The sequence below is a fragment of the Paenibacillus sp. FSL R7-0272 genome (assembly GCF_037969905.1).
GTDB classification, from domain to species: Bacteria; Bacillota; Bacilli; order Paenibacillales; family Paenibacillaceae; genus Paenibacillus; species Paenibacillus polysaccharolyticus.
The window spans coordinates 6,168,604-6,226,274 of sequence record NZ_CP150221.1; the positions used below are offsets into that span (position 1 = coordinate 6,168,604).

At 47.5% G+C, this 57,671-nt stretch carries 46 protein-coding genes and 1 pseudogene (2 of these 47 only partly in view); 12 read left to right on the forward strand and 35 right to left on the reverse strand.

The window, feature by feature from the left end; translation table 11 throughout:
• The 4 genes from MKY23_RS27000 to MKY23_RS27015 form a co-directional block, all read right to left on the reverse strand.
• Positions 1 to 471: the start of a glycoside hydrolase family 130 protein gene (locus MKY23_RS27000; protein WP_339833666.1), read on the reverse strand. It extends 567 nt beyond the left edge of the window; the window shows 471 of its 1,038 coding nt (coding positions 1–471); its start codon is at positions 469 to 471; its stop codon lies beyond the left edge, outside the window.
• A gap of 50 nt (positions 472 to 521) precedes the next feature.
• Complete coding sequence (locus MKY23_RS27005; protein WP_339833668.1) at positions 522 to 1,355, reverse strand: carbohydrate ABC transporter permease; 834 nt, start codon at positions 1,353 to 1,355, stop codon at positions 522 to 524.
• 2 nt (positions 1,356 to 1,357) lie between these two features.
• Positions 1,358 to 2,245, reverse strand: coding sequence for a sugar ABC transporter permease (locus MKY23_RS27010; protein WP_336121652.1), 888 nt, complete (start codon positions 2,243 to 2,245; stop codon positions 1,358 to 1,360).
• A gap of 240 nt (positions 2,246 to 2,485) precedes the next feature.
• Entirely contained in the window at positions 2,486 to 3,799 is a 1,314-nt protein-coding gene (locus tag MKY23_RS27015) for an ABC transporter substrate-binding protein (protein WP_339833675.1), read from the reverse strand.
• Positions 3,800 to 4,037: 238 nt separating this feature from the next.
• Here MKY23_RS27015 and MKY23_RS27020 point away from each other — a divergent pair, with 238 nt between their 5' ends.
• From MKY23_RS27020 to MKY23_RS27030, 3 genes are all read left to right on the forward strand, one after another.
• Complete coding sequence (locus MKY23_RS27020; RefSeq protein ID WP_336122771.1) at positions 4,038 to 5,210, forward strand: AGE family epimerase/isomerase; 1,173 nt, start codon at positions 4,038 to 4,040, stop codon at positions 5,208 to 5,210.
• Between the two features lie 2 nt (positions 5,211 to 5,212).
• Complete coding sequence (locus MKY23_RS27025) at positions 5,213 to 6,391, forward strand: glycosidase (RefSeq protein WP_154984349.1); 1,179 nt, start codon at positions 5,213 to 5,215, stop codon at positions 6,389 to 6,391.
• Between the two features lie 209 nt (positions 6,392 to 6,600).
• On the forward strand, positions 6,601 to 7,623 hold the full coding sequence (locus MKY23_RS27030) for a LacI family DNA-binding transcriptional regulator (RefSeq protein WP_154984347.1): 1,023 nt from the start codon (positions 6,601 to 6,603) through the stop codon (positions 7,621 to 7,623).
• Between the two features lie 194 nt (positions 7,624 to 7,817).
• Here MKY23_RS27030 and MKY23_RS27035 read toward each other — a convergent pair whose 3' ends face one another.
• Both MKY23_RS27035 and MKY23_RS27040 read right to left on the reverse strand, forming a co-directional pair.
• Positions 7,818 to 9,245, reverse strand: coding sequence for a hypothetical protein (locus MKY23_RS27035; RefSeq protein ID WP_154984346.1), 1,428 nt, complete (start codon positions 9,243 to 9,245; stop codon positions 7,818 to 7,820).
• A 314-nt stretch (positions 9,246 to 9,559) separates the two neighbouring features.
• On the reverse strand, positions 9,560 to 10,075 hold the full coding sequence (locus MKY23_RS27040; RefSeq protein ID WP_339833681.1) for a DUF2179 domain-containing protein: 516 nt from the start codon (positions 10,073 to 10,075) through the stop codon (positions 9,560 to 9,562).
• A gap of 502 nt (positions 10,076 to 10,577) precedes the next feature.
• Here MKY23_RS27040 and MKY23_RS27045 point away from each other — a divergent pair.
• Positions 10,578 to 11,780, forward strand: a complete 1,203-nt coding sequence (locus tag MKY23_RS27045; RefSeq protein WP_339833684.1) for a Glu/Leu/Phe/Val dehydrogenase dimerization domain-containing protein — start codon at positions 10,578 to 10,580, stop codon at positions 11,778 to 11,780.
• 709 nt (positions 11,781 to 12,489) lie between these two features.
• Here MKY23_RS27045 and MKY23_RS27050 read toward each other — a convergent pair.
• The 10 genes from MKY23_RS27050 to MKY23_RS27095 all read right to left on the reverse strand — a co-directional run bounded on the left by MKY23_RS27050 (position 12,490) and on the right by MKY23_RS27095 (position 23,705).
• Complete coding sequence (locus tag MKY23_RS27050; protein WP_154985940.1) at positions 12,490 to 13,608, reverse strand: IS110 family transposase; 1,119 nt, start codon at positions 13,606 to 13,608, stop codon at positions 12,490 to 12,492.
• Positions 13,609 to 14,307: 699 nt separating this feature from the next.
• Positions 14,308 to 15,975, reverse strand: coding sequence for a hypothetical protein (locus tag MKY23_RS27055; protein WP_339833687.1), 1,668 nt, complete (start codon positions 15,973 to 15,975; stop codon positions 14,308 to 14,310).
• Position 15,976: 1 nt separating this feature from the next.
• Complete coding sequence (locus MKY23_RS27060) at positions 15,977 to 16,774, reverse strand: ABC transporter ATP-binding protein (protein ID WP_154890342.1); 798 nt, start codon at positions 16,772 to 16,774, stop codon at positions 15,977 to 15,979.
• 233 nt (positions 16,775 to 17,007) lie between these two features.
• Entirely contained in the window at positions 17,008 to 17,658 is a 651-nt protein-coding gene (locus MKY23_RS27065; RefSeq protein ID WP_154984342.1) for a PepSY domain-containing protein, read from the reverse strand.
• Positions 17,659 to 17,808: 150 nt separating this feature from the next.
• Positions 17,809 to 18,645, reverse strand: a complete 837-nt coding sequence (locus MKY23_RS27070) for a PepSY domain-containing protein (RefSeq protein WP_339833693.1) — start codon at positions 18,643 to 18,645, stop codon at positions 17,809 to 17,811.
• Positions 18,646 to 18,749: 104 nt separating this feature from the next.
• Positions 18,750 to 20,135 (reverse strand): HAMP domain-containing sensor histidine kinase, encoded by a 1,386-nt coding sequence (locus MKY23_RS27075; RefSeq protein WP_339833696.1) that lies wholly within the window; start codon positions 20,133 to 20,135, stop codon positions 18,750 to 18,752.
• Positions 20,132 to 20,884 (reverse strand): response regulator transcription factor, encoded by a 753-nt coding sequence (locus MKY23_RS27080; protein ID WP_336121646.1) that lies wholly within the window; start codon positions 20,882 to 20,884, stop codon positions 20,132 to 20,134. Before MKY23_RS27080 ends, MKY23_RS27075 begins: the two co-directional genes overlap by 4 nt.
• Positions 20,885 to 20,937: 53 nt before the next feature.
• The gene (locus MKY23_RS27085; protein WP_339833699.1) at positions 20,938 to 21,582 is read right to left on the reverse strand and encodes an SDR family oxidoreductase; all 645 of its coding nucleotides are present in this window, start codon (positions 21,580 to 21,582) and stop codon (positions 20,938 to 20,940) included.
• Positions 21,583 to 22,060: 478 nt separating this feature from the next.
• Positions 22,061 to 23,242: an NAD(P)/FAD-dependent oxidoreductase gene (locus MKY23_RS27090; RefSeq protein ID WP_090921560.1), complete on the reverse strand. Its 1,182-nt coding sequence runs from the start codon at positions 23,240 to 23,242 to the stop codon at positions 22,061 to 22,063.
• 25 nt (positions 23,243 to 23,267) lie between these two features.
• Positions 23,268 to 23,705, reverse strand: a complete 438-nt coding sequence (locus tag MKY23_RS27095) for a DUF1641 domain-containing protein (RefSeq protein WP_090921558.1) — start codon at positions 23,703 to 23,705, stop codon at positions 23,268 to 23,270.
• Between the two features lie 735 nt (positions 23,706 to 24,440).
• Between MKY23_RS27095 and MKY23_RS27100 the strand changes: the two genes are divergently transcribed.
• Entirely contained in the window at positions 24,441 to 24,617 is a 177-nt protein-coding gene (locus MKY23_RS27100; protein ID WP_090921556.1) for a CsbD family protein, read from the forward strand.
• A gap of 198 nt (positions 24,618 to 24,815) precedes the next feature.
• Here MKY23_RS27100 and MKY23_RS27105 read toward each other — a convergent pair whose 3' ends face one another.
• Complete coding sequence (locus MKY23_RS27105) at positions 24,816 to 25,817, reverse strand: NAD-dependent epimerase/dehydratase family protein (RefSeq protein ID WP_339833715.1); 1,002 nt, start codon at positions 25,815 to 25,817, stop codon at positions 24,816 to 24,818.
• Positions 25,818 to 25,972: 155 nt separating this feature from the next.
• On the opposite strand from MKY23_RS27105, the gene MKY23_RS27110 reads away from it, so the two are divergent.
• The gene (locus tag MKY23_RS27110; protein WP_339833718.1) at positions 25,973 to 26,500 is read left to right on the forward strand and encodes a cupin domain-containing protein; all 528 of its coding nucleotides are present in this window, start codon (positions 25,973 to 25,975) and stop codon (positions 26,498 to 26,500) included.
• 176 nt (positions 26,501 to 26,676) lie between these two features.
• Here the strand turns inward: MKY23_RS27110 and MKY23_RS27115 are convergent, their stop codons facing one another.
• From MKY23_RS27115 to MKY23_RS27155, 9 genes and pseudogenes are all read right to left on the reverse strand, one after another.
• Entirely contained in the window at positions 26,677 to 27,312 is a 636-nt protein-coding gene (locus tag MKY23_RS27115) for a TVP38/TMEM64 family protein (protein WP_336121644.1), read from the reverse strand.
• A gap of 247 nt (positions 27,313 to 27,559) precedes the next feature.
• Positions 27,560 to 27,988 (reverse strand): annotated as a pseudogene (locus MKY23_RS27120) (HNH endonuclease); the annotation flags it as partial.
• A gap of 1,107 nt (positions 27,989 to 29,095) precedes the next feature.
• Positions 29,096 to 29,245 carry a hypothetical protein gene (locus tag MKY23_RS27125; RefSeq protein ID WP_186811748.1) on the reverse strand — a complete coding sequence of 50 codons (150 nt, stop codon included), beginning with the start codon at positions 29,243 to 29,245 and terminating at the stop codon, positions 29,096 to 29,098.
• A gap of 346 nt (positions 29,246 to 29,591) precedes the next feature.
• Entirely contained in the window at positions 29,592 to 30,764 is a 1,173-nt protein-coding gene (locus MKY23_RS27130; protein WP_221786734.1) for an acyltransferase, read from the reverse strand.
• Between the two features lie 211 nt (positions 30,765 to 30,975).
• The gene (locus tag MKY23_RS27135) at positions 30,976 to 31,464 is read right to left on the reverse strand and encodes a GyrI-like domain-containing protein (protein WP_221786738.1); all 489 of its coding nucleotides are present in this window, start codon (positions 31,462 to 31,464) and stop codon (positions 30,976 to 30,978) included.
• Between the two features lie 186 nt (positions 31,465 to 31,650).
• Positions 31,651 to 33,006, reverse strand: coding sequence for a deoxyribodipyrimidine photo-lyase (locus MKY23_RS27140; protein WP_221786740.1), 1,356 nt, complete (start codon positions 33,004 to 33,006; stop codon positions 31,651 to 31,653).
• Positions 33,007 to 33,200: 194 nt separating this feature from the next.
• Positions 33,201 to 34,370 carry a response regulator gene (locus MKY23_RS27145; protein WP_221786742.1) on the reverse strand — a complete coding sequence of 390 codons (1,170 nt, stop codon included), beginning with the start codon at positions 34,368 to 34,370 and terminating at the stop codon, positions 33,201 to 33,203.
• Between the two features lie 104 nt (positions 34,371 to 34,474).
• Positions 34,475 to 37,588, reverse strand: a complete 3,114-nt coding sequence (locus MKY23_RS27150; RefSeq protein ID WP_339833728.1) for an ATP-binding protein — start codon at positions 37,586 to 37,588, stop codon at positions 34,475 to 34,477.
• Positions 37,589 to 37,904: 316 nt separating this feature from the next.
• The gene (locus MKY23_RS27155; RefSeq protein ID WP_339833730.1) at positions 37,905 to 38,324 is read right to left on the reverse strand and encodes an SRPBCC domain-containing protein; all 420 of its coding nucleotides are present in this window, start codon (positions 38,322 to 38,324) and stop codon (positions 37,905 to 37,907) included.
• A 196-nt stretch (positions 38,325 to 38,520) separates the two neighbouring features.
• Between MKY23_RS27155 and MKY23_RS27160 the strand changes: the two genes are divergently transcribed.
• The gene (locus tag MKY23_RS27160) at positions 38,521 to 39,288 is read left to right on the forward strand and encodes a class I SAM-dependent methyltransferase (protein WP_221786750.1); all 768 of its coding nucleotides are present in this window, start codon (positions 38,521 to 38,523) and stop codon (positions 39,286 to 39,288) included.
• 688 nt (positions 39,289 to 39,976) lie between these two features.
• On the opposite strand, the gene MKY23_RS27165 is transcribed toward MKY23_RS27160, so the two are convergent.
• From MKY23_RS27165 to MKY23_RS27180, 4 genes are all read right to left on the reverse strand, one after another.
• Positions 39,977 to 41,011: an NADH:flavin oxidoreductase/NADH oxidase gene (locus tag MKY23_RS27165; protein ID WP_339833735.1), complete on the reverse strand. Its 1,035-nt coding sequence runs from the start codon at positions 41,009 to 41,011 to the stop codon at positions 39,977 to 39,979.
• A 251-nt stretch (positions 41,012 to 41,262) separates the two neighbouring features.
• The gene (locus MKY23_RS27170; RefSeq protein ID WP_339833738.1) at positions 41,263 to 42,126 is read right to left on the reverse strand and encodes an IS3 family transposase; all 864 of its coding nucleotides are present in this window, start codon (positions 42,124 to 42,126) and stop codon (positions 41,263 to 41,265) included.
• An 11-nt stretch (positions 42,127 to 42,137) separates the two neighbouring features.
• The gene (locus tag MKY23_RS27175; protein ID WP_090924849.1) at positions 42,138 to 42,455 is read right to left on the reverse strand and encodes a transposase; all 318 of its coding nucleotides are present in this window, start codon (positions 42,453 to 42,455) and stop codon (positions 42,138 to 42,140) included.
• 132 nt (positions 42,456 to 42,587) lie between these two features.
• On the reverse strand, positions 42,588 to 42,782 hold the full coding sequence (locus MKY23_RS27180; RefSeq protein ID WP_090921533.1) for a 2-hydroxymuconate tautomerase: 195 nt from the start codon (positions 42,780 to 42,782) through the stop codon (positions 42,588 to 42,590).
• A 337-nt stretch (positions 42,783 to 43,119) separates the two neighbouring features.
• Between MKY23_RS27180 and pepT the strand changes: the two genes are divergently transcribed.
• Entirely contained in the window at positions 43,120 to 44,358 is a 1,239-nt protein-coding gene (gene pepT, locus MKY23_RS27185) for a peptidase T (RefSeq protein WP_339833744.1), read from the forward strand.
• Between the two features lie 93 nt (positions 44,359 to 44,451).
• On the opposite strand, the gene MKY23_RS27190 is transcribed toward pepT, so the two are convergent.
• On the reverse strand, positions 44,452 to 45,144 hold the full coding sequence (locus tag MKY23_RS27190) for a cyclic nucleotide-binding domain-containing protein (protein ID WP_090921529.1): 693 nt from the start codon (positions 45,142 to 45,144) through the stop codon (positions 44,452 to 44,454).
• A gap of 287 nt (positions 45,145 to 45,431) precedes the next feature.
• Here MKY23_RS27190 and MKY23_RS27195 point away from each other — a divergent pair, with 287 nt between their 5' ends.
• Complete coding sequence (locus tag MKY23_RS27195) at positions 45,432 to 46,280, forward strand: methyl-accepting chemotaxis protein (protein ID WP_339833750.1); 849 nt, start codon at positions 45,432 to 45,434, stop codon at positions 46,278 to 46,280.
• A 198-nt stretch (positions 46,281 to 46,478) separates the two neighbouring features.
• Here MKY23_RS27195 and MKY23_RS27200 read toward each other — a convergent pair whose 3' ends face one another.
• Complete coding sequence (locus MKY23_RS27200) at positions 46,479 to 47,915, reverse strand: alanine/glycine:cation symporter family protein (protein WP_154890010.1); 1,437 nt, start codon at positions 47,913 to 47,915, stop codon at positions 46,479 to 46,481.
• A gap of 426 nt (positions 47,916 to 48,341) precedes the next feature.
• Between MKY23_RS27200 and MKY23_RS27205 the strand changes: the two genes are divergently transcribed.
• Positions 48,342 to 49,271: a response regulator gene (locus tag MKY23_RS27205; RefSeq protein ID WP_090921525.1), complete on the forward strand. Its 930-nt coding sequence runs from the start codon at positions 48,342 to 48,344 to the stop codon at positions 49,269 to 49,271.
• Positions 49,272 to 49,456: 185 nt separating this feature from the next.
• Here the strand turns inward: MKY23_RS27205 and MKY23_RS27210 are convergent, their stop codons facing one another.
• Both MKY23_RS27210 and MKY23_RS27215 read right to left on the reverse strand, forming a co-directional pair.
• Positions 49,457 to 49,633, reverse strand: coding sequence for an aspartyl-phosphate phosphatase Spo0E family protein (locus tag MKY23_RS27210; protein ID WP_154959578.1), 177 nt, complete (start codon positions 49,631 to 49,633; stop codon positions 49,457 to 49,459).
• A 424-nt stretch (positions 49,634 to 50,057) separates the two neighbouring features.
• Positions 50,058 to 55,262, reverse strand: coding sequence for a fibronectin type III domain-containing protein (locus MKY23_RS27215; protein WP_339833761.1), 5,205 nt, complete (start codon positions 55,260 to 55,262; stop codon positions 50,058 to 50,060).
• 475 nt (positions 55,263 to 55,737) lie between these two features.
• Between MKY23_RS27215 and MKY23_RS27220 the strand changes: the two genes are divergently transcribed.
• Both MKY23_RS27220 and MKY23_RS27225 read left to right on the forward strand, forming a co-directional pair.
• Positions 55,738 to 56,361 (forward strand): GPR1/FUN34/YaaH family transporter, encoded by a 624-nt coding sequence (locus MKY23_RS27220; RefSeq protein ID WP_090921519.1) that lies wholly within the window; start codon positions 55,738 to 55,740, stop codon positions 56,359 to 56,361.
• A 248-nt stretch (positions 56,362 to 56,609) separates the two neighbouring features.
• A complete protein-coding gene (locus MKY23_RS27225; protein WP_339833766.1) occupies positions 56,610 to 57,158 on the forward strand; it encodes an acyl-CoA thioesterase in 549 nt (182 codons plus the stop codon).
• A 12-nt stretch (positions 57,159 to 57,170) separates the two neighbouring features.
• Here the strand turns inward: MKY23_RS27225 and MKY23_RS27230 are convergent, their stop codons facing one another.
• Positions 57,171 to 57,671 carry the final stretch of an anthranilate phosphoribosyltransferase gene (locus tag MKY23_RS27230; protein WP_336121637.1) on the reverse strand. 576 nt of this gene lie beyond the right edge of the window, so 501 of the gene's 1,077 nt are visible here — the last part of the coding sequence; its start codon lies off the right edge, out of view; the stop codon is at positions 57,171 to 57,173.

Genomic DNA, 57,671 nt, shown 5'->3' on the forward strand with positions numbered 1-57,671 from the left:
TGGCAGCATCGGATTCTCAAGACGGACAAACGTTTTGAAGTCCTCCGTCTTGGCGAGACCCAGGGCCGCACCGTAAAAATCGGTACACCAGATGATGTAATAGGTATCTTCCACTTTGACCAGACGCGGGTCGTATGCGTAGTTCGGCATAAACGGTTCGCCTTGTTCGTCTACAAAAGTGATGCGCTCCTCCTCTATCGTCCAAGATAACCCATCTTCACTCGAACCCATGTGCAGGTGTGGACGGCCATTGACTGTCTCGGCACGGAATACACCGATGAATTCCCCCTCATAAGGAACGACTGCACTGTTAAAAATACGGGCAACTCCCTTCACCGGATTACGTGGCACCACCGGATTAGCCGAGTGTCTCCACACCGGGCCTTCCGTTCCTTCCGGCTTATCCTCCCAAGGCATGTTTGGCAAAGCATCCCCAACCATGTGTACCTTTTTCGTTTCAGTGACTGTCATATCTCATTTCTCCTTCTAATTGAATGATTTCAAGGAATGGTTTCACGCAATCATTTCACGGAACCTTGCGCAAAACCGTTGTAGATGTATTTTTGAAGCAACAGGAAAATAATCATCGTTGGAATAATGGCAATCATAATCCCGGCGCTGATGACCTCCCATTGTGATCCGTAGGGGCCCTTGAACTTGAACAGGGCGGTGGATATTACCTGCAGATCGGTTTTCGGCATGTACAGGAATGGCGTGTAGAAATCGTTGTAAATGTTGACACCTTTGACGATAATGACCGTAACAATCGCCGGTTTCAACAAAGGCAATATAATTCTCCAATAGATCGTGAAGTATGAAGCACCGTCCAGCATAGCCGATTCATCCAGCGCGCTGGAGATCGAACCGAGAAATTGCAGGAAAATGTACACGGCGATAATATCGGTTCCCAGGTACATGACGATAGCTGCCCACCGTGTGTTGAACAGGTCGAGGGCGTTAATAATCTGGAAGGTGGCAACTTGTGTCGTTACGCTCGGAATCAGGGTAGCCAGCAGGAAAGCGGCAACCATAATTTTTTTGCCTTTGAACTTGAAGCGGTCCAGTACATAGGCAATCATGGAACCCGTCAACGTTGCACCCACGATGGATATGATTAGAATAATGATTGTATTTTTGAAACCGACAAGCATGTTGCCATCCACAAATGCCTTGGCATAATTCGCAAAGTTCAGCCAGTTGGCGGGCGGGGCTAGTGGACTGCTATTGGCATACTCGGCATTGGTCTTCAGGGACGCAAACAGGATCACTACGATAGGCAAAAGTGCAATGAACGCCGCCAGAATCAGAGAAACGTATTTGATTATGCTGGCGATGGTATATTTGAATTGGTTCACGTTCATTCCTCTCCTTTCATGCTGACACGCTGCACAAGCGTTACAAGAATTACGATCAGAAGCAGCACGACAGCCATCGCTGATGCGAGTCCCAATTTGCCGTATTTAAATGCCAAGTGAACGGTCTGAATAACAAAGGTCATACTTCCGTTGGAACCGTCGGTCATAATATATGGAATATCGAACGCACTGATGGCGCCGCTTATGGCCAAGATCAGATTAAGTTGCAGAATGCGGGTAATACTCGGCAAAATGATATGGCGGAATTGTTGCCAGCGGTTCGCACCGTCAATATCGGAAGCCTCATACACATCCTTCGGAATCGAAGAAATCGCACCCAGGAAGATGATGAAGTTGAAGCCCATGTATCTCCAGACCGATGCACCCGCGAGGGATACGTTAATGATATTCGGGTTACCCAGCCAGAGCTGGGTGTACTGTCCCAGTCCGACAGCCTGCATCAGCGTATCAAGCGTACCGTCCGGTTTGAAGAAAAAGAGGAAGATAAAACCGATAGCCACGCCATTCAGCAAGTAAGGGAAGAAGAGAATGCCTTTAAAGAAATTTTTGCCCCGGATTTTGAAGCTGAGGATCGTGGCAAAATAGAGGGCCAGACCCATCTGTACAAAGGTTGCCACAAAATAATACAAACTGACGATAAACACTTTAAAGTATTCCGGATCGCTAAAAATCCGTGTGTAATTATCAAATCCAACATAGTCGAACCTTTTGCTGTATCCATTCCAATCGGTAAAGCTGTATTTGAACATGTTAATGACAGGCAAATAAGCAAACGTAAATAACAGTGCCAGCGGAATAATCGAGAAGGCACAGATAATAAATATGCGTTGTGCTGAGTAACTCCAGCTTGAAATTCTCCAGTATTTCATGCTCCCCACACCTCCCAGCGGTTCAGCCGCCTTGGTTCATACACGCTCCGTATCGCTCCGCGGATGTAACCGCAGGGTGGGCCAAGTGAATACACATGTTTAACAAGTCTTCACCACAATCAATTCATTTGATGGTTTAACTCCCGTGCGAACCTGGCCCAAAAATCCGACAACTACCGGCACCCGTATTACATCTGCTTCATCTGCTCACATCTGCTGTATGAACGCTCGTTTTTCCTATTATTTCGTAACCTCTGCGCGGGCTTTTACCCATTTATCATTCAGGTCTTTCATGATGTCATCATACGATTCGCTTCGGTTACCGATAGCTGCTTCGATAATTCGTTTCTTGAAGTCAGGCTGCCAGAGGCCAATCTCGGCTTCGTTATCGATTTTGTCCATCAATCCCTCTTGCCCCTCTTTAGCTGGAGTTAAAGTAGAGAATTTTACATCTTTATACTGATACAGAATCGGTGGTAGCTCTGCACTCTTATCCGCACTCATGCCTCCACCTTGCTCAACTGCATAGTTGGATTTCGCCAGAAACCAGTCGATCCATGCTTTTGCCGCAGGTTTGTTCTCGCTGTTCACATTCATGCCGATGTTGTAATCCGCGGACAGCGGTACGATTACATCGCTAGCATTAGTCGGGAAGGGTAAGAAACCAATATTTTCTGGTTTATCTGTCATGCCTTGAATCTGTGTAATCGCCCATGATCCGAGAGCCATCGTTGCAATTTTGCCATTAGCCAAATCTGCCTTGGAACTCTCCCAGTCTGTTGTTGTCGGATCTTTCTCGATCAGGCCATTCTTGGCTGCATCATAGAGTACTTTGTACAGCTCGTAGTGCGGCTTCCCTGGCACAAAGTTCTCATCCGTATTCGGTTGATCCACGTTAACATAGTCTACACTTCCTGCAACCGTTGGCAGGTCTGCCTCCCATTGGGTAAGCGCCCAGCCGGATGCATAGTTCGTATAGAGCGGAATTGCCTTGGTGTTGTCTTTTACCTTCTGAAGTGCTGCCTGGAATTGCTCTGGTGTCTTCGGAAGCTCGGTGATGCCTGCGTCTTTGAAAACTTGTTTGTTATAAATGATACCGGAGAACGTAATAACGGTTGGAATTCCGTATACCTTACCATCCACCATACGTTCTTCAATAGCGGTGTATTTGTCTTTCAACTCATCGTACGTGCCAAGCGGCTCGAAAAAGTCCGGGATATCGGCGATCGGAACACTTGTTGGAATCATAAGCACGTCGCCGTAGTCTTTGGTGCTCATTCGAATTTTCACTTGCCCTTCATAATCAGCCAAGGCCTGAAAATTCACTTTCACATCCGGATACTCCTTGTTGAATTCGGCCGCATAGTCCTTGAATACGGTATCAACAATATCTGTACGTTGCGTCAAAACGGTAATTTCGCCCTTGATATCCGCCGGGTCTGTGCTAATCTCTTCCCCCGCCTGCGAAGACCCACCTCCCGATGAACACGCAGCAAGCAGCGAAGTGATGAGCAGCATCGTCAGCAGCATCATCCAGCCTTTATTTTTCCTCATTTGTTCCGACCCCTTTCTTGATTCCGTTAAGTTATCGTTAAGGTTACAGATTAGATTTTATTATGGTAACGCTTACGTGTCAATTGAATTATTTATTACTTCACCAAAAAAATGAAAGTTATATTTCGTTGACAAGGTAATTTTATAGAACTAATATTACTTTATAAAGTTACCGATAACTTAATTTAATCAAACATGATTTTGCACGGATGAAGGAGCGCTCTGGATGACTCATAAGATGAATCAGCTTCAAACAGAAATTGCGGAGCATTGGAAGACGAAGATTATGCCGTTCTGGTCTAAGTTAAAAGATGAAGATCATGGTGGATTCTACGGCTGGGTTGGCAACGATCTGCAGATCAATCATCAGGCACCCAAAGGCGGAATCGCTACAGCACGGCAGCTTTGGTCTTTTTCCGCAGCCTACCGGGTAACCGGTGAGGACATCTGGCGGGAGCACGCTGAACACGCCTATCGTTTTCTCACTGGACACCTGATAGACAGAGAGCACGGAGGGATGTACTGGATGGTGGATGCCACTGGTGAAGCACTGGATACGAGCAAGCATGTGTATACCCAGTCCTTTGGCGTATATGCGCTCAGCGAATACTATCGTGCAACCCGTGATGCTTCTGCGCTGGACTTAGCGAAAACGCTTTTTATGCTGATTGAGAGCAAAGGGTTCAACACAGAATCATCTGCTTACAAAGAGCAATTTGACCGATGTTGGAATGAACAGCCGAATGAAATGTTGAGTGAAAACGGGGTCATTGCGGATTACACGATGAATACGCACATTCATGTGCTGGAAGCCTACACCACCCTATACAGGGTGTGGCCGGACCCACAAGTAAAAGCATCCCTTGAGCGACTGCTCGGAATTCTGTATGAACGGGTATATGACAAGAACACCAGGTTCCTCGGGGTTTTTTTCAACAAAAAGTGGGAATCCATCATTGATCTGCGCTCGTTCGGACATGACATCGAAGCAAGCTGGCTGATTGACGATGCTCTCAAGGTGCTGGGACTTGAAGATCATCCGCAGTATGCCGCCATGGTTACGGATATCGCATACAACATTATGAATGTAGCTGTACAGTCGGATGGTTCGCTCATGAACGAACAGGAAGGCAAGCATGTAGATACCACACGTATCTGGTGGGTTCAGGCGGAAGCGATGGTTGGTTTCTATAACGCCTATCAGCGCACCGGGGATTCTAAATTTCTGGAAACGGTCGAACGGTTGTGGAATTATACGCGAACGCACATCGTGGATTCCCGGCCAGGCGGTGAGTGGTACTGGGCTGTGGACGAAAATGGCACACCTGATCATCATGAAATGGCCGGCCCGTGGAAATGTCCGTATCATAACAGCCGATTTTGCATTGAACTCATGGAGAGGATGGGATAAGCATGATACACCCAAAATACAAATCGTTACTGGAACAGCAGGAGCAGCTTTTGTCACGTCAAAATGAGGTGGATTCTTCCTTCTACAATGGCGTTTACCAGCGTTATCGGTATCCGGTCATTACACGCCATCATGTGCCACTGCACTGGAGATTTGATCTAAACGAAACAACGAATCCGTATTTCATGGAGCGTCTGGGCATTAACGCAACACTCAACCCGGGAGCAATCTATCACAACGGAAAATACATTATGGTCGTACGCACGGAAGGACTGGATCGGAAATCGATCTTTGCCCTTGCAGAGAGCGACAACGGCGTAGACGGATTCCGCTTCACCCGCAAACCGCTTGTCTGGGACGATATCGATGCAGCGGAAACCAATCAATATGACATGCGTCTGGTTCAGCATGAGGACGGCTGGATCTACGGCATCTATTGCTCGGAACGCAAAGACCCGGATGCGCCTGCCTTCGACACCTCCAGCGCTGTTGCACAGGCGGGTCTGGTTCGCACACGTGACCTGACCCGTTGGGAACGCCTTCCGAATATTACGACGAACTCCCCGCAGCAACGGAATGTGGTGCTGCATCCCGAGTTTGTCGATGGTAAATATGCTTTCTACACACGTCCGCAGGATGGATTTATCTCCACAGGCAGCGGTGGCGGTATTGCCTTCGGTCTGTGCGAGGATATCCTGAATCCAGTTATTCACGAAGAGATCATTATAGATGAACGGAAATACCACACGGTGTATGAGGTGAAAAATGGTCAAGGCCCTGCCCCGATCAAAACAGACCGTGGCTGGATTCATATTGCCCACGGCGTACGGAACACCGCAGCAGGTCTTAGGTACGTACTGTACACCTTCGCCACCGATCTGCATGATCCGGCACGCATCATCGCCAAGCCGGGCGGGCACTTCCTTGCCCCTTATGATGACGAGCGCGTAGGCGATGTATCGAATGTTATTTTTTGCAACGGTGCCGTGGTTAATGAAAAGGGTGAAGTCTTTATCTATTATGCATCCAGTGATACGCGCTGTCATGTTGCCACAACCACGCTGGAGCAATTGATGGATTACACGTTTAATACCCCTGCTGATCCTTATCGTTCCCTGGACTGTGCCGGCCAGCGAGGAAACCTGATTGAACAGAACGAACGTTTATTGCAAAATCAATGAAACTAACATCGCTCAATCAACCTTGTCCAACCTGCCGGGACTTGCGAAAAATAGTGATGTGAGGCCCGGAATGGCTTTATTCCAGGTTGGTAACGATGTATACTAATATGGATTGTTGTTATGTTGGAAGAAAGCGCTCATCATAATGACAGCACATTGTACCTAAACCGGCTTGAAGGAGGCGACCAAAGCTGAAGAACAATATCACCATGCGGGATATCGCCGACAGGCTCGGGGTCAGCAGTGTGACCGTCTCGAAAGCGTTGAATGACAAAGAAGGCGTCAGTGGCGAATTAAAGGAAAAGATTAAACAACTTGCCGTCCAGATGGGTTATCGGTATAACGCCACAGCCCGTTCCATGAAGGAAGGCTTAACTCATAATGTTGGTGTAATTATCCCGGAGCGGTTTACCGGTCCTACGCAATCGTTCTATGTACGCGTGTTCCAACGCATTACCAAACATCTGGAAGATCAGGGGTATTACGGTATTCTTCACATTTTGAACAGTGAGGATGAAGAGGAGCTATCCCTGCCCAAACTGTACAGTGACAGCAAGGTTGACGGCTTCATTGTGCTGGGTCAGGTCAGCAAGGAGTATATTGAATTGGTGCAGTCGATGGACGTACCTAAGATGTTCCTCGATTTCTACGATGAACATTCCGATATCGATTCTGTTGTGACGGACAACTTCTATGCCGCGTATGAAATGACAAACTATCTGATCCAGCAGGGACACCGCAGTATTGCTTATGTAGGTAATCTGTATTCGACAAGCAGCATTCAGGATCGTTTTCTTGGTTATTACAAATCTTTGCTTGAGCACCGGATGCCCATGAATCCGGATTTGGTGCTTAATGATCGGGATGAACGAGGTACGTTTATCGAGATCGATCTACCAGAACAGCTTCCCACCGCATTTGTCTGCAACTGTGATCAGGTTGCTCATCTGCTCGTGCAGAAGCTGACTTCGCTGGGTATTCAAGTGCCGGCCCAATGCTCTGTCGTTGGGTTCGACAATGATATCTACGCCATGCTGTCTGAACCTAAACTCACCACAGTTGAAGTAGATATCGAACAGATGGCACGGACGGCTGTTCAATCCATGCTCAAAAAGATCGACAACCCGAACCGTAGCTTCGGTCGCGTCCATGTAAAGGGCAATATCATCTATCGTGAATCAGTAAGTGTTGCACCAGAGACTCAGCATCAAGTGACAACAACGACACAATAATAATGAAGCAGAAGACCACTGAACATAAAGCCTTTAAGCCATGAACAGTAAATTGTAGGCATTTGGAGCTGAGGCAAGTAACATGGACAAGTAACATGGACAAGTAACATTAAAAACAAGCGCCCCCGCAACAACTGCGGGGCGCTTGTTTTTTTTACTTATTTTTAATCGTTAGATTGTACGGAGCACTTCACTCAGTAGCTCGTCTTCAGCCAGTTGTCTTTAGACCAAGTTAACTTTCCTGCTCCTGCACCGTTGGAAGCGGTGAGACGTGCATTCAGTGTAGATGGATCATCTGTCTGGTAGCTGTATGGAAGGGAACCAAAACCATTCCACGAGAACGGTTTGATGACAGCCGGAACAGGTGCAAGTGGACTACCTGCTGTGTCACTATTACCACGGAAGGAACTTCCATCCAGAGAGTAAATCGTATCGAGCACACTGATTTTTCCGGTGTATGTGGCGTTGGTCGGGTCTGTCTGATTGTTGCGTACAGGATACTGCACATCCTTGATTACTGATTTTTCAACTAACACTGCGCCACTTTCGGTTGAGATAGCCCCATTGCTGGTAATACCGAATTTGTAGCCTTTAGATGCAATGGCTGTGGCCATAGCGTTAGTAATGCGCGCTTGAGCTGAACGGGCATCCGAAGCATCCATGATGATGTTATAGGCGTGGGCATTACCGCCACGCAGACGAGGCATGCGATCCTGAATGTCTTTATACAGGTTATGATGCAGAGTAATCGACAGGTTAGCGTTAGCCGACTCTAGACTGGTCGCACCGACGAGATGCCCTTTTTTCTGCGGCCCAGCGATGGCAATGATATCTTCTTTGCTTAAACCGACCGCACTGCTACGCAGATGGTTATACATTGGATAGGAAGATTTATTGGCTTCCAATTCGTTAATCTGACGGGTAACCCAGCTGTTCGCACTACCGTCATCCCCTTTGAAGGTGGACCAGGAGATGGTTACACCGCTGGTTCCTTTTTTCGAATCGACGAGGCCGTCATAGGCTTTGTTAAACGTGCAGTGATCGATCCACACGCCGCTACTGTCCTCCAGAGTAATGTAATCCCAATCGTTTTTGTCATAATCCCCTTTGGTCGATTCATCCCATTCCCAGAGCTCATCGAACTCCAGGTTGCGGATGATGACGTTGGAGCTTCGTTTGACGGTAATAGCGGCATGTTTGATTTTGGACCCATTGGCAGAGAAAATGGTGAGGCCGTTGAAGCCGTCCACCGTAATTTTGCTGACTCCCGTCTGCTTCAATACTGGATGTGTCAGTGCATCGTTATGCTTGGCAAAGGGGGACGTCTGAGACGCGCTAGGAATCTCGTTCCATCCTAGATCGAGGTCGTTCATAATTTCAACGACTTTGACACCGGAGTTCTTTTTCAGAGCCAGCGCCAGGTCGGTGGCATTATACACTTTTTTATACGTAGACGTGCTCGACTCACTGATGATTCCGCCGCCTGTGTTCCCTTGGGAGAAACCGGTCAGATTGTAATCCGCGTTGCCCGCTGCCTGCACACTCGCAGGTCCGGATAATAAGGTGAACCCTAGCGTAAGGGCCAGAGCCGTGCTACATAAACTTCGTACTGTTTTTTTCATCGAATTGATTCCTCCCGATAGTATGATGATGAGTGATGAGTTGTCCTGCCTGTCCCTCTGCGGCATATCATGTCGCAAGTGACATATTCACAATGTAAATGTTGGAAGCGATTACAACAATAATCCTGATTTCACATCCCTGTGAGAACGGCTGACAGGAGGCAAATGGTACCCTAAACAACCTGGCATCGTATCAAGTTAACTTGTATAACGGGGTTTGATGTAGGAATGGGAAATCCGTGAAGAGAATAACACGTGTGCAGATAAATGAAATAAAAAAGACAGGACCGCATCTAATGCAGACCTGCCCGATTTTACTTTTTGATTGAACGTGTCCAGAAGCCGCCATGGAACTGTTTGGGCTCAACGGTGATGACAAAAGCTTTGGGATCGAGAGCCAGAATGGTCTGGTAGAGCAGTTTCTGGTTTTTGCGTTTCGCCAAAATTTCCATAACCAGCCGATCTCCGTCTCGTCCGCTACCAACCCATGAGGTTACACCATACCCTTTATCGCGCAAAGCATTTGCAAGCCCTCCGCCCATCTGGTTGCAGATCACTTTCACGGTAACGTAACCAAGCGCAATTTTTTCCTCAATCCATGCTCCGAGCAGTACTCCAAGCCCGTATCCCACTGCGTATACAATCAGCGCAGACGGCTGGGTCAAATAGCTAAGTACCAGATTCAAGCCCAGTACATAGATTACAATCTCACCCATACTGATCAGGGCAGCGATGTATTTCTGTCCTTTGAGCGTTAAGATCATGCGAAGGGTGTAGGCCGATACATATACAATCTGAATCAAAAAGATAAATAACAAAATTTTAAGCAATGACGATCCCTCTTTCCTAGACCTTTTACAACAAGTAAAACAGGCTCTCTGTTACATGCTGCATGGCGAGTTTTTTTGAATATATAGTTTGAACTATTTATTTTATATAAAAAACGGATAGGACTGAAAAAGCGTACTTAGACGAAAGAACGAATCGGTACATACATCTCACCCAAATCCTCTATCTCCATCATTGGACGTTATGCCCTCTTCCTAAACGGTTGGATGTAAATTTTCAGGCATCTATCTGGTCCGTTTGTGCCGGAATTGCCATTATAAAACCCTTTGAACTGATGTTCAACCCGGCGAAGGTCCCAGGGGCGTAAAAGCCAAGGTGTGAATATGCTGTATTAACCACACTGGATGTAGGGTAAGCCCTTATCCTTATGGAGCAATCGACAGTCCGATTCGGAGGTAAGATACGAGCGGGATGCAGGTCTCATCGGGAACCGGGATACTTTACGTGTGCATTACTGGTTTAACATCAAAGGAGGAATGTACCATGCAGATATGGCAGGAAATGGAGCAGGAAGGTATGGAAAAGCTTGTTTTTTGCCACGATTCCTCCAGCGGACTTCAAGCAATCATAGCAATTCATAATACTTCACTTGGCCCCGCTTTGGGTGGATGTCGATGCTGGACCTATGCATCGCAAGAAGAAGCGATTCAGGACGCGGTGAAGCTGGCCAAAGGCATGACTTACAAAAATGCCATGGCAGGCCTTCCTTATGGCGGGGGCAAAGCAGTCGTCTGGGACGTGACTGGCCCATCGGAGCGGATAGAAGCGATGAAGGAAAAACGGGAAGACAGCGCGCTGGTGGACCCCGTGAAGAACGATACGCTTGGTGCGGAGCTGGCAGATTCAGTGAAGAACGATACGCTTGGTGTGGAGCTGGCAGATTCAGTGAAGGGTGAAGAATTGCGTGCGTTGCGCTTCCGGGCATTGGGTCGCTGTCTGGAGCGATTACAAGGTCGCTTCGTGACAGGTCTGGATCTGGGCACAACGGCGGCAGACATGGACCAGATCCGGGTGGAGACGGCATATGTGACGGATACCACGGGTTCCCTTGGTGCACAGGATGACTTCACTGCCGACATGACCGCCTACGGCGTGTACATCGGCATTGTCACCTCTCTGCGCCACCAGGGCGTAGCCGATCTGCAGGGCATTCCCGTTGCCGTCCAGGGACTGGGCAAGGTCGGGTATGCCCTGTGCCGTTACCTGCATGCAGCCGGGGCACGGCTGATCGTGGCAGACGTTGTACCGGAACGTGTACAACGCGCCCTTGTGCAGTTCAGCGGCGCCATCCCGGCCGATCCGGCCCGTATTCACGCCGCTGACTGCAAGGTGTTCGCCCCCTGTGCCCTAGGGGGCGTGATCACCCCGGCGACCGTGGAGGAGCTTCGCTGCTCCATTGTCGCCGGGGCGGCCAACAACCAGCTGAGTGAACGACAGCTGGTTGCTGGCCGCATGCAGGCGCGCGGCATTCTATACGCGCCTGACTACGTGCTGAGCGCAGGCGGCATTATCAGCACCGCCTGCGAACTGCAGGGAGCTGGGCCTGACCTGATCCGCCAGAAAGTGGCGGGGATAGCAGGCACGCTCAGCAAGGTGTTCGCCGAGGCTGCGCGATCTGGAATCTCCACAGCAGATGCAGCCGATCGTCTGGCCGAGGCCATTCTCGAATCAGGCGAGAACGACTAGGCCTATTAAGTCACACTTCAATATCTCTGTCTTTCATGTATGAGGAAAGTACTGTTTAAGCATTTTTATTCGTAGCCTCGCAGAGCTCTTTATTCTAAACAGTTCCCCACCTTCTTACACTTACACTTTCACTTACATCTACACCTGCACTTGCATCTGTATCTGTATCTGCATCATACTAAAATTTGCACCACCCAGTTAGTTGTCGCCACACTCTAACGATCACAGAAGACGTTATCTGGCCATTTTTGCATGTTACACCAGGCTAACGATCACCAGACACGCTATTTTGCAAAAGTCAGCTCATTTTCGGCCTAAAACACCCTCTTTTGCAGAAATAAGCTTCCTAGTGATCGTTAGAATTCCTGAGAGCCACTTTTCACCCAAATAAGCTCATCTGTGATCGTTGCTATGAACGTTTTAGTCAAGCCCAGCACAAAAATACTGCAATTTCGTCGAAGTCCTAAGCGCGGGGGTCCATATGCGAGCGACGGTTGGCACGCTGCTATCCGTGGGTTGGTTACCACATGGTATGCCTTCGTCAAGGAGAGCGGTTGTAAGCTAGAAACGCACGTTCAGCCCACGTAGAGCCTAGTGCAAACGATCAACACAGATTCTCTCCTGAACCTTTTCATGAACCCCCGGGCGTAAGACTCCGAGTTTTACCCTATTCCCTTGTGACGAACGTCTTGGACAAATGCAAAACAACTTACTTTGCGTTCGGCTGTTCCATGGTTCGGGCAACCGCCCAAATAAAGCCCATCAGTTCACGTGCTACAGCGGCAATCGCCACATTGGGATGCTTGTGTTTTCCAAAGATCAGACGGCGGTATTTAGCATGTAGCCTGTTCTGCGCTTTCCATGAAATCTGTTGTATGTCCGCGGACAGACCTTCTAAACGGATGGCTAAGTCTCCTTTCACCGCCGGTCGGTGACGGTAACTCCAAGCCGATTCGATCAAGGTTCGACGTAGGCGCCCATTCCCTGTTTTGGTGATGGAACCTCGTTTGGTACTGGCTCCAGACGAATGCTCACGGGGAACCAGGCCCAAGTAAGCCATGAGCCTCGCTGGGGAAGAAAACCGGGCAAATGAACCGATCTCCGAAACCAGGGTAACCGCCGTCAGAAAACCAATGCCGCGAAGGGACTGCAAGATGCGGATCATTTCCGTTTTGGGATGGGTCGCCGCTTCTTCAATAAGTGCTTTTTCCAATCGACTAATCCGCTGTTCCACCTCATTCAGTGTGTGAAGATACTCGGTAAATGCGGTTTGCATCGAGATTTGCGGGAAAGTGACTGTTCCCAGCCAGATCCGATATTTTTTCGTCCAGGCCCGTTTGATGTGTTCCGGCGGATGGATCTGGTGGCGAAGTAAAAACTTGAGCACACGCTGGCGAGCCCGGTGTAAATCCTCTTTAGCTGTTTCACGTGCACGAACCAATTCACGCAGAGCTTCATCCTCTGGAGCGGGAACGTAAATGGGAGTGAGTTCGCCCGCACGAAATAAACGCGCCAGTTGTTCTGCGTCGCGGCGGTCGGTTTTCACTCGATCCCCTGCACGTTTGGGAATGAGGGACGGAGCGATGACCACACAATGTGCACCCATAGATTCAATCCAGCGGTGGGTTTCGTATCCTGTCGGACCAGCTTCATAGCAGAAGGACAAGGTATTTGCAGGTCCAAGCGCTTTGATGAGTTTACGTAAAGCGGCAGGCGAATGCGCAATGGACCCGTAATACCGAGGTTTGGCCTGTCCTTCGTCTGCGATAGCCACCGAAATTTTTTCTTTGGACACATCTAAACCGATGAATTTTGTGGTAGACTGCATAGTGATAGCTCTCCTTTGCTGTGTAGCTCTGAAATGGTGGTTTTGTCACTTTCCATTTTAACCTACGAGTGCAGCAATATGGAGGGCTATCCTTGTTTACGTTCATCATAGCTAGAATCACAACACACTTTTTCCTCTACCGCACCTAGAGTTACTTGTTGAGTTACTTATCCATCTACCGCACCTAGGATTATTTGTTTGAGTTACTTATCCCCTCTACTACTCGTCAGGTTACTTGTTTGAGTCACCACTGCACATTGGCCTAATTGTATGATTTACTTATCCGATTTACCACGTATTGGGTTACTTACTGTATCCGTTTCACTCTGTTCACCTACTTCTTTCACGCTTTTTACTCCGTTTCCTTTATTCACTTTGTTTCCTTTGTTTCCTTTGTTCGCTTCATTTCTTCATTCAGTTCAATTACTTTGTTTGCATACTTACTTCATTTCTTCATTTCCTTCATTTCTTTCATTTTAATCTACCCTTCTCCATCCCTTCACTTCTTCCCCCAACCGACCACCCTTATTATGTAACAGAGCCCCGCGTGCGGGTAGTTGCAAGCCGCTCACGGGGCGAAAATAAATACTCACTTCCATCAATCATGCTTAGACTCACTACTTAAAATTACGCGGCTTAAGCCAGCGACCAGTTCAATCAGGCTAACAACTCTGAAAAGATACCTCGATAGACTTCAGCTTAAATGACCACAGACGACTTGACCGCTGGTTTCTTCACACGATACAGCAGCGTCCACAACAACACATTCGCCACAATCAAGATCACACCGTACATCCAGACACCTCCGGAGAAAGAACGGAAAAAGACATGAGCACCCCACAGTAAAGCGAACACAGGCAAAGCAGCGAAAATATACCAGCCGTCACTTTGCTGTGCCACACTGAACGATTGGGAGAACGGCGGCTTTTGCAGCATAAACTTGCCGGATACCGGGATCAGCGCTGTAGCTGTGAGCAGAATAATCGCAATGTCCGACAAAATCCGAAGTCCAAATGTCCATGTGAACATGGCCGCATTCAACAGAAATACCGGTATAAATATGTTGCTTAGAAACGCCTTCAGGGCGCCTCGATATAATATATTTTCATCAGACATCGGCGCGGCGCGAAAGATCCAGGATGCCTTGTACTGACCCGAATACCGTAGCATAATGACTACCGTTACCAACAGGATCAGCATAATATACAAGGTGTACACAAAGGAACTTTGCCTGAATTCTGCCCAGGTCGATGATTGTAAAGCTGTATACCAGAAAATATAAGGCATAACTAACGATAAACCTAAAGATGGGTAAACTTTCAACTTGAACTCCCGTTCATCGCGCATCATGCTGGCCGACAGACGAAAGCAGGCTTGTTCTTCGGTAGAGTGACTGAACAGCTTGGCAACCATACGATCCCACTTTCCCCGGCGGCGACTCGATGTCTGGCCGGAATGAGCCATTTTTTCTAAATACAGCTCGAAGGATGGCATAAGCTTCACATATACGATCAGGCATATCACCGGAACAACAACAGCCAGCGCTGTTAACGTATAGATCCACACCCCGCCATTTCCTGCGAATAACCAATCGTATGCAGCAGCATACCATAGCGGAGGTAACAGCAGTTGCCACCATTCCGGCGTAAAAGCTACTTTAAAATCAATAATATCGAAGGAACGAATGACAAACTGATATCCAATCGCAATCCCCACGGAAAGCAAAATCTGCACCATATTAATCATGTCTTTCAGCTTCTCCCCATCCAGAAACCTCATCATGAACAGATAGATGAGAGATGTGCTCACCAGAATCAGGATGCTGATCAAAATAATCTGTAACAGAAAGAGTAGAAAGAAACCAATCCCGTGCGTAACAAGCCCGGCGATCAGCGGCGCAGCCGTCACTGAACCTGTCAGCAGCACCAGATAGACTCCGGCATGAATGGCTCGCGCCATACCCACCGTTCGCGCATTAACGGGTTTGGTCAAAATAATATTTCTATCACGGATGTCGAGAAGCACGGATGAAAAATCCGAAATCATCGACGTCATAATCATAAACATCAGCACGCCAAACAGAATGCCCATCTGAAGCATGAATTGTCCTGTATCCCAGACGACAAAGGGAACCATGATTGCTCCCATCAAGGCATACAGCCAGAGAGAGCGAACATACTGGTTACCTTCTTTGTTCTCCTTGCTCTTTGACCTTCCAGCCATAATCGTAGGCACTCTGCGCTGATCCATCTGGAACTTCACCCGTAAAATAAGGCGTAGCACATCATAATCAGCACCCGTCTTGGTAATGATTGGCCGAAAACGATCCAGAACTTGGAGCGTACGAAAATCGGAGGGTTTCGCCATATTAGTTCACCTCCTGCACAATCGACACAAAGCGCTCAGCTATCGCCTTATGTTCATTAAAGCCGGTCAATTGATTAAACACTTCCTCCAGTGACCCTTCCATCGATTGTTGCTGGAGTTGCTTGAACGTGCCATCTGCCACGACACGGCCCTCGGCTATCAAGACAATCCGGCTACTGATCTTCTCCACCACATCCATAATGTGTGACGAATAGAAGATCGTTGTGCCTTTTGCGGACAGCTGTGACAAAATCTCTTTCACCACCATTACACTGTTGGCGTCCAGCCCGCTCAGCGGTTCATCCAGAAACAGCAGATCAGGATCATGTAACAGAGCCGAGATTAACAGCACTTTCTGACGCATCCCTTTGGAGAAGGAGGCAATGCGGGAATGATATGATTTTTCCAGTCCAAAACAATCCATCAGCAGCTTTGCTTTATAATCTGCATCTTCATAAGACAAGCCATATAACTCTCCCGTAAACGTTAAATACTCGGCCGGAGTTAACTGTTCATACAGTTCTGCCACTTCCGGCACATACCCGATTCTACGCTTATATTCCACATCGCCGCCAGCGATATCCTGTCCAAAAATACGAACGTTTCCCACATAACCTTCCACTAATCCAAGTAAAATTTTGACCGTTGTACTCTTGCCAGCTCCATTGGGTCCGATGTATCCGATCATCTCCCCACGATTCACTTCCAGATCGATGCCGTTTAATACATAACGCCCGTTATACCGCATACGTAAGCCTTCAATTGACAGTACTTGTTCTCTAGTCGTTTCCGATCTCATTTGTTCACCAGCCACTTCGTTATCCAGCTCCTTGTCTATACTATTTCTACAATTCTACTAGTTTACCACAGTTTGGATTATAGGATCTATGAACTCTATAGAGTACGAAAAAAAGACGCTTCATTCGAAGCGTCTTTCCGCTGATACGATCGGTCTAAGCTGTATATACCACAAACACTGATCAGAGTCGAAAATCAATTTCATCTATTCCTTACTTTGCCGCAATTCAACAATTAATCCTCGTCATCAAAATCCTGATCAAACGACAACACCTTACCTGTGTTTGCGTCGATATCAACGTCTGCCTCACCTTGAGCGGTTCTCAGTTCAATCTCATAGACATAACGACCGTTATCACGGTCCAGTTCAACCTTGGTGACTTTGCCACCAGTCACTTGTTTCAGTGCAATGTTAGAAGCTTGTGCAACCGTCAATTTAACCTGATTGGAGGCAGACGCACTCGAAGAGTTACCTGTTCCATTATCACGATAATCATCATCGTCATCATCATTAACAACGGCCAAAACCTTACCTGTATAGGCGTCCAATCTAACCGTCACATCCGGTTGACCTTTTCGGTCGATCTCGACTTCATAGAACGTTTGACCGTTTCTACGCTCCAGATCCACATCATCCACTTTACCTTCCACTGCTTTCAGCGCTATGGATTTAGCTTGGGATACAGTCAGCAGTTTACCTGTGTTGTTCTGGTTCGCACTCGTGGATTGTGTCACTGAGGCTGGTGCGGATTGTGTAGTTTCAGATTGTACTTGTGATGCCGGTTGCCCGTTCATATTACCGCTAGCCGCGACCGCTGATCCGCCAAGCAACACCGCTGCGGACAAGCTGCCAATCCAAAGTTTATGTTTGTTCATCATCATCATTCATCTCCTCGTTATTGTTCTCGTTCTCGTCTACATATTTAGAATAACCTAGGCGAATGAGAGATTAGAGAGAGAAAGATTAGAATTTGATGAGAAAATGAGGAGAGTATTCTTACCCCTTTTCAGAAAATAACATAATAGAAACAACTCTTAATCATCGTCCTTATCCCAAGTTACCGAACGTATTGCACCCGAGATCGCATTCACCTGTACCGTCGCTTCCCGGCCGTCTTCCAGATCGATCTCAACCAGGTAATACGGATTGCCACTGTTCGTGCCACGTAGTTCTACATCATCCACTTCGCCAGGAACTCTCGCAAGCGCCTTCTGCTCTGCCTGCTTCTCACTTAGAAACTGTGGCTCTTTATCCGTCCCCCCCGTTGCCGATGGCGGAGGTGACTTGATCGCTTTAGAGGAAATAATCTCGCCCGTATATGGATCAAGCGTCAGTTCTTGGCGGCTGTTATCCTTCGCTTTCACCACTGCGGTGTATATAGGACTGCCCTGCTGTTCAACCAGTTCCAGCGATATAAGTTGCTCCCCTGCTCTTTGCTTCAGCAACTCCGACTTCATCTGCTCACGGCTCCACAACGTCTTCTCTTCAGCCTGCGGACTCGACTCCAGACGTTTGATGGATTGAACAGCCGCCGTAAATGCATCGACCTGCACATCGTATAGACCTGTCTCCGAACGAAGCTGCATCAAATACGTACCGTCCTTCAGGGTAGAATGAATGATCTCCCCTGGATATTGATCCAGCACAGATTGCGCGACTGCATCAGCAGATAACTGCTCTCGAGCAGGTTCCCACGGTTTCCACCACACCAGAGCTACAACAAGTACGACAACCAATGTTCCGGTCCCCAACCACAGTAACTTTCGTGGCCCTTTACCAGTATGACTTCTTTTGGTATTTATATCTCCATGCCTAAGCTCATGTTTGTTATCACTTCGTTTCATTTCAGGCCTCTGTTCCTGTTCTGTCATACGCACTGCCCCCTCACATTCTTCCACAACTGATCTGAGTATTCTCGTTGAAACGTTATAACTAGCCTTGTATGTCATCAGTATAGAAGAGAAGAATGAGAATTTCATGAGAGTGAGTTGCCTCGGCTGTCCGATTTGGATCGTGGTAAAATAATACATGCCTCCGTGCCAACACCTACGGTACTCGTTAGCTCAATCTGTGCTCCGACAGCGCCTGCCAACTCCTTGGCAAGCGACAGTCCGAGACCAGACCCGCTGGCACTTCCGCTTCTAGTTCTAGAGACGTCGACCTGGTAGAAACGGTCAAACACTTTCTCCAGATCCTCCTGCCGCATACCTATACCTGTATCCACAATCCGTATCCGGCACTGTTCTCCCTGGCTCTCCAGTTTGACTTCGATGGCATCTTCACTATATTTCCGGGCATTATCCAGCAAAATAAACAGTAGCTGCTTCAGCTTGCTCTCATCGCTGATCGCCCAGATGGGGCCTGAAGCGTCGCACCGTACTTCTCGGTGATAAGCTTCGCGGAATGCTCGCGTAGAATCCGTAGCCAACTTCGCAATATCTACGCGTTCCAGTTGTACATTCCATTGCTCCGGCTGCTTGGCCAGGAGCAACAGTTGCTCCGTCAACTCACGCATGCGTACCGATTCAGACAGAATCGCTTCCACAGCTTCATCAAAGACTTCAGGCCGCTCCTTCCCCCGGCGCTTGAGCAGACTGGCGTAACTCTCAATGATGGTCAGGGGTGTTTTTAGCTCATGTGATGCATCCGAGACAAAACGTTCCTGCCGTTCAAAGTTTGATTCCAGCAGGTCCATCATGCGATTAAACGTCTGTCCCATCGTGTTCAGTTCGTCCTTTGATTTTGCCTCCAGCGGAAGTCGCTTGAACTGCCCACTCGCTTGAATATCACTCATTGTACGAGTCATTTGCTGGATCGGTCTTGTCATGCGATTCGCCAAAATTCGGCTGGAGATCACGGCAGGAATCAGGGCAACAATAGTCACGATGACTAGTACTGTACGCAAGGTAGCAAGTCCACTCTCTGTTTCAGCTACACTCTGAGTTACCTGCAGATTTACGACTTCGCCGTCCGGCCAGATTAATGGCATGGATACCCACACATATCCGACCTGATCCACCTGGATATACTCTGCCTTTTTCTCATTCTCATACTGGTAAGATAACTTGCTGAGTTGTTCGGATGCTCCCGTTGTGGTTACTGGTGAACTGCTGCCGTCTTCATGTACAATGCGTAGCATGCCGTTCACGGGCGCATAAGCCCGAAGAAGATCGTCTGGCGGGATGGAGCCAGCGGACTGACGTACTCCTGCGACGATCGATTCGGCTTCTGCTTCGACTCGGCGAATCTCATTATTAATGGATACTCGCTCAAATACAAGGTAGACAGACAGATTCACTGCAATTAACAGCACGGCAAATAGAACCGACGAGTATCCGTAGATTTTACTGCGCAGGCTCATGTTTGCTCCTTCAGGACGTATCCTACGCCCCTTACGGTATGTATTAGAGGTGGCGTGAATCCGTTATCCACCTTCTTGCGCACATAACGGATATACACGTCCACCACATTGGTATCGCCATAATAATCGTATCCCCACACGGATTGTACGATCTGATCCCGACTGAGCACCTGACGCTGGTTGCGTAGCAAATACACCAGTAGATCAAACTCACGAGGGGTAAGCTCTATGGCTTGTCCATCTCGAAAAACCTCACGCGTCCCTTCATGCAGTTTTAAATCAGCTGCAGTTAACCACGCTGTGTCTGTTTCCTGTTGCTGACCTACTGACTCATGCACCGTTTCCTGCCCTGGGGCATGAGTCAATGTTCTGGCAGTAGAAACTGCAGCAAGTCGTAGCGCTGCACGAATTCGGGCCAGCAACTCTTCAATCTGAAAAGGCTTCGTGATATAGTCGTTGGCACCAAGATCCAGACCGGACACTTTATCCTCCACTGAATCTTTCGCTGTCAGCATAAGAATTGGGATAGCTGTATCTCTCGCTCGAATCCGCCGCAAAACCTCAATACCACTTAGGCCTGGCAGCATGATGTCCAATAGAATCAGATCCCATTGTCCTTCACTGTACTTTTCCAGCCCTTCCGTCCCACTTCCTGCCTTCGTGACCTGATACCCCTCGTACTGCAACTCCAGTTCAAGCAACCTTGCAATCTTGGGCTCATCTTCAATGACCAGCACAGCTTCATTCATGCTGATTCCCCCTCACCCGTCATATCCTTCTCCCGCTAGTTTACAACATCTATTTACAATTTGCCTAAAGCGTCCGATACAGCATGATCTCCAGCTATCAGATCAAAGGCCATCCGATACGTCTTCTCTTCCTGCAAGGAGGCTGCAATTACACGTGCCACATCTTCACGAGCAATGCTACCCGGTTTAAGGTCAGTACCCACGGCCACTCTGCCGGTTCCCGGTTCATTTTTCAGACCTCCGGGACGAATAATGGTATAGTTCAGATCACTGGCGAACAGTGCACGATCCGCAAAATGCTTCGCTACATAATAGGGTTTGATCTCTTCCGGCCATTTACTCCGCTGATCGGCACCATAGGCACTGACCAGAATATATCTGGAAATGCCCTGTTTCTCTGCGGCCTCCATCGTTTTCACTGCACCGTCCAGGTCGATTAACAATGTTTTGTCCGGACCCGTTGAGCCGCCTGAACCAGCTGTAAACACGATGGCATTCTGATCTTTCATCGCTTCAGCAATCTCATCCACGGTATCCTCCAGATCACCCATGACAACCTGTGCTCCAAGTTCCTTCAGTGCGTCTGCCTGCTCCGGCTTGCGAATCATGGCCGTAACCTGATGTTTGCCTTCCTGTGCCAGCTGTTCCACCAGGTGTTTACCAATCTGTCCATTTGCTCCAATCACCAGTACGTTCATTGTTCATTCTCCTCTCAGGTTGCGCAAAAGAGCGATATCATTGCTCCCTGTCTGCTATATTTTTGTTTATCTTATAGACTTTTAATGTAAAAGCCTTACCTTATCTTTTAAACGAAAGCAGCTGCTTTTAAGCGCTAGCTGAGTCGCTCAACGCTACACTCTTGGCTCCTTGATATATCGCAATACGGTATACCAACATAATCCTTTGGAACGCGCACGTATTGTCCTGCTCATGATAAAGGAGACCCTACCTCTCTTTCACTATTGCCTTTCTTCGCTTCTATCGGTTTCTAACGTTCCGTTTAATATCTGTATAAAGCCTTGTGTTCATACCTGTGAGCATCTCCGCGCTTCGCTTACCATCTGCATGAAGCATCGCTCCTCTTACTTCTTAGATCATATCAAGCAAGTTCAAGTCCAGAAAAGCATAACAAAAAAAGGACGCCCAATGGGCGCCCTTTAACGTTGGTGTTATAGATTAATAAGCCAGTGCGAACAAGCCATGGATGTGGGACAGGTAACGGATGTTACTTGCTTCTTTCATCATGGTTGCAGGCAGACCTTTCAGACGTGTCTGGTTGCCACCGATCATGCCGACAGCGTCTTTACGACCCAGACTTCCCAGCGTACCGGAGAAGATTGGCGAGAAGGATTCCATTGCGCCACCTTTGAACATTACGCCCAGGTTGTGACCAATGGTTTCACCCATTTGCCAAGCCAGTTGTGCCGTTGGAGGGTAAGGGCGAGCGCCTTCGCTAGGGAAGACTACTGCGCTGTCACCAGCAACAAACACATCTTTGTGAGATGTGGATTGCAGAACTTCCGTTACTTTTGCACGGCCGCGATCCACTTCGATTCCACTGTTGGCAACAACGGCATTACCTTGTACGCCACCTGTCCATACCAGTGTGTTCGTAGGGATGGAGCTGCCGTCTTTCAGCATAACTTCGTTTTCTTTCATCTCTGTAATCGCTACGCCAACAATGAAGTTTACGCCGCGTTTTTCGAGACTGGATTTTGCACGATCAACCAGCTCTGGCGGGAAACCTGCCAGGATGGAAGGACCTGCTTCAACCGTGTAGAGGGAGATATCGTTGAAATCGATACCTTTTTCTTTACATACACCTGGAAGAAGATCAACGAATTCGCCGACAAGCTCGATACCTGTCAAGCCGCCGCCACCGATAACAAATGTAGCGTCTGCTTTGTTGCCGGATTGCTTGTATGCATCCAGACGTGCTTCAACATGCGCACGAATACGGTTTGCATCACTAACAGATTTCAGCGTGAAGCTGTATTCCTGCAGTCCCGGAATTCCGAAGTAAGCTGTTTCACTACCCAGAGCAACAACGAGTGCATCGTAAGAGTATGTGGAGCCGCTAGTCATGAGAACTTTTTTCTCGTCCGGCTTGATTGTATCCACCGTATCGATTTTCAGGTTCACATCTTTACCGCGCAGCAATTTTTCAAGCGGGAGAGCAACAGCTTGCTCAGCAATGCTTCCTGCTGCAAGACGGTGCAGTTCCGTAATAATTTGGTGTGTAGGGTAACGGTTCACGACAGTAATTGTCGCTTCTTCCGGAGTCAAGTATTGACGCGCAGTCAGCGCAGTCAACAGACCGCCGTATCCTCCACCCAAGATCAAAATTTGCTTCGACATATCCATCCTCCGTTCTTTCTAAGTCTTAACGTTTCGTTTGTTGACGCTCGTTCAAGATGCTCAAGAAAGATTGAGCAAAACGAAGCGATTGTTGTACGTTTGGATCTTTAAGCATTTTGAGCATAGCGAACAGGCCAACCGAAGATTGTTCGGTTTGCGCACGGTCATTTGCCTCGATGGCAGCAGAAGCTACACCTTTAGCTTTGTCTACAACAGGTTTAGCGAACTCACCCATTGCACTCATTGTGTCGCTGATCAGAACTTTGTCTGTAGCGATACCTTGTGCGAAGTCGTAAGCTTTCGTCATTGCAGTAACCATTTCAGCCAATTTAGGCAGGTTCTCCACCAATACAGTTAAAGACTCCTGTACCTCGGGCTTCATCAGTTGATCCAGTACGTCCAGGGACTGGCGCTCTGCGCCTTCTGTTACTGGCACCTCTTGTTGAGTAGGCGATTGTGACATAAGAGAAAGTCCTCCTTTACTTTGGGATAGAAGTCCGCGACTTTCATGATGCCTGTCAAGCTGAGCCGAACCACAAATACATCAATACACTAAATGTACCAAATTTCACACATTAGGATAAGAGCATCCAGAAAGACCACTCTCTCGCATGCATGGTATGTTGGGTCTGTTGCGCACAACACATGTTGACGCACAAAACGACAAGCAGGCCGAAATCGAACTCTATACCCTTATATTACACCTCTTACACATGAACATGAAAAAGAAATTTTTTACACTTGTGAAGATATTGTGAACATTGTAACAAAATCGATTTTTTTGTCAAGGAGTGTTGGCTTGTCTCGACGGGTCATATTTCTTTTCCAAACGCCACGAGCTACCATATGTGGTATTAAGACATGATCACAACAAACCATATGTACGAAAAGCACATATGAAAGTGCATGTTGAACGTTTTTTCAGGAATGGATTTCCAAAAATCTACCGTTCATGCAACGAATTTGGTCACTTTGGTTATTATGCAGCGACAGCCTCAGCCTTATTCTCCCCGTTCAAACATCTTACTCAAGCAAGTATGAACCTTCTCGAATGAGAATGCAAAAATTCCACACTAGGAAGTGCGCTCACAACCTCAGGTTAGAACCCCTTCTCAAATCTATGTGTAATCGTGAACGTTTAAATTATCCTCAGCCCGGTTAATAAGGACTACACCAGACAACGAAGGAGATGTTCGATATGAGTAATTCAACTGGCGATAAAATTAAAGCAGGCATTAACAAGGCCAAAGGCGAAGTGAAGGATCAGATCGGTAACGCGACGAACAACAAGTCCCTTCAGGCTGAGGGTAAAATGGATAAGGCCAAAGGGGCCGTTCAAGATAAAGTGGCCGATGTGAAAAAACATCACGAATAATGTATTCTGGTTTGCATTCTCGGATCATCTTTACGCACCTTGTGTGAAGATCGCAAGAGTGGCAAACCAGCCTGACCGTCGAAGTTTGGTCTCAATTCGTTCGGATACGCCGAACATCTGAATTCGAATCTGATGACGGGGGCGCAAAAAAAGCCAAGGAAGGTGTCGAACAACCACCCTTCCCTGGCTTTTTTTGTTTTATAACGCTGGTACGGAATACCGTGCCATATCAATGATAAAGCTGCGACTTGTACGTGTTGTATGGTACTCCCGGTTGAATAGTCTAACCCAGTCGGCATGCTCCTGGTACCATTGGAATGTTCTCTCCAGACCCTGCTCCAGTGTAGTCTGGGGATACCAGCCAAACGATGCGCGCAACTTGCCGGAGTGTACAACCAAGCTGGAACCTCTGGATTGCGTAGGCTCCAGTTCCCTAATCTCCTTCGCTGTTGCTGATCGATGGAGTGGTTCCAGTAACATCCCGATCTCTTGCATCGTTGTTCCAATACCGGTAGAGATGTTATAGGTCTGTCCATCTTGGCCATGGGTCATAATCTGCTCGATCGCTCGCAACGCATCATCGATATACAGGAAATCACGTACAGCTGATCCCTGAATATCCAGTGGCAATCCATCCAGCATGCGCCCGAAGTTACGCGGGATAATGCGATCAGGAAGTTGCCATGGTCCGTATAAATTGGTCAGACGGAATGTTTTCACCGGAAGTTGATAACATTGAGCGTAGGATTGGGCTAGTGTCTCGCAAGCTACTTTCGAGGCAGAATAAGGGGAGACAGGTGCATAAGGGTCTGATTCGTTGTAAACTCTGCCCCATTCGCCACCGTACACTTCAACGGACGAAGCGAGTAAAAGAGGAATGTCGCGATCGGTAGCATATTGCAGGATAGCTTGTGTACTGAGGGTATTATTGCGAAATACCTCTGCGGGCTGATGATATGAATAGTCGACGTGAGGCATGGCGGCAAGATGAATGATGTAATCTATGTTCGGGGGTAAATGAATATTGTCTTTAGCAAGGTTACACTTGATGAATGGCATGTCGTGCAATGGAGAGCGGTGAACGAGTCTCTGACAGTAGTCATCCTGATCGAGCATAGTAACCTGATGTCCCTTTTGCGCCAAAAACTGTGAAAGATTAAATCCAACAAATCCTGAAGCTCCTGTAACCACAATGTTCACACATTTTCCCCCTACTCCTTTTTTTCATCGGGCGCTTTAAAGAGAATGTCTGTATCGAGTATAACCTGAAAATGATACATTTTGTATCATTTTACAAATATTTTTTTATTCCTTTATTCCCTGAAAGGTTAATACATGGAAAGAGGTGAACCCAAATGAGAGATCTAAGGCAAGATTATAGCGATATCCAGTCCATGAAATTTCAAGACGACGGAGTCATTCCGAATCATCCGCATCTGCCAGTACTTCTGTACAAAGGAGTCTGGCGTACCGAACCTACCCGTGCCGAATCCGAATTGAACCGGAATGGATGGGGCAATAGCTGGATCAACGGTGTATACGATTATCATCATTATCACAGCAATGCGCACGAGGTGCTTGCGGTAATGAGCGGATTTGTGAGGTTAATTATAGGCGGTGAGAACGGAAAGAAGGTCTATCTGGAGAGTGGTGATGTGGTTGTATTGCCCGCTGGAACCGGCCATAAACGTCTGGAAGCCAGTCCCGATTTTCGGATCGCGGGAGCTTATCCTGGAGGCATGAATTACAACACTCGAACAGGCAAACCAGAGGAGCGGCCTGAGGTGTTACAAGAAATTCTAGAGGTTCCTGTACCAGGCACAGACCCGGTATATGGGGAAGGCGGGCCTTTAACCAAGCTGTGGCTCAATCGCAGGGTTTGAGTTGCTGTCTTAATGAAAACCATATAAGCAGGGGGAAGATTCTCCGATTGGAGCTACATTCCCCTTGCTATTCGAACACGATAAAAACGCATGGCACGCGTATTGCCCTCCATATCGAGCTTGCCTTGAAGCACAAGTTGACGCACCCGGTATTCCCAATCGTATGCCTTGTCTGCTTATGAGGAAATCGTTTTTTCAGAAGCCTGCTGTATCGGATGTCGTTCATCCTGATCCGGTTTAAGCCGGGTGAAGTGACGTTCCAATTTCCGGCTCGCCCACAGAGATAATGCAATGAACAACACGACGCCGATCCAGCGTACCGGATGCTCCAGAAACTGCTCTACATTTGAACCAATATACGTTACAGAGAAAATCATAATACCTTTACCGAGCCCCACCGCAAGCAGGAAGGATAACAATCGCATACGGGCGATACCTGCAGCCACATTAATAATGACAAATGGCCCCACAGGAAAAATGCTAAGCAGGAATACATAACTGAATGCGTTTCTACGAATCCATACCATGCTGCGTTGTACACGCGGTTTGCGTGCCCATTTTTCCACAAAAGCAGACTTCCCGATCTCTCGCACGATCAGGAATGTCACGGTACAGCCAAGCACCATGCCGATCCAGGAGTACAAAAATCCTGCCCACAACCCGTACACCGCTCCGTTCACACCCACAATTAATAACGTTGGAAGCGGTGGTACAAAAGACTTCATAAACGTAAGCAAAATGCCCGGCAATGGACCGAGAGAACGAAACTTCTCCAGCCAGAACCGAATATTTTCCTCCGTGATGTATGACATAATATCAAGTGCTGCTGGTGTCATCCGCATCCATCCAATCTATTCGATCTATAAAAAGTAGTACATTTTAAAAACAATTCGACTGCCGCCCTCCAAGTATAACGTACATTAGGATGTCGCATCGTTGTCAATTTGAAGAAATATTTGAATAGGAGAGCAAATCAAAAAAGCACACCCTGATCATTCACCCAGGTGTGCTCTACATATAAAAGCTCCTGAAACTTCAGGAGCATAGCTTGTCTATCGCTTATTCCAATCCCGTTTCCTGTATCTCCAGCGCAAGCAGTTCTGCCTGATGGGCTGCATTCCACTCTGGAATGCCCGAACGCATGAACTCGTCCGCATCCATCGCCGCTTTGGATTGATTACACAGATTGCAGGCACATACACAATTGAGCGGTGTTGTATGTCCACCTTTGGCCCGTGGAAGAAGATGATCAATAGTATCTCCATAGGAGCCGCAGAAGTAACAGGTATACTTGTCACGGTCCAGAATAAACCGCTTGAAATCCTTGTTGCTGAACAATCGGCGAATGGTATACCGATTAATCACAACGGCAGCTTTTTCCTTCACCAGTGTAACGGCAAGTTCCATATCCACTTCCTGATGCCAGCGGCGTCCTTTGTCCGTTTTGCCGCGCATGCGCACCATGCCCTGACGGTTGGTCCGGAGCGAAGCCGGATCTTCCGGGTCAATCGCTGCCGGCGGCGCGTGATGACGCCGCGGTCGGCCATCCATGCCAGCCCCGTGACTGCGGCTGGCATGCGATGGCTCGCGCCCGGCGGCGGCTGGCTGTGCCTTCGCCGCCGAAGAAGCCTTGCCCGTGCTGGCCTCGTCACGGGCAAGGCCGGGCTCCGGCGCAGGGGCCTCAGCAGCTTCGCTGCGGGCCTGCCCTGCGCCGGGCGCGAGCGCCGCTGCAAGCTTGCGGCGCCGCTTGCGTTTGCGCCGGGCTGCGGGTGGCTCGTCCGCAGCCAAAGGCGCTGGCCCTGCTGCCGGGCCTTCCGGCGTAGCCGGCAGCAGGGCTTGGGCCGCCGATGCTTGCTCGGCGGCCGGAACTGCAGCGGCAGCTCGCTTGCGCGCCCGCTGTGCACTGCCCTTGCCATTCGCAGCGGCTATGCCTGGCGAATGCACATCGCCGGGCGGATGCTCCCCGCCCGGCGGCCCCCCATCCACCGCATGCAAATCAGTGGATGCCTCACTCTCGCTCTCTTCCTGAGCAGAGGCATGCGCATGTATCACCTCTGACGGCTTCTTTTTCCGCCGTCTTCGGCGTTTTTTCCGCTGGCTGGGCGTATCACTAACCGAAACGATCGCTACATCCTTCTCCATCTGGTCGATCAACACAGCCCCAGCTTCAGCATGTGAATTTACGTGTTTCCCCAAATCACGGCCTTGTTCCTTACCTGCGGCTGACCCCTGCAGCGCAATCCGCTCATTCCGTTCCCGTTCGTTCTTCACCGGAGATGAAGTCATGTCTTCCCGAAGGGTGTTGTCCATCCCATCTCGACGCTGTTCAGCCTTTACAGATTGAGCTACTTCGGCCATATGTTGTTCTCGTACACCGAGTTGACGACAACGGCGACAGGCTCCGCGTCTGGCTCCGGAACTCGCACGCCTTCCCGTTCTACGCCGAAACTCCGACGCAGGCCGTCGCTCTCCGCAATACATACATGTCTTGGTTTGTCGCGTTTCGTGTGCTGTCTTCCCTTCGCGGAAAGGGGCTGATCCTGTCTCCATGGTTGTCACCTCGGTTCCGAATGAATCCGGTTTCTTTCTATTGTATCACAACTGCTCGCGAACACCCTCATAGCTATAAGACTTGTACTCTTCCGACTTAAATTCAGTTGTCTGCTCGTTGCATTCGTGAAGAATGTGCTCCACATATTCCAATATATCTTGCATCGGTTTCCCGCATTGTTCACATCTTGTCATGTATGATCACCTTGATCCTGTTCTCGAAGTTTTCTATAAGTTGAACTAAAGCTGTCTAAACTGAACACTACGACGACAGAATAACCTTCCCATCGCTGTTATCCCCGGATTTTTCTGTCCTCTCCGTTTCTGTGTAAATAAATAGTTCAACTTATATAGTAGTTATTATCTTTCCGCCTTATGATTACCCTTGTATTATGAAAAAGAAACATTCGTTCCCACGATAAACACCCATAGTATCTGCAGAACCCCGGAATCACTTCAGCACAACAAAAAGCCATTCTCAAGCTCAACCTAAGGCTGAACCGAAAAATGGCTTTTGAACAGGTATGATCTGACTTCAAGATCAAACATCCACTTGCCCCGAATGTTGTTGCGGTACAAGACGCGGCTTCGGTTTGGGCAGATTACCAAAGATAATCCAGGCATGTGGCAGGAATCGTGCCGCCAGCCCGACCACAATCCATGAAGCGATCAGTGCAATACCAAATCCGGCGGCGTACCACAGATGAATCAACCAGGATACCCCCGTTTGGGGTGGATGCTCACGATAAAACAAAAGGAAAAACGGATGAATCAGATAAATGCCGAAGGATAGTGCACCCAGTCGATTTAACGGTTTGACGATTAGTGCAGGACCTTTGCGGTAGAGCAAGTATGCAATCTGGATAATAACCAGTGCACAGGCAAAGGTATGCACATTCCAGAAAAGCTCATACCATAACGTGTTATAGGTCGCAATTTTCAACCGTAGCAAATAATAAATATATACGTGAGCAAGTCCCGCCATGATCCACACAACCCACAGCACAATCCATGAAACTACGCGCATTTTAGTTGCATTCGTCCGGCTGATCACAAACCATTGTTTGATCTGCGGGAAATATACGCCCATAAAAGCTCCAAGCATGAAATAGGAGAAATAAGAGAAAGCCCAGCTTCCTTTGTTGGGCACCTGGAACCCGTATTTATTACTGACGATGAAGGCCCATTGAATAAAAAGCCCGATCGGGATAGACCACTTTACAACAGCAGGATGTTTCTTCAATAGCCATAGCACGAGTGGGAAGATGAGATAAAATTGCATATTAATAAAAACAAAATATAGATGCGTGTAGGCTTTGCCTGTAAACAGCCTTTCAATAAAAGTAATCAACGACTCATTAAACGGGCGTCCCTGGTAATACAGGTAATGCAGCACAACAAAATACATAATCGAAAACAGGAAGTAAGGCAACAAAATGTAGACAAAGCGCTTCTTATAAAAATTCGTGACTAATCTCTTGTCTAGCGGACGGGTATAATAATTATAGAACAGCACAAAGCTGCTCAAAAAAATAAAGGTTGGTGTACCATATTTCATGAAAATATTAACAAAGTTGTACAACCAATAGTAACTGGAATTGGTCATTTCCAGCGTAGCATTGGAGGTGGAATGTACAAATAGCACACCGATAATCGCCACAGCCCGTACGAGATTTAACTCCGGGATTCGTTCTCTTTTCAGTGTTTGACTCATGGTTTAGAGGTTCTCCTTTATGTATTCGTCAATATGTTAAATATGACTTAGTCCATTAAGCTCTCTATCTATTAAAAGGCATATCGCTTAACATGTGTAGTCCAATTCCTTAATTTTTCTTTAATTTCCAAGAAATTTTCAGATCATTCACATCGTCAGACATGTCAAAAAGACCGCTGTGACGCGGCCTGAGGCTTGTTGTGTCGTTACTCTAACTTTTTTTATTTACCGGTACAAAAATGTTAAACTCAGGTTCATGATCATTGGAATCCTGCTTCATAGGGTACACTTCATAATGCGTAAGCGGTTCATTCGATAGAAAAAGTCCCTGTTCTTCAATCCATGCATAGATTAAATGATAAGAAGATTCAATGGATTCTCCTTTGATATGGGTGTATTTCACATAATCATGTGCCGGAACTTCAAATTGAACCATTCCCTCCGGGACATTCGGAGATGCCACGTCATCTACCTGGACGGCAACATAGTGGACAAACCCGGTTTCTGTCATATGATACGACAAACCCAATAGCTCATCCGGATGCATCATATTCTTGATTTCATGCAGGCGACGCTTAAATTCGGTCTGCACCTTGCGAATACCTCCAGCCCCTGCCTCAGCGAACGTTCCCTCCCATTTCAGACCAATCATTGTTGCGGCTTCTTTACCGATCAACTCTGCAGATTGTATTTGTTTCATACACCTCATCCCTTCGTTCAACAATAAAATCGACAATGCCATGTTTTCCTGTTCTAACTCTACCTTATACTAAAACAGTAACAAATTCTGTAATTAAATACCATATTTAATTACATTTCGCACATGTCCTAATTTATATAACAAAAGGCAAGGAGTTCCCTCCCTGCCTTCATCATCATTCAAAATTCAGTTTTTCTCCCGACTCGCCAGAATCTGCTTGTACACGTCAATGGCTGCCTGTCTGGAAACTTTCAGATCTACGATCGCATCCTTGCGTGGTTGGTGAATCTCCTTGCTATGCAAATCCTTCAACTCGGGTAGCCACTTGCGAATATAGTCGCCCTGAGCATCATACTTCTCAGACTGCGTAACCGGATTATTCACACGGAAATATGGCGCAGCATTTTCACCCAGCGAGGCGCACCACAGCCAGTTCCCCCGATTCTGGATGTTATCATAATCTTTCAGCTTCCTTCTGAAGTATGCTTCACCCAGCGTGAACGGACACTGAAGGTTTTTCGTCAAAAACATCGCTGTCAGAATGCGGAGCCGATTGGGCATATGCCCGGTCTCGTTCAGTTCTGTCATGGCTGCATCAATAATCGGAATGCCCGTTTCCGCTCTGCACCAACGTTCGAAATGAGTATCTTGAAGAACAGAGAGATCATACACTTTTTCATACGTAAAATAATCTTGCTCATAGACTGCCCTGTACAAGTAGAAATCGCGGAAACAGAGCTGTCTGATCCACTCCCCAGCTTCGGATATACGCTGTGCAGCATCATACATCTTGCGAATAGATACTGCCCCCACAGCTACATATGAGCTGAGATGGCTTGGCTCATAGGCCTCGAACTCATCCCGATGATCCCCGTAATCTGCTACTCGTTCGGACAGAAAACGATCCAGCAACATATGTGGATTCTCTTCATCTCCTGCCTCATCCGAATTCTCCAACAAAGCATGAGGAACCTTCATAGCCTCCGGCCAATCCACAATTCGTTCAGTGACGTCCACGTCTGCAATCGTGATTGCCGATGGTGGATTAGGATGTTCATTCATGAATTCAACCCAGCGTCGATGGAAGGCGGCAAAGACTTTATAGGGTTCTGATTTGCCTGTGAAACTGGCGAAGGCTTTCAGATCAACCAGCAAATGATCCGTCAGTTGGGTGAATGTGATCCCATAGGATTCACAGACTTTACGTATCTCTCGATCCCGTTCCATCGCATATGGCGTCATGTCCCGATGGACGACAATCTCACTGATCTTGTCCTCCATGTGGCTCAGTAACCAATCCACCACTTCGGCGGGTTTGCCATAAGCTACTTGCAGCTGCCGTTTCGCTTTCTTATACTTTCTGCCCAGTGTTGCGGCATGACGGAGGAAGTTTGCACCGCTATGCTCCTTCTCCCGGCCTTGCCGGAGCAGGAATGGATCATAGATCAACACATGCAGGCTCTCTTCTTCCTGCTCACGCAAATAATCCAAAGCGCTTAGATCATCTGTACGCAGATCTTTGCGGTGTATGAATAATTTCATGCGCTACACCCCTTCTGCCTAGGGCGTGTCTTGAAACCTATTGAAGTGCATCTTTCACCGCCTTTTCCCCCCTGCTGCGTCAGTTTCCCTTGACGTGCCCCAGCACGCCTGCAGAAAACTTCCTTGCTTGGAACGAAAATTCAGCAAAACCTGCCTTCTTCAGAGTTTTCAGACACGCCCTAAATATCTATTGTCTATTGTTTGGTCAGACTTTCGTATAGTTTGCTCGTTTCAGGTTCGGGCTGATGACCCAAATCCTCTTTCAAGGTCAATGTAAAGGAATGATACAGTCGCAATATGCCTTGTTGATCATCCATGGAAGCATAGATCTCCATCATTAACCGGCAGATTTCTTCTGAATAAGGCTCACGTTCCTGCAATTCCATTAATAGCTCAATCGCCTGCTCGCCCCGCTTGTGGGACATCTCCCAATGAGCGATATCCATGACAAGTCCCATATACTTACGACGGAGCTCCCTGCTCTTGGATCTGGCCCAATCATAGTCATGCTCTTCCAGATAATCGCCGCGATACAGCAGGGCGACCTGTCTCAGCTCGTTCACATTATCCGAAGTAACAGCTTCATAGGACAAGGCCTGCTCAAATTGTTCAATATCGCTCACCAAGTTACCTGTCAGCAGACGATAACGGTTCATATTGTACTCCAGCTTGCCTGTCATGTTCCATTCCTTCAATAATTTGCGAATCTGATAGACAGAAGTATGTAGCAGTGTCAGCCCTTTATCCTGAGATACATCGGCCCAAAGCTTATCAAGCAGAACCTCCTTGCTTACCCACTCTTCCCGGTGATGAAACAAAAATGCAAATAACTCCTGAGATTTGGTGGTGCGCCATTTATGCTTCTCGGCGCTATGATCCATACTTCTGAATATATCCAGATGTTTAAAAGTCAACAAACCAGGTGCTTTAAATTCCAACTCCTCGGCCTGGGCTTCAGGTTCCGATTCTTGCACCTCCATCGTCGCTGCTGTCTGAGCGTGATAAGACATCGTACCTGCAATACGATCGATGGTCTTGCTAAGTCTGGCAGAACTGACCGGTTTTAATACATAATCCAGAGCATGCAACTCGAATGCCTCCACCGCATGGTCCGCATACGCGGTTACAAATATGATTCGAATGCTTGAATCGAGTTGCTGTATATATTCAGCCGCTTCCAGACCATTAACCTCTGGCATACCAATATCCAGAAATACAACATCCACACGATCGATGGTCAAATAATGAATACCTTCGCGTGCTGTTGAAAAACATTGAACAGGATTAATTCTTCCATCTGACTGCAGCAGGCGCTGCAGATGAAGCTGCGCCGGCTTCTCATCATCAATGACTATGGCTCTCAACGTTCCCCAACCTCCTGCCATGAGAGATTTAATATGGATAGCCGCTATATCGGCTTTGGCTTATTCATGTTAACCATACTTACCCAATCCATGAACTCAAAGTCTCATGTAAAATGATTAACCTGGTTCAGCGGAATATGAAATTGAATTTGTGTACCGCTTCCTACATGACTCTGAATATTCAGTCCCTGTCCATAGAGCGACATAAGACGGCGATTGATATTTTGAAGCCCAACACCTCCGGGACCTTCTGTTCGACCTGACTTCACCTGAGCCATACGTTCAGGAGGTATACCCACACCGTCATCCTGTACACGAACGATGACATCGTCACCTTCCTGGAAAATATGAAGCCGCACCGTACCGCCTGCAGCCCTCTCCATCACCCCATGACGAATCGCATTCTCTACAAGCGGTTGAATGGTGAGCGGTGGTAAAAACAACCTTAAATCCGGCTGTACTTCATATTTAACGACAAGCCTGTCTTCAAACCTCGCCTGTTCCAGATGAACGTAGGACTCTACCAATTCGAGCTCTTTGTACAACGGAACCAGTTGATCCCTGTTCTGAAAATCAAAGCTACCTCGCAAATAATGACTCAATTCGATAAGCAGGTCCGTTGCCTTATCGGGATCTACAGCACAAGTTGCAATAATTACATTCAGCGCATTGTAGAGAAAATGAGGTTTGATCTGCGCCTGAAGAAAGGCCATCTCCGCCCGAATCGTATCCTGTACAGAGGTACGCAGATCGATCAGCGTTCGAACCCGCGCCCGTAATTCACCCGCATCGACAGGTTTACTCAGAAAATCATTTGCCCCCGCCTGGAAGCCATGCCGAATATCCTCGGGTAATCCACGAGCAGTCAGCATCAGAATAGGCAACTCGGACAACGAACGATGCTCCCGCAACTTGCGACAAAGCTCCGGACCGGACATTTTGGGCATCATCCAGTCGGTAATAACCAGATCTATGGATGGGTGTTGCTCATACAGCTCGATTGCTTTAAAACCGCTGTCTGCTGCAATGACCCGGTAATGCTCCGTAGAGAGCAAGTTCAGAAGCACATGTCGATTTACAGGATCATCATCCACAATCAGAATCGTAGGTTCCCCAACATGATTCCCATCCTGTTCCTGAATTGGACTGGAGTCACTCAAATCCCTGGCAACATAGTCCTTCGCCTTTTTCCCTTGTGTTGTCACATAACGAGCCGGCACAGGGTTGATCTGTTCTTGTAGTAACGGTAATTGTACAATGGGTAACGTAAAATGAAACGTCGATCCGACTCCCGGTTCTGATTCGACCCATATTTCGCCTTCACCCAACTCAACAAGTTTTTTCGTGATGCTGAGACCCAGCCCGGTCCCCTCATAAGCCCGTTCCATCGTTCCATTGCTTTGCTCGTAAGATTGGAAAATATCATGCAGCCTTTCGGATGCAATCCCCACGCCAGTATCCGCAACAGATACTCTGACCTTGTCCCCTTCCACAGAGGCATACAGCCGGATCACGCCATGCTCTGTAAACTTGTAAGCATTGCCAAGAAGATTATAGAGAATCTGCCGTAGCCGATGCTCGTCCGCTTCCACTAGTGGTAATGCATCAGGCCATTGCTGAATCAGCACAATGGGCTTGTCATCGAACGTAAACCCCGAAACCTCAACCACTGTTCGAGCGACCGACTCCAGATCAACAGGAACGCGATTTAACTCGATTTCGCTGTTTTTTAGTTTGGAGAAGTCCAAAATGTCATTGACTAGCAGGGATAATCTTTTCCCCGTAGCGGTAATCATGGACAGATTTTTGGCTTGTTTTGGCGTAACAGCTCCTGCCGATCCTTCCAGCATAGACTCCGCAATGTTAATAATGCCATGTAGTGGTGTCCTCAGCTCATGCGACGTATTCGCCATGAATTCATCCTTGAGGCTGTCAATCACCAGCAAACGCTCCGACAAAGCTTCCACTTCAAGGAATGACTGCGCAAAACGAATAGCTGTAACAAACATCTGAATCAGAACAAATAACAGAAGTTCAAGCAATGCCAGAAAGGCGGTATCGATAGCCACAAATGCCCCGATCGTGAACAACACAACAACCATGATAATACTCATTAAGCCAACCAATGCGAAGTGGCTGTCGTTTGTCCTCTTACGCGACCAAAAGATCATGGTTCGTATCGCATAGAATAACACTGAGAACGAAATAAGCAGCATCGGTGCTTCAAAGGCAGAGAATAGTGTGGTAGGGAAAGTAAGACCTATTAGAGATTGAGCAACAAGCAGAATCCAACCCAAACGCACAAACCAACCATGGACTGCCCCCGGCACTAATGCAGCCAGATATCGAAGCAAAAAATAATATGAGAATGCTCCGCTGAGAAGTTGAAGTCGAAGCATCGCATCGTGCGTCAGTAAAGGTATAAATGTGGCCAGCAACTTCTCTCCATGCGTGAGGGCATACAATGCACCCGAGAGGCTGAACAGTCCTAGAAATTGGAGCTCTTTCTCACTGCGTCGCAGCCTGAACAACACGAGAAAAAAAACAGCGGGCAGAATAAATCCAAACAAGGTCATCAGATCCTTGAGCCCGTCCAACTGCTGCCTTCGGAAAATACTAGCCTCATCCCCGAATAAAACAGATGCAACTATACCTCCAGACGCATAGCTATAATTGGATACCTGAATAATAATGTCAGCTGTATCTCCCTCTATGGAAGTAAAGCCTGTAAAGGGTAGATTCTTTTGACGGTCTGAATCTTTGGTTACCCCTGGAGAACCCATACCCCCTATGAGATTGCCATTAATAAAAATGCGATGTGACATGCGTACGTTCTGTGTATGAATCCCATAACGTTTTTGTAAATGGCCAGGGGTGAGTTTCACTTGCAAGTGATATGTTCCATAACCTTGTCCTTTTCCAAGCGCAGCATTCCATTTGGACGGAACCCGAACATCCATAGGAGCGGACAAGGGTCTGCGGCCTGACATATCGGCTTCAAAATCTTCCGGACCGAGCAGCTTGTCAGGATAGTAGTCCCAGATGCCATTTAACTTAGCGACACCTTCCTGGCTGAAATCCCATTGACGTAGATCTATACGCCCCTCTATAACCTGAGGATTGTCCCGCTCACTGATCCATACCTGGGCGATCCATCCCAGTGGAAGCAGAACAACACAAATGAAACTTAGCGTCAACATGATCCAGTGTTTTCTCATCTATGTATTCCTTCCACCCTCATTACAGCGACAGATATCACTTTTTGTCGATTTTTTTCTATAGATCCATGTTACACGTTTCCGGTGCTCACGGAAATAGTTCATGAACAGTTTTAGCTCATTTCATAGCAAAAAAATACTTTTAAGGCTTTCTTATGGTAGGGCGGCAGGCCAAAAAGCCCCGAACTATTCTCGCCAGATGGAAACCAGGGAGAAGCCGGGGCTTAGGGATGCTCTTAGGGTAGGGTACGTAGGCACGTAGGATACGCGACGCACATCATACATTTCGTGATATTTGTGTTGGCTGGTTTAAGCTTTATTTGACGGCCTCTGCTAGCTTCTGCACAAGACCGGCCCAACCCTGAGCCATACGTTCACGGATCACCGCATGAGCCTGTCCGAATTCAGTCAGTTTATCCGCATCCCAGCCGCTGTGAATCAATGTAAAATGGGTTCCTTCCGCTTGTTCAGCAAGTTCAAATGTTAACGTCCAATCTTTTCCCCAGCGAAAGCTCAGCTTCTGTTGCGGTTGCACTTCAATCACTTGGCAAGGGGATTGTCCAAAAGGTCCTGCTTCCAGTGTGAATTCATGTCCTTCGACTGGCTCCAAATTGCTGGGCATGAACCACGACCCCAGTCCTTCTGCTGTCGAGACCTTAGGCCATACTTTTGCAACAGATGCCATCAATACAAGTTCTTCCTTAATATCCGGTAATGCCGTTGGTGATGATTCCATTCCTGGGTTACCTCCTTGACGCTTTTTTCTAACTCAACCTATAATGGGTTTATCTTACATATAAGGTGTGTGATTCCTATGATAGTCTGCTCTGAAAAATCCATTTCCAAACACGGTTGCCGGAAGGGATAGTTCCGCAAGAATTTACCTTCCACACTTCTGTTTTAAACATCCTTACTAGTGGAGGTATTATACAATGTCATTCAGTTATTACGGCCCTTTATGCACCAAGGTATACGATATTACCAAGCCTATCGGACACTCCTTGGGAGGCGATATCGAATTTTACAGCAACCTGCTGCAGCATTGCAACGGACGCATCCTTGAAGCAATGTCAGGTTCTGGCCGAATGCTCATTCCATTACTCGAAACAGGGTTGAAAGTTGATGGAGTCGATTATTCAGAAGCTATGGTTCAGTCCTGCCGTTCCCGATGCACCGAACGTAATCTACCTATGCCTGAGCTGTTTGTAGCCGATCTTGAAAATTTGCAGCTTCCCTATCGTTACGAAGCCATTATTATTCCAAGCGGCTCACTGATGCTTATCCAGGATCGTCGTTCTTCTATTCGAATCCTCCAGAATCTGTATGATCACTTAGAGGCAGGGGGCAGGTTAATCTTTGATCTCTTTTTGCCTGACGTGACGAAGCCCGCTTCCATTGATACATCTACTGTCCGCTTACCAGGTGGTGACACGATTACCATTGAAGTGAGAACGACCGAAATCAATCTGTTGCACCAGTATAAAACAAACCTGATTCGCTATGAACAATGGCACCAAGGTAAACTCGTGGGCACGGAGATGCAGGAACTCACCTTAAGATGGTATGGTGTGGAGGAGTTACGTCTTGTGCTGGAGAAGATTGGATTCACCGATATCGAAGTCTATGCAGACTTTGATCCCGAGCAAGCTCCCACACAATCCAGTCAAAAGTTCGTCTATGAAGCAAGACGCAAGAAATAGTTATATGAGTTTGGTGCACGATTTGAACCACCCATAAGATATGCACCAAATAACGATGGTTCATTAAATTGGCCACCACGAACGCCTTACCAACGATACACTAACGATTCAAGAAAATAGGATGCAGAAATTCTAACGATCACCACGGGCCTTATTTGCCCCTAAACGAGGCTTTCCAAATTCTAACGATCTCCAGTGAGCTTATTTCATCGAAAAACCTGAAAAACAGTTCCCATTGAAGCAAAATAAGCCAAATAACGTCTCTGGTGATCGTTAGAAAATAGGAATGGCTAAATTCGCCTAAATAAGGTTTCTCCTGATCGTTAGCTCTCTTCACGTCCGTTTTACTTATATGAAACACGCTTAATCCGTTCTCTTACCATACTTTCTTCTGCTCCTACTTTTGCTCTTGCTCCATACACACATTGCTGCTTGCTCCTGCCCCAACCTAGCACTCCTGTTCACGCTTATACCCAAACTAGTACTTATACTCACGCTGATAACTCATACTCATACTCATACTCACACCATTTCACGACGATCCACAGCTCTCTAAAATCTAAAATCATATCCAGGAACCACACTAATATGATCCATGGGCATCTCTATCCATAAATAAGCCACAGCATGGCTTTCCTAGTACCCGGTGTGACCTGCTTCCTGATAGGAAGCGTAAGCCACCACACCATCAATATCCCCGAGAATATTGCTCGGCAATCGCCGCCTGCTCTTTGCTGACACCTAGTTCAAGAGCAGCATGATTGGCCCAATACGGGTCACGTAACATGCCTCTGCCAATGGCAACCAGATCAGCATCACCGTTGCCGATTACGGCCTGTGCCAGTGCCGCGTCCTCCAACATGCCTACAGCGATTACAGGTGCCTTCAACTCGTCCCGAAAACGACGGGCAAAAGGAACCTGATACCCCGGATAGTTCCCGGGTTTACGCTGACCGGATGGCCCTTCACCGCCCGAGCTGATATGGAACATGTCCACGCCTGCTTCCTGATAGGCACGGCCAATCTCGATGGTATGATCGAGATCATACCCGCCGTCCGCATACTCCACCGCAGAAATTCGCATAATGAGCGGCATGTCAGCAGGCATTTCTTTTTTCACCGCACGAATCACCTCTACACCAAAACGAGACAGATCTTGTCCATACACATCCTCGCGATGATTCATCAGCGGAGAGTGAAATTGGTGAATCAGATAACCGTGTGCACCATGCAGCTCGATTGCATCCACACCCGCTTGAACCGCACGACGCACACCATCTGCGAACTTCTGCACCATCGCTTCCGCTTCTTCGGTGGTCAATGCGCGCGGCTCTTTATATTGTTCTCCCGGAAACGTGACAACAGAAGGAGCAACAGGCTGGGGCGCATCCTCGGCTTTGCGTCCTGCATGTGCGATCTGGATCGCCACTTTAGAGCCGTAAGCATGCATTCCGTCTACCAGCTTGGCGAAGGCGGGGATGTGTTCGTCTGACCAAATCCCCAGATCATTGTCTGTAATCCGTCCGTCCGGGTCAACGTCTGTCATTTCAATAATAATGAGTCCTGTTCCACCCACAGCACGGCTCACATAGTGAACCTGATGCCAATCATTCGGGATGCCATCCTTCGCCGTAACCGAATATTGGCACATCGGTGCCATAACGACACGGTTCTGTAACGCTAAGCTTTTATATTGATAAGGTGAGAATAATTGCTCTGTCATTGTTGAGTACAACTCCTATCCATGGTTTATATCTGTAGCTTAGTTGGGTGAACATGTCATCCGCCTGAACTGATCAGTTTGGTTCCATATCTAACGATCACCACGGACCTTATTTCCCCCTCAATGGGGCTCTCCGAATTCTAACGATCTCCAGTGAGCTTATTTCATCGAAAAACCTGAAAAACAGTCCTCATTGAAGCAAAATAAGCCAAATAACGTTTCTGGTGGACCTATGTCAAGAAAGTAGACACTTACGCGACGGATTTGTCCGTAAACTTCTTCGCAAAACGAGTAGGGGAAAGATAACCTAGCGCACCATGCATTGGCTTGCGGTTGTAATAGAACTCAATGTACTGGTAAATGGCGTTATACGCCTCTTCTGGATTCTTAAAACGAGGGTTACAGTAAATGAGTTCCTTCTTCAAAATACTGTGCCAAGACTCGATACATGCGTTATCGTAACAGTTTCCTCGGCGGCTCATACTGAGCTCCATACCATACGATTTCAGTTGCTCCACGTATTCTTTTGACGTGTACTGTGAGCCACGATCCGAGTGGTGGAGCAATCCTGGAGCGGGGCGTTTGGCCTGGTAAGCATCTTTCAATGCATCTAACACCAAGCTCGTTTCCATATGGTTGTACAGGCGCCAGCCCACAATCTCACGCGTACACAAATCCAGAACACTGGCGAGATATAACCGGCCTCCTCGGCAGGGAATGTAGGTAATATCGGTGACCCATGCGGTGTTCGGTTTGGACGTTTGAAATTGCTGGTTCAGCGTATTAGGTGCAATGGGATGATGATGGTTAGAATCCGTCGTCTGGACACGATACCGAGGACTGTGCACGGAACGAAGATTCATTTGACGCATGTATATACTGACGGTACGGGAAGAGATTTTGTATCCTTCCAGATGGAGTGCATACGTAATTTTCGGACTTCCACACCGCTTCTGGTGGTCGTAGAAATGAAACCGAATACGCTTCATGATCTCAGTTCTCCGGCGCTGTTGCTTACTGGTTAGATCCATCCGCCACTTGTAATATCCGCTCCGTGACACGTGTAACAGAGTGCACATCTTCTCCAAAGAAAACTGGGAGCGATGGTCTTCCACAAACTGAAACCTTAGCGCTTTGGTTTGCTGAAGATGTGCACTGCTTTTTTTACAATAGCCAGTTCCTCTTGCGTGTCCGCAAGCGTATGCTCTTTCTCTTGAAGTAACCGGCGCATTTCTTTAAGCTCTGCTTCCAGTTCTTTCACTCGATCTACGCTAGCTACAGGCTCATGTTTAAGTTCGCGATACTTGCCCATCCACTGGTGTAGTGTACTTTTTGGAATGTTGAGTTCTTCTGCCAAGTCTCCGAGTGTCTTGGTCTGTTCTTGAATAAATTTTACCGTTTGTTTTTTAAACTCTTCATTGTATCGTTGCCGCTGTTCTCCCATGTGAACACACCTCCGTTAGCCTTATTATCCTTCCGTCCGTTAACGGGTGTCCACTTTTTATTCTAGCTCCACTCGTCGCAGCATTCACATCACGCACACCCCTACCATTGCGTTGCTTTTCCTTGAACTTAATTAGTTTGGTTCCTGATCGGAGAACATCTTCCCGTTTTTACCGTAGTTATCTTTCTCCAAATCCTCTATGAAAATAAAGACCTTACTCGCTTCCACACCCAGCGTATCGCAAGCAACCTCGGTCATTCGTTCGATCAACTGGCGCTTCTGCTCCTTCGTTTTGCCTTCCAGCATCTTCACTGTAATAAATGGCATGATCTACACACATCCTTTCTTCATAGCTATTATGAACCTGAGGTTCAAAAATTCAAGTACGCACTTTTTGGTGCCCTTCCATCCCATTAGCAGAATACCCTTCTCGAAATCAGGTCAAAACATGGTATGATATCGTTACAAACTCACCAAAAGGGATATCCTACCAATAGGATTCCATTTTGAAAGGCTGAAGGAGATGTCACCATCCCGCAAAGCACAAACACATTCTGGACTGCCTGATATCCTGAATGTGATGTGATCCAATGATAACGTTACACTTGTACAGTCTGGCAGATCATATTCAACCTATATATTACCCATAAAGGAGCGATTTCACTTGAAAGATATATTGATTCAGAGACTTAGCACATACGTACAGATGGATACCCAATCCGATGAAAATAGTGACACCTGTCCATCCACGCCCGGACAACTGGCGCTGGGCAAGCTTCTTGTCGAAGAATGTACATCCATCGGACTGCAAGAAGTCACGATGGATGAGAATGGCTATGTCATGGCAACACTTCCGTCCAATACGGACAAGGATGTGCCTGTCATTGGATTCCTCGCCCATCTCGACACTGCTACCGACTTTACCGGTAAAAATGTAAAACCACAGGTTGTCGAGAACTATGATGGCTCTGATCTCGTGCTGAACCGGGAGCTGGACGTTATTTTGTCCACTAAGGACTTCCCTGAACTCCATGAGTACAAAGGACATACGCTGATTACCACCGATGGCACAACGTTGCTCGGTGCAGATAATAAAGCAGGGATTGCCGAGATCATGACGGCGATGGCATACCTGATCGAGCACCCGGAAGTGAAACACGGCAAGATTCGGGTTGCTTTTACTCCCGATGAAGAGATCGGCCGCGGTCCACACAAGTTTGATGTCGCTGCCTTTGGTGCTAAATACGCCTACACTGTAGACGGCGGGCCACTAGGGGAACTGGAGTATGAGAGTTTTAACGCGGCAGCAGCCAAGATTACGGTACGCGGTACGAATGTGCATCCCGGTACGGCAAAAGGCAAAATGGTGAATTCACTGAAAATTGCGATGGAATTAAACAGCAAGCTACCTGTAGAGGAAGCACCTGAATCCACCGAAGGTTACGAAGGCTTCTACCACCTGCTGGCGATGGAAGGTGATGTAGAGCTGACGAAGATGCACTATATTATTCGTGATTTTGATCGGGAGAAGTTTGAAGCACGCAAAACCAACCTGTTAAACATTACGGGCGAACTGAAAGCGAAGTATGGAGATAAAAGCGTTACGGTAGAGATAAACGATCAGTACTACAATATGCGCGAAAAGATTGAGCCGGTTCGCCAGATCGTTGATATCGCGCACGAAGCCATGACAAAGCTGCGTATCGAGCCAATTATTCGTCCAATTCGGGGAGGAACAGACGGCTCCCAGCTCTCCTACATGGGCATGCCAACACCGAATATCTTCACAGGTGGGGAAAACTATCACGGCAAGTTCGAATATGTATCGGTAGATAATATGGTCAAGGCCACACAGGTTATTGTGGAGATTGCACAATTATTTGAGCAACACGGGAATGTCTGATCGAAGCAGACGGGATCAAGGTTGATTCATACAGAATAGACAGAACGCAAAAGAGCACCTTCTTCGTTAAAGGGTGCTCTTTGTAGTATCAATTCACTCGTATACATTCCCTCCTGCAATCTCTCGTAGTTCTTCCACGTTCTGAATGACGATTTTACGCCCTACTTTGCGAATAATATCTCGTCTGCACAAGTCCTGAATAACCCGATTGAGATGCCTGTAGCTGGTACCCAGCAAATCAGCAAGTTCCGTCAATTTGGATGTCTGAATCTCCTCTGATGCAGCTGTATCCTGATCAGCCGTAGATAACATATAGCTGGCAAATCTGCTTTCAACAGGATAGAGCATGTTCAGGCTCGACAGATTCGAGAACGTGTACAGCTTGTGTGTCACCTGACTCAGCATAAAATGGAGGAATTTCGGATTCTCGGCATACGTATTCTGAATGACACGGTAGCTGATGGCGAGTAACAAACTGCGATTCACAGACTGCACGATATTGTTTGCTTCTTTTCCATTCACAAGCTCCAAGTCACCCACAAGGGCGAGTGGTGTACTGAATCTGAGCAACAGTGACTTGCCATTCGGCAGTGTTGTGAAGATTTTGAGCTTACCTTCAACGAGAAAATATAAACGTTCAGGACGTTCTCCTTTTTCACAAATAATCTCGCCCTTCTCCGCCTCAAGCAGACGCAGCTCGGCAATTAACGTTTCGTCCAACACCTGATCCAATCCATGCTCCCGGACAAGTTGTCGCATAAGCTCAAAGTTCAACACTTCCTTCATCCAACCCACCTCCAACGTGATCTGTCTGATAAGCAAAATAAATGGACACATGTCCTATATTTCAATTAAATTAGCAACGAATAATTGGCATAAAAACAGTTACAACTAGAACTAATATCCAAGAAAACGCACCACATGGGAAAAAGTTGGAATATCATTTGGAAAATAGTTCGATTTTCATGCAATCAAGCATTCAGGATATCCGATTTTTGTCCGATGAACAATAGAGGTTCTGCAAATTTTCCAATTCACTTTACATTTAAATATTGAGAGGATGATTGAGTTCCATGAGTAACATAAACATTGTTGACGCACTGTTAAAATCCTTGCCTTACATTAGCCTGATCCTGCGGGAGCCAGCAAGCTTGACCGTGTATGACCACGAGAAAGTATTAGATGTGATTATGACAGAGAAGTTCAATCTTGGATTTGAAAAAGGCATGACACTTTTAGATTCCTATCAAAACTTCGCTGTTCTGAAAAATGGTCGGGAAGCCACACTCTCTACATTGCCCAAAGAAGTGTTTGGAGTAGAACTGGATACGCTGAACGTTCCCATCTTTGATGATAATAATAACGTTGTGGCTGTATTCTGTGTATCCTATGACCAATCCAATCAGAACCAACTGGAGGACATCATCCAAGAGAATCAAGACATCAATGCAAACCTAGTTGACATGGTGCAGCATGTAGCAGCTCATGCCGAAGAATTGCAGGCTACCAGTGAGCAGATTTTGGAGAACACACGACTGGCTGTACAGAACTCATCCCAAATTAACAAGGTTGCTGGTTTCATTCGTGAAATCTCCGAACAAACCAACCTGCTTGGCTTGAACGCTGCAATCGAAGCTGCCCGTGTAGGCGAAGCCGGTGCCGGATTTGGTGTCGTGGCATCCGAAGTACGTAAACTCTCCGTTGATGCGAAACAAGCAACGACCGATATTGATGCCAGCCTGAAAGACGTACAGCAAGTGATTCAGCAGATGGAGGTTGAAGTATCTCAGATCGCCGCTTCTTCGCAAGAACAGGCAAATCTGGTTGCATCCTTCACCGATGTCATCGAGAAGCTCAATGATACAGGTGCACGCATGAAAGCTCTATCCGAACAACTGATCAGCTATTCCGTCCAAAAGTAACATAAGAAACAAGAGCAAATCATACACGAACGATCCGCATAAAAAGCTTACTGATAGATTGAGGTATGTAATAAACAGGACTTGGAATGCCATCATGGTAGTCCAAGTCCTGTTTTATAGTGCGTTATAACAAGCTTTATTCGTTTGTTGACACTTTGGACGCGCCAAGGATGACATCAATCTAAATCATAAACAATCTTATCCTGTTGCATCCAGCTTTCCTGCACCCGTTACGTCCTCTTCCGACTCCCAGCATTCAATCTCGCCCGGAATATGTATCCGGTCACGAGTGAATACAGGATCACGTCCCTCTGCTTTCTGCCGCTTGTAATCCTTCAAGGCTTCGAAGGTAACTTTGGACAACATCAAGATGGCAATCAAGTTCACGACAACCATCAGACCCATGAACAGGTCAGCCAAATCCCACACTAGTTGCACCTTCGCTACCGCACCAAATACCACCATGCTAATGACGGCAACGCGATACACCCAGAGCCAAACTTTGTTAGACTTAATGAATTCAATGTTTGTTTCACCGTAATAATAATTACCAATCAACGTGCTGAAGGCAAACAAGAATACCATCACCGCCAGGAAGCCTGAAGCCCACGAACCGATGTGTACACTGAGCGCAGCTTGAGTCAGCTCAATACCACCCAGATCCGAACCCTGATATACCCCGGATAACAAAATAATCATAGCCGTACTTGTACATATAACTAGTGTATCTGTCAAAACACCAAAGGCTTGGATCAGACCTTGTTTGACCGGATGGGATGTATCTGCCGTTGCCGCAGCATTCGGCGCACTACCCATACCGGCTTCATTCGAGAATAGTCCACGTTTAACACCATTCATCAGCGCAGCACCCAGTGTCCCGCCAGCGACCTGTTCAATGCCGAAGGCATTTTTCACAATTAACGCAATCATGGCTGGAAGTTCTGTGATGTTTGCGAGCACGATAAATGCAGCCACCCCAATATACAACACTGCGAGCACAACCACGATATATTCTGATGCTTTCGCGATCCGTTTAACCCCGCCCATAATGATACCTGCAAAAACAACTGCCATAATAATGCCAACCGTTAAGCGATCTGTTCCAAAGGAGTTTTGGAAGGCCACTGTAATAGTGTTGGACTGTACAGCGTTAAAGACTAAGCCGAACGAAAGGGTGATCAGGATAGCAAAAAGAACCCCCATCCATCGTTTTCCAAGCCCACGTTCCATATAATAGGCCGGTCCTCCGCGGAATCCGCCTTTATCTTTAACTTTGTAGATCTGAGCCAGTGTGCTCTCGACGAAGCTCGAAGCCGATCCGATGATCGCAATAACCCACATCCAGAAAACAGCACCAGGTCCACCAAGGGCTATAGCTAGTGCGATCCCTGTAATGTTTCCCGTACCCACACGTGCGGCCATACTGATACAGAAGGCTTGAAATGGGGAGATTTTACCCGGTTCCTTGCTCTTTGGCTCTCTGAGCACCTTGACCATATCACCGATCATACGGAATTGCATGAATTTCGTTTTTGTCGTGAAATAGACTCCGCAGACGACCAGCAGAATGATTAACAGTTTAGACCAGAGAAAATCATTGAAAAGAACGACAACATCTTGTATTGTTTGCTCCATCGATACGCCCCTTATTATGATGTATTATTAAAAAAGACTACTGCATTCGTTTCTTATCCCAGCCCTGTGTCTGACCGAGTGCCGTGCTTGAAATAACTGAACATTTGCAACATTTTACACAACGACAGGTTCAGACTGATGCATGTTACTTATACTACAAGTGCATCTACCGAAATAGACAAATACCTACATGCTTTCTGGACATTTTTTTTGAAAATGCGCCTCTCTCATCCAGTCATTGTCATCTAACCTTACATGTGAGCTTCTATGCAGATTTTCGTTTGGGAAGTATGATAGGAGAGGTGTCTCAGGATACGGAGATAAGCATGATGTAAATAAAACAGGATTTTATGGCGAGACAAACGGCCGTTTAAATAAAGCTTTTTTAGGGAAATACCGTGATGAATTGGAAAGGACGTGAACAATTTGCGTTATTTTATCGTGGATGATGATCCAAGCGTGCGTTCCATGCTAATGGACATTATTGAAGATGAAGGATTGGGTGACATTGCCGGGGAAGCCGAGGATGGAGCCCATATTCATGCCGAATTGCTGGAACTACATAAGGTGGATGTCCTGCTAATCGATCTGCTGATGCCGCATCAAGACGGGATACAGACCGTACGTGCACTTGAAGGAAAGTTCAAAGGCAAGATCGTGATGATCTCCCAGATTGAGTCCAAAAATATGATTGGAGAAGCCTACTCCTTAGGCATTGAGTATTATATTACGAAACCGATTAACCGGCTGGAGATTCTATCCGTGCTTCGCCTTGTGGAAGAGAGATTGCGGATGCAGCAGTCTATAGCGGATATTCAGCGTACACTGCAAGGACTGACGGGTCTACAGACAGGTGAGCGCAAGCAGGTGCAGGCTCCGGACAAAACCATTACTACCACAGGTCATTTTCTGTTGTCCGAGATGGGCATGATCGGGGAGGCTGGCAGCCGAGATCTACTGGACATGCTGGAATATCTCGAACAACTGGAGACGGAGGAACATAAGCTATCACCTTACACCTTCCCTTCGCTCAAAGACATCTTCCAGCAAGTAGCTCAGCGTAAACTAGGAGAGACTGCATCGGCTGCAGACATTACCAAAGAGGTGAAAGCATCGGAACAGCGGGTGCGCAGAGCCATTTTTCAGACACTAAGTCATGTGGTGTCTCTTGGATTGACAGACTATACCCATCCAAAATTCGAGAACTACGCCTCCAAATTTTTTGATTTTACAGAGATTCGCAAAAAAATGCTCGAACTGCAAAACAACGTGGAGCCCTCGCTGTCCCAAACCCGCATCAATACGAAAAAATTCGTGCAGGTGTTGTACCTGGAAGCCAAGCGCATGCTTCATTAAACCAAAAAGGGCATGAATGATCCACCTCCAAAGCTCCCTCACGGTAATGTGAGGTTAGCCCTGACGGCGATCTTCATGCCCTTCCTTGATTGGGGTTGATGTGTTACTCTGTTCGCCCGAACCATACAAGTTCATATCATGATACATTGTTGCAATATATAGTTGCATTCCCGTTCTGTTCACTTTCACGCGCGTGTCTGATTCCGGGATACTCGATTATACTCATTAATCAATTCATCTAGTGCCATCGACTGCCGAATGACTTCAGGATGTCCAAGCCTTCCCTTATTATGCTCCACCAGTTTATGAAGGTTATGCCTGGCTTTTTCTATTTTGTTTTTCAAATCCAAACTCATAACCATGGCCCCTGATACCTCCTTCATTTGTGTTCCATTGTAGTGTTTCCTGTCAATCTATAGTTGGATTAACATATGGCATAGGAGACATGGATGTTTTGTATGCTTCTCCAAAATTTGAAAGGGCTAATTTCATTCTAATAGAGATTGGTGAAAAATACCAGATGTAACGCCATGTTGTCACATTCTTCCCACTCTATACGCAACCTCTGTTTATACTCTTCAAGCCCGAAAAGGCTTTGTGTCATAATTGTGTATTTTATAAAAATAAACCAAAATGCACCCCTCCAATCTCGAACCCCATGGTTGGTGTCCTTCTGAGAATGGAGAGATGCTCTCGATTATCTCTTATTCATGTCGGATGAAGCTGTCCTGTCTGTTATGCTGACGTATATTTATACATTGGATATCTGTTATTAAGTTTGGAATATTAGTTCGTAACTTTCACTTGTATTGTTTCACTTGTTGTCTTCCCATGATCATTGACCCATTCCACTACATATTCATAATCACCGACGGCACGATCTTTGATCTCAACCTTGGCTGTCTGCGCATGAGGAGAAGATGCCGTTAACGGCTGGCTGTCAATCTCCGTACCATTCTCATACAATCGGTATGATGTGGCATTCGTGCCCCACCACATATTCATTGTGATTGTATAGTTGCCATCTCCATCCCAATTGTCGTGGGACAGCTCTGGCTGAGATGGTTCAGCATTGCGAACGGTTATCGTGAGCGGTTGACATTCCGTTTTACCTTTAGCGTTCGTTAGCTCACACGTATATACATACGTACCATTGGCCCGACCTTGAATGGAAGTGGATGCCTTCTGCGCTGCAGGGGTAGAGGCAGATAACTTCTGACGATCTAGCAGTTCTCCGTTCTCATACAGCTTATACTCCGTACCATTGTTCCCCCACCACATGTTCATCGTCACCGTGTAGGTTCCATCACTAAGCCCGTTTCCGTGACCGTTATTGTCTGACAGAACAGGCACTCCGGGAGCACCAGTAGCCTGATCCCCGGCCACTACCGTTATTTCAACGCTCACCTCGGCGATCAGTCCCGCACCATTCTCCGCACGAGCTGTAAAGATATGCTTGCCGACAAGCCCAGCCAGCACAATCTCATCCCCTGACTGCACAGTCTCGCCATCCCAAGTCAGCTCCAGATGTGTAATACCCGATTCAGGGTCTTCAGCCTTCACCTTCACTTGAAGCACATCATCCTCGCTCATCTGCTCCGCTGGCATGCCTGTAATGACTGGAGGTGTGGTGTCTTCCGGCTCTTGCGGGCCACCCACATAGCGAATATTCGGAGCCTTCGGCTGTTCCATTCCCGCACCGAGATAAAAGCTTGTGTGTGGAGGCTGGTTATAAGCAACATTTTGCCATGCTACGCCAAGACGATAGACTGGATCATGCATCAACGTACGAAGACGAACATCGGTCTCATCGGTTGTGGTATAGATCCGCAGCTCGGAGCTGTCTTGACTGCGCCAAATCACTTCCTCACGCCAGTCGCCAAATAAATCAGCTTGTAAGCTTGGATTGGCTTTGGTTCCATTGTTGGAAGCAGCTCCTGTTGCTGTCAGCAGGTTAACCGTAGTCTGATTCTCGTAGTCCCACTTGTCGATTCGAATACCATCCTGCAGTTCACGCAACAGATCACCGTCCCACCAAATTCCAAAGTTTGTGGAGGAAGGAATCTTCGTTGTGATCAATTCTCCCTTGGCACTATACAGCCCGGTAATCGGAATATGCTGTTCATTGGTAATCGTAGCCGCCCATACCTCAGCTCCCGGATAGTTTGGATCGATATCAGCTGCCATACCGCGCCCCGTGTCCATCCCCGTAAACACTCCCCAAAGCACTTCACCTGTGGCTGCATCTCTCATCTCCATGCCATATTTCGAGCTTCGGTCCTCATGTACCCCGAATACCTCCATCCCCGGACGGGTTGGATCAAGGTCACTCAGATGCATCGCATCTCCATGTCCCAGTCTTGTGTTGTAAAGTGGCTTACCGTCGTCATCAATTGCCATTGCTCCGAATGTAATCTCATCTTTGCCATCACCGTCCACATCACCTACGGATAGGTTGTGATTCCCCTGACCTGCATAGGAACCGTAACCCTCATCGTTCGAGTCAAAACGCCATACCTGACTGAGCTTACCATCCTGAAAATTGTAAGAAGCAAGTACTGTACGCGTGTAATACCCGCGGCTAAACATCGCACTCGGATGCTCTCCGTCCAGATAGGCAACAGCCGCAAGGAAGCGGTCTACACGGTTTCCGTATCCATCCCCCCATGCAGCAACGTCTCCGCGTGGCGGATCATACTTCACTGTATCCAGTGCCGCCCCGGTCTCTCCATCGAATACGGTTAGAAACTCATCACCCAGAAGTACATAACCGGAGCTGTTACGATGATCTGCATTCGCATCCCCGATGACTTTCCCTTGTCCGTCAACGGTTCCGTCTGCGGTCTTCATCATCAGTTCAGCCCGGCCATCTCCATCAAAATCATAGACCAGAAACGGTGAGTAATGTGCCCCCGCCCGAATATTCGGCCCCATATTGATCCGCCAGAGACGGGTTCCGTCCAGCTTGTAGGCATCCATATATACAATGCCGGTAATTCCGGCCTGAGAATTATCCTTACCGTTTTTCGGCGACCACATGAGCACGATCTCGTACTCGCCATCCCCATCGACATCCCCGACACTGGCATCTCCTGCATAGTAGGAATACGGCTGCCCGTCTTTGGTATACGCATCGGCAGGTTTCTGCAGCGGCACAGACAGGTATTGCTCCTGCCATACACCGAACTCTTTCGTCGCCGGCTTCTCCATTCCATTTTCTACCGTCGTAACACGGTATTTAGAACTGTCCGTACCTTCGGCATCCGTATAGTTCGTGCTTCCTGTCAGAGGCTCTGCGTTCAGCTTCACACCATCACGATACAGATTGAAAGCAATCGAATCCGTATCCAGCCCCAGCATGCGCCAGCCAATGTAGTTGCCTTGCCCCGTTTTCACCGCAACCGGTGCACGATCCAAATACTCCATTGCCCGGTTCAGCGTTGTAGCTACCGGAGTTTCAAGCACCCTGGACAGCTCGGATACACCGCCTGCATTCACCGAGGCCACTTTATAGTAATAAGGAACCGTACTGAGAATGGTGGAATCCTTATATAAAGTTTCCTTGGTTCGATCAATCATCTCATAAGGCCCATTCTGGCTTTTGGAACGGTAAATTTGGTAGAATCGTGCACCAGCAGCTTCATTCCATGTGAAAGAAACATCGTTTTTCCGGATCTCTTGTAACGCCAGCCCGGTAGGTGCTTCCGCTTTCGTTACACTTGGATCAATCGTAGATACATTCAGCGCATTGGACGCGAGCGATTCCGTTCCCGTCTGATCCACCGCTGTTACCGTGTATACATAATCCATGCCAAGTTCGATCTGATTATCCGTATAGGCTGGCTCATCAACTGTGGCGAGCAATTCTGGTTTAGTTGCTCCCGCAGATTGCCGATAGACCTTGTACTGTACATCTCCAGCAGCCGCCTCCCACGACAACACTGCACGGATCGGATCGCTGTTCAGATCGAGTTCATCCAGTTGAAGCCCGGATGGAGACATAAAGGTTGGTGTGATCTCCAATCCATTGAGATGTGCGGTCTGTCCACTGAACACCAGATTCATCTGGCCATCCTGCACTTGAACATCGTTGATAACCTTCTCAGCTATATTTTGGGCACCCGAGGATACGGTCCCGTAGTCCTTGCCCTCGATATTGATATTCGTTCGTGCGGAGCCGATCCAGTCTCCAATGTAAGCCTTAACCGAATAACTGCCGTTAGGTAAATCCACCTTGAATTCATAACTTCCGCCAAAATAAATGACAAAATCGCGGCGCAGCGCATCCGTGGCATTGCCACGATCCCGATCCGCCATATTCGTCGAAGAGGTCAGGCCGTAGCCCCGCTCCTGCGTGTATAAGGTATTCCTTGTCACTTCGTTATACCCTTCCGCGACTGGAGCGCCAACGGGGCCAAAATCGTATCGATATGCAGCCGACTTCGTTGTGAAGCTCACCTCGTCCGAAGGCTCGGATTCGCCTCGACCATTCACGGCAGTGACACGTACCGTATAGGTTTCACCTTCGGTAAGGCCAGATAAGTTCATGGTTGGAACCGTTGCTGTTCCGGCTAGCGTATACGCAGATGCTGGCTCGGAAGACAGCTTGCGATAGATTTTGTAGATATCTGCTGCATCATCTGCTGTCCATTTCAATACAGCACCGGCATTACTGATGCTGCCAGCTTTCAGACCGTTTGGCTTCACTGGAACCTCGGCAGGCACTTCAGCATCTTTCACGGCATCGGCCAGTGGAATATCAAGTTCACGCACCGCACCAGCAACCATTCTTGCGATCTGAATGGCACCGTACTCCTGAAAATGCGTATTGTCAGCAGCTCCGTTAGGGAACGCCTGATAAATACCCGGTGCAACATGCAGGAACACCGACAGTGTAGCCTCAGGCCCAATCGAGTCATAATATTCGATGCTGAGTTTGCTCAGATCAATTAGTAACACATTGTTTTCGGACGCTACTTCTTTGGCTGCCTGAACATATTCAGGGAAGGAAACATTGAATTTTCCCGTACTTGCATTGAAGTCCCTGCGCCCCATCGGCGTTACCAGAATCGGCGTTGCCCCCCGTTGCCGCACACCGTCTATGTAGGTTTTCAGATAGATTTTGTAATCGGCCGGGGAAGCGTAGCGGTCAGGCACACTGATGGTCGCATCATTATGTCCGAACTGTACAAACAGATAGTCTCCTGGACGGATCACTCTCAGAATTTCATCCAGCCGCCCTTGGAAAATAAACGACTTGGAACTGCGTCCACCGATGGAATGATTTTTGATCTCCACGGTATCGTTAAAAAAGGAAGGAAACATCTGCCCCCAGCCCGCTTGCGGCTCCCAATACGGATTGTAGGTCTGCATCGTGGAATCTCCAGCCAAATACAGAACAGGTTTGCTTCCCGCATCACGCTCAGCTTGCTTGGTAATAACCAATGCATTCAGATTCGCAGCGGTACCGGAAAATACCAGATTCATCTGACCATCCACCATTGCGATGTCAAAGTTCATCTCCAGATACTCGCCTGCCGCCTTGCTGTTCAGTTGCACCTTGTTCATGCTTTCTACATCGATGGCAATCTCTGTAGCTCCGGCTGCATCCCCGGCAACAAGCGAAACAGTATAGTCACCGTTCGGCAAATCCACGTTGAATTGTCCACCTGTAGCAAATGTTGCAAAATCAGACTTGATTGGATCACTCGTTCCACGATCCTGCACCGTCACCTTGGATGCATCCGCAAAACCATATCCCCGTTCCGAGGTATAAACGGCATCCGCTCCCACACCCGTATACCCCTCCGCCACAACTCCTGATCCAAAATCATATCGATAAACGGTTGTTTCCCCAGTATCAACAGCTGAATCCGGTGCTGCCGCACTTACTGCTGTCGTACCATAGAATGCACCCCATCCCAAGCTGGAAATCGCAAACATGAATATCAGCACAATTAAACCGAGTTGCCGCGTCCGTTTTGCAATCATCTACACCCACCCTTTCGTTTCTTCAACATGTTTTTCTGCTGAATTAAATAAAGTAAGCGCTTGCATTTTGTTGATGTACAACCCTCCTACGATTCTTACAACTCTCCCTGTTCCTCTCTGACTCCACGTCCACCTCCCTCTTTCCCACCGCAGTTTATGCCGCCGCTTCCAGGCTCACACCGAACTGCAGATTTGATTTCCCCTCGATACTAACGTTAATGTCCTGGAAATAACATGTAATTATCCGTCTTTTTTCACCACAAACCCGATATATTATCCCCCCATTCAACTGACTGTCACATAAGCAACCGTTTTCCGGTGTTTCAGGTAATAAAATCCCTTTCCTTAACCGGGGCATTCGGTTACAATAGGTCGATATGTGTGTCCGGGTCCGGCGGATGCCAAATGAAGTTCGAGGATGACCTATACAAGGTTCATCATCCAGATTTGATATTATTGGAGGCTTATCAACACCATGCAAACCGAGTCACAGACTAAAGTCAAAATCATAAACGCCGATCCCAGCGCAATGGGATTATTTGGGCTTGCGATCGTAACCCTGGTTGCTTCTTCCCAAAAACTTGGCATTACCGATGGACTTAGCTACGCTATTCCGTGGGCGATCTTCCTGGGTGCTTTTGCCCAACTATTCGCATGTATTCAGGATTCCAAACGAAATAACACTTTTGGCACTACTGCATTTGGTGCTTATGCCTTCTTCTGGTTCGCTATGGGCGCAAACTGGATGATCAAAATGGGCGTGTTCGGCTCTACACTTGCTGAGCAGACCGATGGCAAACAGCTCGGATTTGCTTTTGCCGGATACCTGATCTTCACCTTGTTCATGACGATTGGGGCTGTTGAAGCCAACAAAGTGTTGCTTATCATTTTCATTCTGATCGATTTCCTGTTCCTTGGTCTGACCTTTGACGCTTTCGGCGTAGCACCACACATCTTCCATACGATCGCTGCATACGCTGAGATGGCGATTGGCATTGTGTCCTTGTATGGTACAGGTGCTTCGGTTCTGAATGCTCACTTCGGGTATACTTTCCTGCCGATCGGCAAACCGTCCGGTATTTTCAGACCTAAGGCTTAATATACAGATTGAAGTTCCACCGCCTGCGCGCCGGTCCGCGCCTGGCGGTTTTTTCGTATTACCTCGTCTCGTACCTCTACATTTGAATATGTTCCTAACCGACACCTATACTATATAAGTTGGACTCAAAGATTTTACACAGCCCACTCCGATGAGATAGCAAACCTTTTGAACAAAGAAGAGCCCACAAGAAATGCTGCACTTAGAAATAAAAAATCATTGCAGCCATACTGTAAGGAGGAAGAAATATGAGAGAGATACCGAAACCTACGGAGATGGATCAAACGGAGAGAAAGTATGTACGTGAAACGCGCTGTTACAAAACAGCAAGGGTGTTTCCAACAGATGTCAACAATCATAACACTTTGTTCGGCGGCAAGTTGATGTCCTACATTGATGATATTGCCTCTATCACCGCATCCAAGTTGTGCCGAGTGAATACCGTTACCGCATCAACCGACTCTGTCGATTTTCTGTACCCCATTAATCCAACCGATTCTGTAACACTGGAGTCATTTGCTACGTGGACAGGCCGAAGTTCCATGGAAATTTTCGTGAAGGTTATTCGTGAGGATCTGATAACGGGGGAGAAAAAAATCGCGGCAACAGCCTTCCTGACCTTTGTGGCCATGGATGAAAATAACCGCAAACTGATCGTGCCCCGTATTATTCCGGAGACTGAAGAGGAGAAAAAGCTGTACGAGACTGCGCCTGACCGCGCAGCGATGCGGAAACAACGGCGGGAAGAGAGCAAAAAGTTCGCTGACTTCCTGACCGTAACGTATCCTTGGGAATAAGCACAGAACAGTTTAACCGGAGGATGCCGGATAGATCGATATCGTTCTGCTATCCGGCAACTCTCCTCCCATAGAAACACACCACTGTTGATAGAGCCGGAACGCAGCTCCACTTTCGATATACTGCTTAGACATGTATATACCCTGCTCTATGGAAGGGACACGTCCTGCAACATATAGTCGAAAGCCCGCATTTAACAGCACCTGATTTACAAACGTAAGATGACCATCCCCGCGTAGTACACTCTCCGCCACCTCAACCTGCTTCGCCGCGGTCCAGATCATATCCGGCACAGGCATATCCAGATCGTAGATTGAAGGATCTACAAGTTCAAGCTTCATCTCACCATCCTCGACAGCATATACACGTGTAGGACGATCAATATAGAGATCCTCCGATCCTTCCATACCTTGAATAACATAAGCACGTTGATACTGAAAACGAGTAAGAAGCTTGGCTATTCGATCCAGAAACGTATTATGAAACACTCCAAAAACAAGATAAGGCGAATG

What these genes read in the sequence shown, in the direction of transcription:
- MKY23_RS27010 (WP_336121652.1), bottom strand. Translation starts at nt 2,245, where the DNA reads ATGAAATACTGGAGAATTTCAAGCTGGAGTTACTCAGCACAACGCATA.
- MKY23_RS27015 (WP_339833675.1), bottom strand. Translation starts at nt 3,799, where the DNA reads ATGAGGAAAAATAAAGGCTGGATGATGCTGCTGACGATGCTGCTCATC.
- MKY23_RS27020 (WP_336122771.1), top strand. Translation starts at nt 4,038, where the DNA reads ATGAATCAGCTTCAAACAGAAATTGCGGAGCATTGGAAGACGAAGATT.
- MKY23_RS27025 (WP_154984349.1), top strand. Translation starts at nt 5,213, where the DNA reads ATGATACACCCAAAATACAAATCGTTACTGGAACAGCAGGAGCAGCTT.
- MKY23_RS27030 (WP_154984347.1), top strand. Translation starts at nt 6,601, where the DNA reads ATGCGGGATATCGCCGACAGGCTCGGGGTCAGCAGTGTGACCGTCTCG.
- MKY23_RS27035 (WP_154984346.1), bottom strand. Translation starts at nt 9,245, where the DNA reads ATGAAAAAAACAGTACGAAGTTTATGTAGCACGGCTCTGGCCCTTACG.
- MKY23_RS27045 (WP_339833684.1), top strand. Translation starts at nt 10,578, where the DNA reads ATGCAGATATGGCAGGAAATGGAGCAGGAAGGTATGGAAAAGCTTGTT.
- MKY23_RS27050 (WP_154985940.1), bottom strand. Translation starts at nt 13,608, where the DNA reads ATGCAGTCTACCACAAAATTCATCGGTTTAGATGTGTCCAAAGAAAAA.
- MKY23_RS27055 (WP_339833687.1), bottom strand. Translation starts at nt 15,975, where the DNA reads ATGGCGAAACCCTCCGATTTTCGTACGCTCCAAGTTCTGGATCGTTTT.
- MKY23_RS27060 (WP_154890342.1), bottom strand. Translation starts at nt 16,774, where the DNA reads ATGAGATCGGAAACGACTAGAGAACAAGTACTGTCAATTGAAGGCTTA.
- MKY23_RS27065 (WP_154984342.1), bottom strand. Translation starts at nt 17,658, where the DNA reads ATGATGATGATGAACAAACATAAACTTTGGATTGGCAGCTTGTCCGCA.
- MKY23_RS27070 (WP_339833693.1), bottom strand. Translation starts at nt 18,645, where the DNA reads ATGACAGAACAGGAACAGAGGCCTGAAATGAAACGAAGTGATAACAAA.
- MKY23_RS27075 (WP_339833696.1), bottom strand. Translation starts at nt 20,135, where the DNA reads ATGAGCCTGCGCAGTAAAATCTACGGATACTCGTCGGTTCTATTTGCC.
- MKY23_RS27080 (WP_336121646.1), bottom strand. Translation starts at nt 20,884, where the DNA reads ATGAATGAAGCTGTGCTGGTCATTGAAGATGAGCCCAAGATTGCAAGG.
- MKY23_RS27085 (WP_339833699.1), bottom strand. Translation starts at nt 21,582, where the DNA reads ATGAACGTACTGGTGATTGGAGCAAATGGACAGATTGGTAAACACCTG.
- MKY23_RS27090 (WP_090921560.1), bottom strand. Translation starts at nt 23,242, where the DNA reads ATGTCGAAGCAAATTTTGATCTTGGGTGGAGGATACGGCGGTCTGTTG.
- MKY23_RS27095 (WP_090921558.1), bottom strand. Translation starts at nt 23,705, where the DNA reads ATGTCACAATCGCCTACTCAACAAGAGGTGCCAGTAACAGAAGGCGCA.
- MKY23_RS27100 (WP_090921556.1), top strand. Translation starts at nt 24,441, where the DNA reads ATGAGTAATTCAACTGGCGATAAAATTAAAGCAGGCATTAACAAGGCC.
- MKY23_RS27110 (WP_339833718.1), top strand. Translation starts at nt 25,973, where the DNA reads ATGAGAGATCTAAGGCAAGATTATAGCGATATCCAGTCCATGAAATTT.
- MKY23_RS27115 (WP_336121644.1), bottom strand. Translation starts at nt 27,312, where the DNA reads ATGTCATACATCACGGAGGAAAATATTCGGTTCTGGCTGGAGAAGTTT.
- MKY23_RS27125 (WP_186811748.1), bottom strand. Translation starts at nt 29,245, where the DNA reads ATGACAAGATGTGAACAATGCGGGAAACCGATGCAAGATATATTGGAA.
- MKY23_RS27130 (WP_221786734.1), bottom strand. Translation starts at nt 30,764, where the DNA reads ATGAGTCAAACACTGAAAAGAGAACGAATCCCGGAGTTAAATCTCGTA.
- MKY23_RS27135 (WP_221786738.1), bottom strand. Translation starts at nt 31,464, where the DNA reads ATGAAACAAATACAATCTGCAGAGTTGATCGGTAAAGAAGCCGCAACA.
- MKY23_RS27140 (WP_221786740.1), bottom strand. Translation starts at nt 33,006, where the DNA reads ATGAAATTATTCATACACCGCAAAGATCTGCGTACAGATGATCTAAGC.
- MKY23_RS27150 (WP_339833728.1), bottom strand. Translation starts at nt 37,588, where the DNA reads ATGAGAAAACACTGGATCATGTTGACGCTAAGTTTCATTTGTGTTGTT.
- MKY23_RS27155 (WP_339833730.1), bottom strand. Translation starts at nt 38,324, where the DNA reads ATGGAATCATCACCAACGGCATTACCGGATATTAAGGAAGAACTTGTA.
- MKY23_RS27160 (WP_221786750.1), top strand. Translation starts at nt 38,521, where the DNA reads ATGTCATTCAGTTATTACGGCCCTTTATGCACCAAGGTATACGATATT.
- MKY23_RS27165 (WP_339833735.1), bottom strand. Translation starts at nt 41,011, where the DNA reads ATGACAGAGCAATTATTCTCACCTTATCAATATAAAAGCTTAGCGTTA.
- MKY23_RS27175 (WP_090924849.1), bottom strand. Translation starts at nt 42,455, where the DNA reads ATGGGAGAACAGCGGCAACGATACAATGAAGAGTTTAAAAAACAAACG.
- MKY23_RS27180 (WP_090921533.1), bottom strand. Translation starts at nt 42,782, where the DNA reads ATGCCATTTATTACAGTGAAGATGCTGGAAGGCAAAACGAAGGAGCAG.
- MKY23_RS27190 (WP_090921529.1), bottom strand. Translation starts at nt 45,144, where the DNA reads ATGAAGGAAGTGTTGAACTTTGAGCTTATGCGACAACTTGTCCGGGAG.
- MKY23_RS27195 (WP_339833750.1), top strand. Translation starts at nt 45,432, where the DNA reads ATGAGTAACATAAACATTGTTGACGCACTGTTAAAATCCTTGCCTTAC.
- MKY23_RS27200 (WP_154890010.1), bottom strand. Translation starts at nt 47,915, where the DNA reads ATGGAGCAAACAATACAAGATGTTGTCGTTCTTTTCAATGATTTTCTC.
- MKY23_RS27210 (WP_154959578.1), bottom strand. Translation starts at nt 49,633, where the DNA reads ATGGTTATGAGTTTGGATTTGAAAAACAAAATAGAAAAAGCCAGGCAT.
- MKY23_RS27215 (WP_339833761.1), bottom strand. Translation starts at nt 55,262, where the DNA reads ATGATTGCAAAACGGACGCGGCAACTCGGTTTAATTGTGCTGATATTC.
- MKY23_RS27220 (WP_090921519.1), top strand. Translation starts at nt 55,738, where the DNA reads ATGCAAACCGAGTCACAGACTAAAGTCAAAATCATAAACGCCGATCCC.
- MKY23_RS27225 (WP_339833766.1), top strand. Translation starts at nt 56,610, where the DNA reads ATGAGAGAGATACCGAAACCTACGGAGATGGATCAAACGGAGAGAAAG.